The 57,671-nt window shown below is 67.3% G+C and carries 53 protein-coding genes and 1 tRNA gene (1 of these 54 running past the window's edge); 35 read left to right on the forward strand and 19 right to left on the reverse strand.

Features of this window, described 5'->3' with window-relative positions; genetic code table 11:
- From RIE08_03345 to RIE08_03380, 8 genes are all read left to right on the forward strand, one after another.
- The coding region (locus RIE08_03345) for a substrate-binding domain-containing protein (GenBank protein ID MEQ8716621.1) at positions 1-888 on the forward strand (888 nt) is incomplete at its 5' end.
- Positions 889-1,042: 154 nt separating this feature from the next.
- Positions 1,043-1,993 (forward strand): phosphate ABC transporter permease subunit PstC, encoded by a 951-nt coding sequence (gene pstC, locus RIE08_03350; protein ID MEQ8716622.1) that lies wholly within the window; start codon positions 1,043-1,045, stop codon positions 1,991-1,993.
- An 11-nt stretch (positions 1,994-2,004) separates the two neighbouring features.
- On the forward strand, positions 2,005-2,964 hold the full coding sequence (pstA, locus tag RIE08_03355) for a phosphate ABC transporter permease PstA (protein ID MEQ8716623.1): 960 nt from the start codon (positions 2,005-2,007) through the stop codon (positions 2,962-2,964).
- 4 nt (positions 2,965-2,968) lie between these two features.
- Complete coding sequence (pstB, locus tag RIE08_03360; GenBank protein ID MEQ8716624.1) at positions 2,969-3,856, forward strand: phosphate ABC transporter ATP-binding protein PstB; 888 nt, start codon at positions 2,969-2,971, stop codon at positions 3,854-3,856.
- Positions 3,857-3,918: 62 nt separating this feature from the next.
- Complete coding sequence (gene phoU, locus RIE08_03365; protein ID MEQ8716625.1) at positions 3,919-4,698, forward strand: phosphate signaling complex protein PhoU; 780 nt, start codon at positions 3,919-3,921, stop codon at positions 4,696-4,698.
- A gap of 33 nt (positions 4,699-4,731) precedes the next feature.
- Positions 4,732-5,973 (forward strand): ATP-binding protein, encoded by a 1,242-nt coding sequence (locus RIE08_03370; GenBank protein MEQ8716626.1) that lies wholly within the window; start codon positions 4,732-4,734, stop codon positions 5,971-5,973.
- Entirely contained in the window at positions 5,970-6,677 is a 708-nt protein-coding gene (locus tag RIE08_03375) for a response regulator transcription factor (GenBank protein ID MEQ8716627.1), read from the forward strand. The genes RIE08_03370 and RIE08_03375 overlap by 4 nt, the downstream gene beginning before the upstream one ends.
- A 51-nt stretch (positions 6,678-6,728) precedes the next feature.
- On the forward strand, positions 6,729-8,435 hold the full coding sequence (locus RIE08_03380; GenBank protein MEQ8716628.1) for an MFS transporter: 1,707 nt from the start codon (positions 6,729-6,731) through the stop codon (positions 8,433-8,435).
- 28 nt (positions 8,436-8,463) lie between these two features.
- Here RIE08_03380 and RIE08_03385 read toward each other — a convergent pair whose 3' ends face one another.
- Positions 8,464-9,627 carry a zinc-dependent metalloprotease gene (locus RIE08_03385; protein MEQ8716629.1) on the reverse strand — a complete coding sequence of 388 codons (1,164 nt, stop codon included), beginning with the start codon at positions 9,625-9,627 and terminating at the stop codon, positions 8,464-8,466.
- A 77-nt stretch (positions 9,628-9,704) separates the two neighbouring features.
- Between RIE08_03385 and RIE08_03390 the strand changes: the two genes are divergently transcribed.
- Positions 9,705-10,745, forward strand: a complete 1,041-nt coding sequence (locus RIE08_03390; protein ID MEQ8716630.1) for an NAD-dependent epimerase/dehydratase family protein — start codon at positions 9,705-9,707, stop codon at positions 10,743-10,745.
- A 17-nt stretch (positions 10,746-10,762) separates the two neighbouring features.
- On the opposite strand, the gene RIE08_03395 is transcribed toward RIE08_03390, so the two are convergent.
- Entirely contained in the window at positions 10,763-11,959 is a 1,197-nt protein-coding gene (locus RIE08_03395) for a S1C family serine protease (protein ID MEQ8716631.1), read from the reverse strand.
- A 76-nt stretch (positions 11,960-12,035) separates the two neighbouring features.
- Here RIE08_03395 and RIE08_03400 point away from each other — a divergent pair, with 76 nt between their 5' ends.
- The 3 genes from RIE08_03400 (at position 12,036) to RIE08_03410 (ending at position 13,853) form a co-directional block, all read left to right on the forward strand.
- Positions 12,036-12,569: a molybdenum cofactor biosynthesis protein MoaE gene (locus RIE08_03400; GenBank protein ID MEQ8716632.1), complete on the forward strand. Its 534-nt coding sequence runs from the start codon at positions 12,036-12,038 to the stop codon at positions 12,567-12,569.
- An 82-nt stretch (positions 12,570-12,651) separates the two neighbouring features.
- A complete protein-coding gene (locus tag RIE08_03405) occupies positions 12,652-12,849 on the forward strand; it encodes a hypothetical protein (protein ID MEQ8716633.1) in 198 nt (65 codons plus the stop codon).
- Positions 12,850-12,851: 2 nt separating this feature from the next.
- The gene (locus RIE08_03410) at positions 12,852-13,853 is read left to right on the forward strand and encodes a rod shape-determining protein (protein ID MEQ8716634.1); all 1,002 of its coding nucleotides are present in this window, start codon (positions 12,852-12,854) and stop codon (positions 13,851-13,853) included.
- 33 nt (positions 13,854-13,886) lie between these two features.
- On the opposite strand, the gene RIE08_03415 is transcribed toward RIE08_03410, so the two are convergent.
- Complete coding sequence (locus RIE08_03415; protein MEQ8716635.1) at positions 13,887-14,414, reverse strand: HEAT repeat domain-containing protein; 528 nt, start codon at positions 14,412-14,414, stop codon at positions 13,887-13,889.
- Between the two features lie 59 nt (positions 14,415-14,473).
- Entirely contained in the window at positions 14,474-14,755 is a 282-nt protein-coding gene (locus RIE08_03420; protein MEQ8716636.1) for a hypothetical protein, read from the reverse strand.
- 46 nt (positions 14,756-14,801) lie between these two features.
- Here RIE08_03420 and RIE08_03425 point away from each other — a divergent pair, with 46 nt between their 5' ends.
- The 4 genes from RIE08_03425 to RIE08_03440 all read left to right on the forward strand — a co-directional run bounded on the left by RIE08_03425 (position 14,802) and on the right by RIE08_03440 (position 21,755).
- Positions 14,802-16,070, forward strand: coding sequence for a S16 family serine protease (locus tag RIE08_03425; protein ID MEQ8716637.1), 1,269 nt, complete (start codon positions 14,802-14,804; stop codon positions 16,068-16,070).
- A gap of 63 nt (positions 16,071-16,133) precedes the next feature.
- Complete coding sequence (locus RIE08_03430) at positions 16,134-18,245, forward strand: DivIVA domain-containing protein (protein ID MEQ8716638.1); 2,112 nt, start codon at positions 16,134-16,136, stop codon at positions 18,243-18,245.
- Between the two features lie 64 nt (positions 18,246-18,309).
- Positions 18,310-21,363, forward strand: a complete 3,054-nt coding sequence (locus RIE08_03435; protein MEQ8716639.1) for a UPF0182 family protein — start codon at positions 18,310-18,312, stop codon at positions 21,361-21,363.
- Positions 21,364-21,497: 134 nt separating this feature from the next.
- Positions 21,498-21,755, forward strand: coding sequence for a hypothetical protein (locus RIE08_03440; GenBank protein MEQ8716640.1), 258 nt, complete (start codon positions 21,498-21,500; stop codon positions 21,753-21,755).
- A 211-nt stretch (positions 21,756-21,966) separates the two neighbouring features.
- On the opposite strand, the gene RIE08_03445 is transcribed toward RIE08_03440, so the two are convergent.
- A complete protein-coding gene (locus tag RIE08_03445; GenBank protein MEQ8716641.1) occupies positions 21,967-22,179 on the reverse strand; it encodes a hypothetical protein in 213 nt (70 codons plus the stop codon).
- A 207-nt stretch (positions 22,180-22,386) separates the two neighbouring features.
- Between RIE08_03445 and RIE08_03450 the strand changes: the two genes are divergently transcribed.
- The 3 genes from RIE08_03450 to RIE08_03460 all read left to right on the forward strand — a co-directional run bounded on the left by RIE08_03450 (position 22,387) and on the right by RIE08_03460 (position 23,838).
- Complete coding sequence (locus RIE08_03450) at positions 22,387-22,908, forward strand: hypothetical protein (protein ID MEQ8716642.1); 522 nt, start codon at positions 22,387-22,389, stop codon at positions 22,906-22,908.
- A 48-nt stretch (positions 22,909-22,956) separates the two neighbouring features.
- Positions 22,957-23,469 (forward strand): DUF2587 domain-containing protein, encoded by a 513-nt coding sequence (locus RIE08_03455; GenBank protein MEQ8716643.1) that lies wholly within the window; start codon positions 22,957-22,959, stop codon positions 23,467-23,469.
- Positions 23,470-23,658: 189 nt separating this feature from the next.
- Positions 23,659-23,838 carry a hypothetical protein gene (locus RIE08_03460; GenBank protein ID MEQ8716644.1) on the forward strand — a complete coding sequence of 60 codons (180 nt, stop codon included), beginning with the start codon at positions 23,659-23,661 and terminating at the stop codon, positions 23,836-23,838.
- Between the two features lie 41 nt (positions 23,839-23,879).
- On the opposite strand, the gene RIE08_03465 is transcribed toward RIE08_03460, so the two are convergent.
- The 4 genes from RIE08_03465 to RIE08_03480 all read right to left on the reverse strand — a co-directional run bounded on the left by RIE08_03465 (position 23,880) and on the right by RIE08_03480 (position 28,342).
- On the reverse strand, positions 23,880-25,136 hold the full coding sequence (locus tag RIE08_03465) for a hemolysin family protein (GenBank protein MEQ8716645.1): 1,257 nt from the start codon (positions 25,134-25,136) through the stop codon (positions 23,880-23,882).
- A 60-nt stretch (positions 25,137-25,196) separates the two neighbouring features.
- Positions 25,197-26,540 (reverse strand): nicotinate phosphoribosyltransferase, encoded by a 1,344-nt coding sequence (locus tag RIE08_03470; protein MEQ8716646.1) that lies wholly within the window; start codon positions 26,538-26,540, stop codon positions 25,197-25,199.
- A gap of 47 nt (positions 26,541-26,587) precedes the next feature.
- Positions 26,588-28,063, reverse strand: a complete 1,476-nt coding sequence (locus RIE08_03475; GenBank protein ID MEQ8716647.1) for an HAD-IG family 5'-nucleotidase — start codon at positions 28,061-28,063, stop codon at positions 26,588-26,590.
- 66 nt (positions 28,064-28,129) lie between these two features.
- The gene (locus RIE08_03480; GenBank protein MEQ8716648.1) at positions 28,130-28,342 is read right to left on the reverse strand and encodes a hypothetical protein; all 213 of its coding nucleotides are present in this window, start codon (positions 28,340-28,342) and stop codon (positions 28,130-28,132) included.
- A gap of 87 nt (positions 28,343-28,429) precedes the next feature.
- On the opposite strand from RIE08_03480, the gene RIE08_03485 reads away from it, so the two are divergent.
- Positions 28,430-29,746 (forward strand): amidohydrolase family protein, encoded by a 1,317-nt coding sequence (locus tag RIE08_03485; protein MEQ8716649.1) that lies wholly within the window; start codon positions 28,430-28,432, stop codon positions 29,744-29,746.
- On the opposite strand, the gene RIE08_03490 is transcribed toward RIE08_03485, so the two are convergent.
- From RIE08_03490 to add (RIE08_03520), 7 genes are all read right to left on the reverse strand, one after another.
- Complete coding sequence (locus RIE08_03490) at positions 29,694-30,719, reverse strand: aromatic ring-hydroxylating dioxygenase subunit alpha (GenBank protein ID MEQ8716650.1); 1,026 nt, start codon at positions 30,717-30,719, stop codon at positions 29,694-29,696. The genes RIE08_03485 and RIE08_03490 overlap by 53 nt on opposite strands.
- A 14-nt stretch (positions 30,720-30,733) precedes the next feature.
- Positions 30,734-31,768 (reverse strand): adenosine deaminase, encoded by a 1,035-nt coding sequence (gene add / locus RIE08_03495; GenBank protein MEQ8716651.1) that lies wholly within the window; start codon positions 31,766-31,768, stop codon positions 30,734-30,736.
- A gap of 46 nt (positions 31,769-31,814) precedes the next feature.
- Positions 31,815-32,801, reverse strand: coding sequence for an ABC transporter permease (locus RIE08_03500; protein ID MEQ8716652.1), 987 nt, complete (start codon positions 32,799-32,801; stop codon positions 31,815-31,817).
- On the reverse strand, positions 32,798-33,880 hold the full coding sequence (locus RIE08_03505; protein MEQ8716653.1) for an ABC transporter permease: 1,083 nt from the start codon (positions 33,878-33,880) through the stop codon (positions 32,798-32,800). Before RIE08_03505 ends, RIE08_03500 begins: the two co-directional genes overlap by 4 nt.
- Complete coding sequence (locus tag RIE08_03510; GenBank protein MEQ8716654.1) at positions 33,877-35,409, reverse strand: ABC transporter ATP-binding protein; 1,533 nt, start codon at positions 35,407-35,409, stop codon at positions 33,877-33,879. The genes RIE08_03505 and RIE08_03510 overlap by 4 nt, the downstream gene beginning before the upstream one ends.
- 7 nt (positions 35,410-35,416) lie before the next feature.
- Positions 35,417-36,622: a BMP family ABC transporter substrate-binding protein gene (locus RIE08_03515; GenBank protein ID MEQ8716655.1), complete on the reverse strand. Its 1,206-nt coding sequence runs from the start codon at positions 36,620-36,622 to the stop codon at positions 35,417-35,419.
- Positions 36,623-36,714: 92 nt separating this feature from the next.
- Positions 36,715-37,737 carry an adenosine deaminase gene (gene add, locus RIE08_03520; GenBank protein MEQ8716656.1) on the reverse strand — a complete coding sequence of 341 codons (1,023 nt, stop codon included), beginning with the start codon at positions 37,735-37,737 and terminating at the stop codon, positions 36,715-36,717.
- A 136-nt stretch (positions 37,738-37,873) separates the two neighbouring features.
- Here add (RIE08_03520) and RIE08_03525 point away from each other — a divergent pair, with 136 nt between their 5' ends.
- The 8 genes from RIE08_03525 (at position 37,874) to RIE08_03560 (ending at position 44,439) form a co-directional block, all read left to right on the forward strand.
- A complete protein-coding gene (locus RIE08_03525; protein ID MEQ8716657.1) occupies positions 37,874-39,247 on the forward strand; it encodes an 8-oxoguanine deaminase in 1,374 nt (457 codons plus the stop codon).
- A complete protein-coding gene (locus RIE08_03530; GenBank protein MEQ8716658.1) occupies positions 39,223-40,113 on the forward strand; it encodes an aromatic ring-hydroxylating dioxygenase subunit alpha in 891 nt (296 codons plus the stop codon). Before RIE08_03525 ends, RIE08_03530 begins: the two co-directional genes overlap by 25 nt.
- A complete protein-coding gene (locus RIE08_03535) occupies positions 40,110-41,879 on the forward strand; it encodes a 2Fe-2S iron-sulfur cluster-binding protein (GenBank protein MEQ8716659.1) in 1,770 nt (589 codons plus the stop codon). The genes RIE08_03530 and RIE08_03535 overlap by 4 nt, the downstream gene beginning before the upstream one ends.
- Positions 41,880-41,903: 24 nt before the next feature.
- Positions 41,904-42,572: a glutathione S-transferase family protein gene (locus RIE08_03540; GenBank protein ID MEQ8716660.1), complete on the forward strand. Its 669-nt coding sequence runs from the start codon at positions 41,904-41,906 to the stop codon at positions 42,570-42,572.
- A gap of 21 nt (positions 42,573-42,593) precedes the next feature.
- Entirely contained in the window at positions 42,594-42,926 is a 333-nt protein-coding gene (locus RIE08_03545) for a helix-turn-helix transcriptional regulator (GenBank protein MEQ8716661.1), read from the forward strand.
- On the forward strand, positions 42,926-43,444 hold the full coding sequence (locus tag RIE08_03550; protein MEQ8716662.1) for a hypothetical protein: 519 nt from the start codon (positions 42,926-42,928) through the stop codon (positions 43,442-43,444). Before RIE08_03545 ends, RIE08_03550 begins: the two co-directional genes overlap by 1 nt.
- The gene (locus RIE08_03555; GenBank protein ID MEQ8716663.1) at positions 43,437-44,309 is read left to right on the forward strand and encodes a transglutaminase family protein; all 873 of its coding nucleotides are present in this window, start codon (positions 43,437-43,439) and stop codon (positions 44,307-44,309) included. Before RIE08_03550 ends, RIE08_03555 begins: the two co-directional genes overlap by 8 nt.
- Before the next feature lie 53 nt (positions 44,310-44,362).
- A tRNA-Met gene (locus RIE08_03560) sits at positions 44,363-44,439 on the forward strand.
- A 94-nt stretch (positions 44,440-44,533) separates the two neighbouring features.
- Here RIE08_03560 and RIE08_03565 read toward each other — a convergent pair.
- The 3 genes from RIE08_03565 to RIE08_03575 are packed head-to-tail and all read right to left on the reverse strand — an operon-like array spanning position 44,534 to position 47,395.
- The gene (locus tag RIE08_03565; GenBank protein MEQ8716664.1) at positions 44,534-45,943 is read right to left on the reverse strand and encodes a hypothetical protein; all 1,410 of its coding nucleotides are present in this window, start codon (positions 45,941-45,943) and stop codon (positions 44,534-44,536) included.
- Positions 45,944-45,985: 42 nt separating this feature from the next.
- Positions 45,986-47,161 (reverse strand): site-specific integrase, encoded by a 1,176-nt coding sequence (locus tag RIE08_03570; protein ID MEQ8716665.1) that lies wholly within the window; start codon positions 47,159-47,161, stop codon positions 45,986-45,988.
- 12 nt (positions 47,162-47,173) lie between these two features.
- A complete protein-coding gene (locus RIE08_03575; GenBank protein MEQ8716666.1) occupies positions 47,174-47,395 on the reverse strand; it encodes a helix-turn-helix domain-containing protein in 222 nt (73 codons plus the stop codon).
- A gap of 381 nt (positions 47,396-47,776) precedes the next feature.
- Here RIE08_03575 and RIE08_03580 point away from each other — a divergent pair, with 381 nt between their 5' ends.
- The 7 genes from RIE08_03580 to RIE08_03610 form a co-directional block, all read left to right on the forward strand.
- The gene (locus RIE08_03580) at positions 47,777-48,268 is read left to right on the forward strand and encodes a hypothetical protein (protein ID MEQ8716667.1); all 492 of its coding nucleotides are present in this window, start codon (positions 47,777-47,779) and stop codon (positions 48,266-48,268) included.
- Positions 48,268-50,427 (forward strand): N-6 DNA methylase, encoded by a 2,160-nt coding sequence (locus RIE08_03585; protein ID MEQ8716668.1) that lies wholly within the window; start codon positions 48,268-48,270, stop codon positions 50,425-50,427. Before RIE08_03580 ends, RIE08_03585 begins: the two co-directional genes overlap by 1 nt.
- A complete protein-coding gene (locus RIE08_03590) occupies positions 50,424-51,932 on the forward strand; it encodes a class I SAM-dependent DNA methyltransferase (protein MEQ8716669.1) in 1,509 nt (502 codons plus the stop codon). Before RIE08_03585 ends, RIE08_03590 begins: the two co-directional genes overlap by 4 nt.
- Before the next feature lie 8 nt (positions 51,933-51,940).
- Positions 51,941-53,431, forward strand: a complete 1,491-nt coding sequence (locus tag RIE08_03595; protein MEQ8716670.1) for a class I SAM-dependent DNA methyltransferase — start codon at positions 51,941-51,943, stop codon at positions 53,429-53,431.
- A gap of 299 nt (positions 53,432-53,730) precedes the next feature.
- Positions 53,731-54,606, forward strand: coding sequence for a hypothetical protein (locus tag RIE08_03600; GenBank protein MEQ8716671.1), 876 nt, complete (start codon positions 53,731-53,733; stop codon positions 54,604-54,606).
- Positions 54,603-57,569 (forward strand): HsdR family type I site-specific deoxyribonuclease, encoded by a 2,967-nt coding sequence (locus tag RIE08_03605; protein ID MEQ8716672.1) that lies wholly within the window; start codon positions 54,603-54,605, stop codon positions 57,567-57,569. The genes RIE08_03600 and RIE08_03605 overlap by 4 nt, the downstream gene beginning before the upstream one ends.
- An 8-nt stretch (positions 57,570-57,577) precedes the next feature.
- Positions 57,578-57,671: the start of a hypothetical protein gene (locus tag RIE08_03610; protein MEQ8716673.1), read on the forward strand. 1,658 nt of this gene lie beyond the right edge of the window; the window shows 94 of its 1,752 coding nt (coding positions 1-94); it begins with the start codon at positions 57,578-57,580; its stop codon lies off the right edge, out of view.

Below are 57,671 nucleotides of genomic sequence, written 5' to 3' on the forward strand. Positions count from 1 at the left end.
GGCGAGGTGAACATTTCGGGTTCGTCGACTGTGGAGCCGATCTCGGTTCGTGTTGCTGAGCTGTTGGAGGATGTGGCGCCGGGTATTTCGGTGACCGTGGACGGTCCGGGTACCGGTGACGGTTTCGCTCTGTTCTGTGACGGTGAGACCGACATCTCCGATGCGTCTCGTGCGATCAAGGACGAAGAGGCCGCGACGTGTGCGGACAACGGCATCGAGTTCATCGAGTTGCAGGTCGGTATCGACGGCATCGCGGTGATGACCGGTCCGGGCAACGATGCTGTGGAGTGTGTGAGCTTCGAGCAGATCTACGGCATCGTCGGTCCGGAGTCGACCGGGTTCGGCAGTTGGGCCGATGCGAACGATCTGATTTCGGAGATCGGCGGCGAGGGCAATCTGCCTGATGCGTCGCTGGACATCTTCGGTCCCGGTGAGGAGTCGGGCACGTTCGACTCGTTCATCGAGTTGGTGCTCGAGGACATCGCCGATGAGCGTGGTGAGGAAGCGACGACGCGTCCTGATTACAACCCGTCGGCCGACGACAACATCATCATCCAGGGCATCGAGTCCGGTGACACGACGTTCGGTTGGGTCGGTTTCGCCTTCGCCGAGGCCGAGGGTGACCGGATCAAGACGCTCGAGGTCGACGGCGGCGATGGCTGTGTGCCGGCGACCGCGGAGACGATCGCGGACAACTCGTACCCGATCAGCCGGCCGCTGTTCATCTACGTGAACGCTGCCAAGGCCGCGGAGAACCCTGCTGTGGAGGCCTACGTGGACTTCTACATGAGCGACGCCGGTCTGAGCACCGCGGTCGCAGAGGTCGGCTACGTGCCTCTCGCTCCCGACGCGGCCGCGGTCACCCGCGCCGCCTGGGACGGACGCTGATCCCCTCCACCTGCGCCCCGGCGTAGGAAACGAACGGGTGGGGGCCGATCGCGATGTCGATCGGCCCCCACCCGATTCCGCGGTCGGTGCCGTGGACCGCTTCCGACGGACTACAGGGAACTCGACGAAATCGTGAAGGCTAGGGTGACATCCGATGAGTGATACCGGGGGCCCCCGGGGCGGGGCATCCACACTGACGATCGCCGATCTGAGTGGTGACGTGCGCCGTCACCGAAAAGAAGCGGTGATCAAGACGTCGATGTTCGGCACCGCGTTGGTGTCTGTTCTCATCTCGGCGCTCATCATCTTTGCGCTCTTCGACGAAGCGTTCGTCTTCGTCCGAGAAGTCGACTGGGGCAACACGTGGGGTCAGATCGGCTGGTTCCCCCGCCGCGGCATCTACGACATCCCGACGATCCTCGTCGCTACGTTGATCGTGACCGGGATCGCCATGATCATCGCTGCGCCCCTCGGTCTCGGCGCGGCGATCTATCTGGCCGAGTACGCCAACCCGAGGGTCCGGTCGATCCTCAAGCCGATCCTCGAGGTTCTCGCCGGAATCCCGTCGGTCGTCCTCGGCTTCTTCGCCCTCCAGTTCATCGCTCCGACGATCATCGACAACATCGGCGGCAGTGACTCGGGCTCGATGGCCGCCGCCGGCCTCGGCGTCGGTATTCTCACCATCCCCCTCGTCGCCTCGGTCTCCGAGGACGCCATGAAGGCGGTACCGCTTTCGCTGCGTGAAGCCTCGGCCGGACTCGGTGCCCGCAGGATGACCACCACGGTGCGGATCGTCCTGCCCGCCGCGGCGTCGGGTCTCGTCGCGGCGTTCATCGTCGCCGTGTCCCGGGCCATCGGCGAGACGATGGTGGTCTTCCTGGCCGGCGGGCGCTCAGATGCCTCGGTGTACGCAGACGGGCCGTTCGAGCCCGGACTCACGATGACCGCCGCCATGGCCTCCCTCGCCACCGGCACCGACAGCGTCGTGGGTGAAGGCCTCACCGTGCAGTCGCTCTACTTCGTCGGCGCCCTGCTGTTCATAATGACGCTGACGCTGAACGTCGTCGCCGACCGGTTCGTCGCCCGTGTGCGCGAGCAGTACTAGGAGACCCGGAAATGGCACTGTCACGACCCACCGACCAGCCGACCGCAGAGCGCGTGAGGGCCCAGATCCAGCGGAAGAGAAGCGACACCACTGGAACGGTCTTCAAGTGGACGCTGCTCCTCGCGCTCCTGCTCTCTCTCACGATTCTCGCAGTTCTCATCGTCGACGTGACGACCGATGGCTGGAGCTTCCTGTCCGGCGACATCGGGGCGTTCCTCCAGGGCACGTTGCGCTCCAGACCCGACGACCCCGTCCTGGGCGTCCACCAGGGCCTCGTCGGCTCGTTCTGGATCGCTGTGATGGTTGCCGCGCTGTCGTTCCCGATCGGCATCGGTTCGGCCATATACCTCGAGGAGTACGCCACGCGGAACCGTTTCACGCGTTTCATCGAGGTGAACATCCGCAACCTGGCGGGCGTTCCGTCGGTGGTCTACGGCCTTCTCGGTCTCTACATTTTCGTGGAGAACGTCGGCTTCATGTCGGCGTTCACCGGAGGGCGCCAGACCGCGCTGTCAGGCGGCCTGACCATCGCCATTCTGGTCCTCCCCATCGTGATCATCACGGCCCAGGAGGCCGTGAGGGCCGTGCCCCAGGCGCTCAAGGAGGGCGCCTACGGTGTCGGGGCCACTCGGTGGGAGGTCACCAGGACGCAGATCCTCCCCTACGCCGCCCCGGGAATCCTCACGGGGACGCTCTTGTCGATGTCGCGGGCCATCGGTGAGGCCGCCCCGCTGATCGTCATCGGGGCCGTCAGCGGCCGCCTCGGCAACGACCCGGGCTTCTTTGCCTTCGACCAACTCGACGACGCCTTCACGGCGATGCCGATCGTCATCACGACCTGGACGCGACAGCCCGAGGACGAGTTCCGGCAGGCGGCCGCCGCAGCGATCGTCGTACTGTTGGTGTTCGTACTCGTTCTCAACGCAACTGCGATCTTTCTGAGGAACTACTTCGAGAAGAAGCGAGGCTGAGTTCATGACATCGACTGAGACCGGAACCGACACCGTGCCGTTGTCGAGGCGCCCCGTGGCCCCCGAGGCGACGCCGGGTGGGTCGCCGGATCCCGCCGAGCAGGCGAAGGTCGTTTTCCGCTGCGAGGAGATGTCAGTGTTCTACGGGGCTTTCCGCGCCGTACGTGATGTCAACCTTCAGATCCACGAGCACGAGATCACGGCGTTCATCGGGCCATCGGGCTGTGGCAAGACGACCGTCCTGCGCTGCTTCAACCGGATGAACGACCTCATCGACGGTGCGCGCGTCGAGGGGCTTCTGGAGTTCCACGGCCTCGACCTGTACGACTCGCAGGTGGACGCCGTCGAGGTGCGTCGACGGATCGGCATGGTCTTCCAGAAGCCGAACCCGTTCCCCAAGTCCATCTACGACAACATCGCCTACGGCCCCCGGATCACGGGGATGGCGAAGAAGAAGAGCGACCTCGACGACATCGTGGAGAACTCGCTCAAGCGGTCAGCCCTGTGGGACGAGGTCAAGGATCGCCTGGCGGACTCGGCTTTCGGCCTGTCGGGCGGGCAGCAGCAGCGGCTGTGCATCGCCCGGGCCATCGCCGTGGATCCTGACGTCCTGCTGATGGACGAACCCTGCTCGGCGCTCGATCCGATCGCAACGCCGCGCATCGAGGACCTGATGCAGGAGATCAAGGGGGACTTCACGATCGTGATCGTCACCCACAACATGCAACAGGCCGCACGGGTCTCGGACCGGACCGCCTTCTTCACCGCTCAGATCGACTCCGACACCGATCAGCGCACCGGTCTGCTGGTCGAGTACGCCGCGACCGACAAGATCTTCTCGAACCCCGACGACGAGCGCACCGAGGCGTACGTCACCGGTCGCTTCGGCTGACCACCCGCCGCGCGTCGATCGACACGCGGCCCCATCGACAACCACGACAGGAGCAGCGCCCGATGGAAGATCTTCGGAAGGTGTTCCACAAGGAACTCGACGAGATCCGCGACGACATCGTGCGGATGGCGGCGCTCGTCACCGAGTGCATCCCCCGTGGGACCGAGGCGTTCCTCGACATGGATCTCGTGGCGGCCCAGCGCCTCATCGACGACGATGACATCCTCGACGAGCTCTCCGTGGACTTCGAGGAGCGCTGCTACCAGCTCGTGGCGCGGCAGGCGCCGATGGCCAGCGACCTGCGGGCGATCATGGCGGCGCTCACGATGAACTCGGAGATCGAGCGATCCGGCGACCTCGTGGTGAACATCGCCAAGGCCACCCGCCGGGTCTACGGCTCCACGTTCGACCCCCGCCTGCGCGGGATGCTCCAGGAGATGAGCGGCGAGGCTCAGCGGCTCTTCCGCTTCGCCATCGACGCCTACGTCGAGGGCGACGTCGGGCTGGCCGCCGCGCTCGACGACATCGACGACCGTCTCGACGAACTCAACCACGAGGTGGTCGGTCTCATCTTCGCCGCCCACACGGCCGGCGACATCGACCTGCAGGCCGCGGTCCAGTTGGCCCTCATCGCCCGCTACTACGAGCGGATCGGCGATCACGCCGTCAACATCGGTGAGCGCGTGCGCTACATGGTGACGGGTTGGTTGAAGGAGAATACCGGCGCGTCGCGCGCCAAGGTGGCCCGTACCCACTCGCCGCTCGGAGCAGCCGTAGCCGATGGGCCCTTCGCCGACGACAGCCCGCTCGACGCTGCGGGCGGAGGCGACGAGAGCCCGTGACGTCCTGCGGCGGCGGCTGATGGGAAGCCGGTCATGACCGCCGTCGTCGCGCTCCTCGCCGGCCTCGTGGGCCTGCTGCTCGCGTCGTCGGTCGCTCTCGTGTGGCAGCGGGCCCAGGTCAAGCGGGTGCTTCGCCGCACAGTGGCCGACCACGGCGGCGTCCCGCTTCCGGTTGCGGCACCGACTCTGGACCACATCGACCGCCTCGACCGGGTGATCACCCGGCTCGAGGAAGGCGATGCCGTCGCGATGGCCGACCTGCGCCGCCTCGAGGCGGCGGCGTCGTCGATGACCCAGGGGGCCGTCGTCTGCGCCACGGACGGCGAGGTGGTGTTCCGCAACGCCTTCGCCGACACGTTCATCCAGGCTCGCCACGGCGACGCCCTCGTCGCCGCGGCAGTGACCGAGCTACTCGACGCCGCTCGTCACGGCGCGGCTGCCGAAAAGGAGATCGAGCTGTTCGGGCCGCCACGCCGGACACTGCTGGTGAGCGCCCTGCCCATCGCTGACGGCGCGATCGCGCTGATCGACGAGATCACCGAGCACGTGCGCCTCGATGCGATGCGCCGTGACTTCATCGCCAACATCAGTCACGAGCTGCGGACTCCTGTCGGGGCTCTCAGCCTTCTCGCGGAGACACTCGCGGACGAGCAGGATCCGGGGCTGCGCAATCAACTCACGCACAGGCTGACGGTCGAGTCCGCTCGCATCGCCCGCACGATCGACGAGTTGATCGAACTCAGCCGCATCGAGCACAACGAGGACGGTCAGGCGAACCCCGTCGTGATGCAGGCGGTGGTCGGTGAAGCCGTCGACCGCGTGCACCCGGCGTCGGACCAGAAGAGTCTCGACCTCGGCGTAGTGGTTCCCGACGCCCCCATCACGGTCATCGGCGATCGTCGCCAGCTGACCTCGGCGTTGTTCAATCTCCTCGACAACGCCGTCAAGTACACCGACCCGGGTGGATCGATCGGCGTGCGACTCCGTGTCGGTGCCGAAACGGTCGAGCTCGCGGTGCGCGATACCGGCATCGGGATCCCCGCCAAGGATCTCGACCGCATCTTCGAGCGCTTCTACCGGGTCGACCGGGCCCGCGCGGGCGGCACGGGCGGCGTGGGCCTCGGACTCGCGATCGTGCGCCACGTCGTCACGAACCATCTCGGACAACTCCACGTCGAGTCACGGGAGGGCGAGGGGACGACGTTCACCATCTCGCTCCCGCTCGGTCCGGTGGAGTCGTCCGTCGAGACCCCCGACCACAGCGAGGTCACGTGAGCCCAGCCAACCCCACCAAGGTTCTCGTCGTCGAGGACGAGGAGTCCTTCGTCGACGCGCTGAAGATCGGCCTCGCCCGTGAGGGCTTCATCGTCGATATCGCCCGCGACGGGCGTGAGGCACTGGACCGTTTCGCGGCCGACGAACCCGATCTCATCCTGCTCGACGTGATGTTGCCGCGGATCTCCGGCGTAGACGTCTGTCGCGAGATCCGGAGCCGCTCACAGGTCCCGATCATCATGATCACCGCCAAGGGCGAGGAGATCGACACGGTCGTCGGTCTCGAGGTCGGTGCCGACGACTACGTGACGAAGCCGTATCGCTTCCGCGAGCTGATGGCCCGCATCAGAGCCGTGCTGCGACGCACGGCGGCGTTGCCCGCGATGCCGACGTCGATCGCCGACGTCGTCGAAGTCGGTGATGTCAAGGTCGACGCCGAGCGTCACGAGGTCACCATCCGCGGTGACGCCGTCAGCCTCCCGCTCAAGGAGTTCGACCTGCTGACCCTCCTGATGGAGAACGCGGGCCGGGTACTGACGCGCGAGACGTTGATCGACAGGGTGTGGGGATCGGACTACGTCGGTGACACGAAGACGCTCGACGTGCACGTCAAGCGTCTCCGGTCGAAGGTGGAGACGGACCCGTCGAACCCGTCGCGCATCGTGACGATCCGTGGGCTCGGCTACAAGTACGTAGGCGACTGACCCCCCGGGGGGCGTCCCGGCGCCGTCGACCGGTGACCGTAGTATGACTTCGTGACCGACGGACCCGGCGACTGGAGAGAGCTCCGGGCGCCTCGTCGTCCCCGGTCCGGGGACGACGAGGCCCGCAAGACACCGGCCACGTTGAGTCCCTTCGTCCGACTGGCCCGGGTGCACGCGTTGTCGGCTGCGGGGGACGGCATGATCGCCGTGGCTCTCGCCGGTTCCCTCTTCTTCTCCATCGACCCGAGTGCCGCCCGCTCGAAGGTCCTTCTGTACCTGTTGTTGACGATGGCACCTTTCGCCCTCGTCGGACCGCTCATCGGACCGGCTCTGGACCGAGCGCGCGGCGGTCGACGGATGATGGTGGTGCTGTTGAACCTCGGCCGGGTGCTGGTCGCGTTCTTCATGATCGGCAACATCGACAACCTCCTGTTGTTCCCTCTCGCATTCGCGACCCTCGTGTTCGGAAAGGGGTACGCGGTCGCGAAAGCGGCGATCGTCCCGTCGACGGTCCGCTCCCACAGCGAACTCGTCGAGAGGAACTCGCGACTGGCTGTCCTGTCGGGAATCTCCGGGTTCGCCGGCGCGGTCCCCGCGGGCCTGCTGCAGATCATCGGCGGTCCCGAGTGGGCGGTGGGCCTGGCCATGGTCACCTTCGCCGTCGCAGTCTTCTTCTCGTTCCAGCTGCCGCGCACAGCTGTGACCGACGACACGGCCGACGAGGTCGAGGAGAGCGAACTCCGCAGTGCGGGAATCCGTCTGGCGGTCTCCGCGACGGCGGTTCTGCGCGGGACCGTCGGATTCACCCTCTTCCTCATCGCGTTCGGTTTCCGCGGGGGCGCGGACGACGTGGACCTGACCGGCATCGGAACCGCTGTCGGTGCCGGCGTGCGCAACGCCATGGGCTTCGCGGTCGACAGCGATGCCGATCTGCCGGCGTGGAAGTTGGGCATCGTCGTCATCTTCAGCGTCGGCGGCGCCCTGGCGGGTTCGTTCCTCGCGCCGAGGATCAGGCGGACCACCCCTGAGGAGAACATGCTTCTCGGGGCGCTGGTGATCACCGTCGCGTCGGGGATACTCGCCGCGTGGATGGGCGGCCTGCGCGGCGCGATCGTGATGGTCTTCGGCGTCGGCGTGACGGCCTCCGCCGGAAAGGTCGCCTTCGACTCGATCGTCCAGCGGGACGCCCCCGATGCCAGCCACGGTGCGTCGTTCGGTCGTTTCGAGACGCGCTTTCAGATCGCGTGGGTGATCGGCGGTGTCATCCCGGTCCTGATCAGGATCCCGGTGTCGGCCGGCTTCGCTCTGATCTCGCTGGCGGCGTTCGCCGCCGCGCTGTCGTACTTCGCGGGGTCCCGCGGTGCCAAGGCCGGACGCACGACGCCGCGCCGCCGACCGCGCACCCCCAGACAGGCACTTGCGACCCTGAGGGAGACCGCGAACGACCTCGGTCGTGAGGCGCGCGCTGTCGCGGAGTCCCGACGCGAGGACCCTGTTCCGCCCGAGTGGGCGCTCGGAGCCGTGATGGCCGACCCCGAACCCTTCGACGACGAGGGTGGTGAGCCGACGGCGGCGTTGCCGTTCGACTCCGAACTCACGAGGGAACTGCCACGCGACGACGACGGAGACGACGACGAGGCGCCCCCGCCACCGCCGCCTCTCGACGATGCGACGTTACCCCTGCCGTTCGACGACGACGGCTCAGCGGACTCCGGTGACGAGGATGGCCGCCCGGCCGGTTGGCACGACCACATCTGACCAGTGCGGTGCGGTGCAACGGCGCGGGTCAGTCCGTCGGCAACTCGATCCGGGCCAGCCACAGGCCGGGCGCATCGACCTCGTTGGGCGTGGGGAGGAAGCGCTCCTCGGACCACAGCGACCCGAGCGCGTCGGCTCCGGCACGCTCGACGACGCCGTCGATGAACGCCCGTCCCCGGTCGTAGACGTCCTGGGTCAGATCCAGCCCCAGCAGCCGCTCGACGAAGCGGTCCGCCGACGATGCCTCGACCCGCCGTCGCCGCAGCGCCTCCGCGATTCGGACGGGGTCCGTCAGCATCCGTGCGCCGACCTCGTCGGTGATGTGGTCCGTATAGCCGACGACCGTGGTGACCAGCGCCGTCAGTGGGACCAGCAGTTCCCGTTGGCGGTCCGAGATGATCGCCCCGAAGAGGACATCGGGGTCGCCGAAGCGTTCCTGCAGGTTCGCGAGCGCCGTCGGGTCCGTCGGGTCGAGACCACCGAGTTGTTCTTCGAGACGTCCAGCGTCGGGTTCGAAGGCGGCGGCGTAATCGTGGAGGAGCTTGTTGAAGCGCTCGTGGACGTGGGGCACCGACAACACGACGTGTGACGCGAACTCGTTGACGCAGACCCACATGCGCAGGTCGTCAGCGGCCAGCGACCAGTCGGCGACGACCTCGTCGATGTTGGCCGGCACGAGGAGCAGGTCACGGCTCGCCCGCGGCAGCGGGAGGTCGTACTGACCCAGGCTGTGGCGGGCGAGATGACCCACCATCGAGCCGGCCGCGAGGCCGAGCATCATCGGCCCCATCGCCGAGAACAGGCTCCCCATCATGGCCATGGCGGGGTCGCCGGTGTCGTCGACGGGAGGGGAGAAGGCCCCGCGCATGTGCTCGAGGACCGGTCGGTAGGCATCGACCGAACGCGAGGCCCACATCGACCGGGTCACCGCAACGACGTCGATTCCGCCCGTCGACAACCCCGTCGCCTCTGCGACGCGTAGCTCGGCTGCGCGGGCGATCTGTTCGAGCGCGATCCGGGCGCCGGGATCGACGTTCGGCTCGCTGCGCCCATCGGTGGCGACCGTCACAGCCAGTTGCCGTGCAGCGTCCCAGGTCCCGCCGCTCTGGTTGGAGAGCATGCGGGCCAGATCTCCGAGGAAGCCGAGGTCCCCGAAGGGATCGTCGCTGCCGGTTGGATCCTGACCGCTCACGACGGCATCGTAGAGGTTGAGGCCCGCATCGCCCACGCGCCCGTGGCGGACGCGGCGCCACGACCCAGGAGAAACGAATGGCCCTGTCCGTCCTCGTCACCGGTATCGGTGGTGTCGTCGGCTCGCGGGTAGCGAGCCGACTTGTGGACGATCCCGCGGTCAGTGTCCTCGCCGGGGTCGATCGTCACCAGCGTGTTCTCGATCGTGTGACGGTGCACCGCGCCGATCTCCTCGCCGACGATCTCGAACCGGTCTTCGCCGGAATGGACGTCGTGGTCCATCTGGCCACCACCTTCTCGCCGTCGTCGGCGGGCGAGGAAGTGGCCCGCGCCGACGTCGCACTGCTGCGGCGGGTACTCGACGCGTCGTCCGCCGCAGGCGTCACCCGCCTCGTGCTCGTCTCGACGGCGATGGTCTACGGCGCATGGGCCAACAATCCGACACCGCTGACCGAAGCGGCGCCTCTGCGACCGAACCCGGACTTCGCGTACGCCGTGTCGCGGGCCGAGATGGAGAGGGCGGCGCAGGCCTGGGCCGAGGAGGTCGGAGCGACGCTCGTCGTGTTGCGGCCGACGACGACGGTCGCCGGCGACGCGTCGAGCTGGGTGGCCGATTCGCTGCGTGAGGTCGGTCGCCTGGCCGTCGGCGACGAAGATCCCGCGGTCCAGTACCTCCATCTCGATGACCTCGTCGAGGCGGTCGTCCTCGCAACGACGACGATCGCCGCCGGCGTCTACAACGTGGCGCCTGACGAGTCCGCCCCGAGGTCGCAGATCCGACGGCTCAGCGGCGCCGTGCCGCGTGCCCGACTCACCGAGGATGCTGCTCGCCGGGTCGTCTCGTTCCGTCGACGCGCAGGGCTGGCACGCACGTCTCCGGGGATCCTGCCCTACACCGTTCACCGGTGGGTGGTGGCCAACGATCGTCTGCGCGGCTCGGGCTGGGAGCCGTCGTACTCGAACGCCGAGGCCTACGTGGAGGCTCATTCGGCCCGCCCGTGGGCGATGCTCAACTCGAAGCGGCGCCAGCAGATCGCGCTTGGCGGTCTCGGAGCGGCCGCCGTCACCGGGGCCGCGGCGGGTGCGTGGGTCTGGCGCTCGATGCGCCGCCGTCGCTGACGGGGAGGATCCCGCTCTCAGTCGGCGGCGACGGGGGACTCGGAGCGGTGGCCGAGGGTGACCTCGGTGGTGCGCTCGATCCCGTTGCGCAGGTACCTCACCACGACCGGTGCGTCGGGACCGGTGTAGCGAATGGTCATGACGAGGTCCGACATGGTGCGTACCGGGGTGTTCGCCACCTCGGTGACGATGTCACCGGGAAGCAGACCGGCCCGGGCTGCCGGGCCGTCGGTGAAGGCGTGCAGGACGACGACGCCGCCGTCCACCGGCAGGCCGTCGAGGCGATCCTGGTCCGCGTCGGCCCCCTGGATGCCGAGCCAGGGGTGGTCCGGCGTTCCGTAGTCGACGAGTGATGTTCCCACCCGCACCGCCGATTCGATGGGAACGGCGAGTCCGAGGGCGTCATCCCCGGTGGTGGCCGCGACGGTCACACCGATGACCCTGCCCTCGGCGTCGAACACCGCGGCACCGGGGATCGGCGCACCCTCGGGGCTCGAATACGCCAGGAGGCCGTGGAGTCGTGTGTCGGCGAAGTCGACCGACCGTGCCAGCGACAGCACGCGGCCGTCGACCCGCAGCGTTTCGGCGGCGACGTCGTGCACGATCGCGTACTGGCCGAGTCGCACGTTGTCGCCCAGTCCGAGGTCGGCGACCTCGTAGACGTCGTCCACTGCGAGCACGGCGAGATCGTTCAGCGGGTCCGTGCCGATCAGCAGCCCGGTGCGGGTGAAACGTCCCGCGGTCACCTCGACCGTTCCGCTCTGGACGAGGGAGAGACTTGTCAGGATGTGGCCGTGGCTGAAGACGAGGCCGGCTCCGACGGTCGTGCCGTCGGGACCCGTCACGGTGACGATCGGCGTCGAGGCGTCGACCGCGGCCTGCAGTTCGTCGGTCCAGCTGGTGTCGGGGACCGAGAAGGACCGGCTGACAGGAAGCAGGTCGCCCTCGCCGGTGATGGTCTGTTCGCCGCCGCCACTGACGGATCCGAGGGTCAGGGCGAGGCCTGCGAGCAGCAGCCCTCCGCCGAGGACGCCGAGCGCGGTGGCGCCGACCCCGGTGAGTCGCCGACGCCCGGCGGTGGGCGCGCGCTGTGCATCCGCCGCGGCGCGACGTTCAGCCGCCATCTCCGAGGGGTGTCGCCAGACCCGGTCCTCGGGAGGCAACAGAGGGGCGACGTGGTCGTCGTCGCCCGGGTCGAAGTCCTCCGGATACATCGGCACGAGAGTACCGAGTGGCCGCCCCCGTGTATCCGCGCCCACGGTCGCGCCCCGTCGCTTCTACCATGGCGGCGTGCAACCTCGCGGAGACGACGACACCTGGGTCGGCATCAGCGGGGACCGGTTGCCGACCGCCGAAGCTCTCTCGTGGGCGGGTACCCCGGACTGCGGAGCGGTGGTGCTCTTCAGCGGGAATGCCCGCGATCACTCCGATGGTCGTCCCGAGGTCTCGGACCTCGAGTACGAGGCCTACGAGTCCCAGGTCGAACCACGACTGCGGTCGCTCGCAGATGAGGCTCGTGCCCGCTGGAGTTCGGTGCGACGGATCGTCATGATCCACCGGGTGGGTCGTGTCGAGATCGGCGAGGCAGCCGTCATCGTCGTGGCCGCGGCGCCCCATCGCGACGACGCGTTCTCGGCGGGTCGATTCTGTATCGACGCGCTGAAGGCAACTGTGCCGATCTGGAAGCGCGAGCGTTGGCGCGACGGAGAGAGCTGGGGTCTCGAGGCCCAACACCTGGTGGAGATCGACCAGTTCGGCAGCGGCCCCGACGGTGACGGACCTCGAGATGACGCAGACCCGAAGGCATCCGGGTCCGGCCGGTGACCATCCGATGGGCCGGTGCGAGCGGTACCCTTCCACAGGCTTCATCTCGCCCACTTCGGGATCCGGAGGGACACCCACCCACATGGCAAGCCTGATATTCCTCGCCGTCGCGGCCATCATCATCGCGATCGGCGTCACCGTCATCTGGATGCGGGACCGCATCGGATCACGTTTCGACTCGAGCATCGACCGATTCGAGGCGGAGATGGGTGCGCTGGCACCCGTGCGGGTGCGGCCGGCGCGTCGCAGCTCAGGCCGCGGCGGTAGCGGTAGGAGCTGACCCTGGCGCGGGACCTGGCCATCGACCTGGGGACGGCCAACACCCTGGTCTACGCCAAGGGGCGCGGCATCGTGTTGAACGAGCCGTCGGTCATCGCGCTCAACTCCAAGTCCGGCGACGTTCTCGCCATGGGACACGAAGCGTGGCAGATGATCGGCCGGACGCCGAGTTACGTCGTGGCGGTCCGCCCGCTGCGCAAAGGGGCCATCACCGACTTCGACGTGACCCAGCGGATGATCCGCCTCCTTCTGCAGAGAGTCGGTGTCAGTCGCTTCAACCGGCCCCGCGTGGTCATCTGCGTCCCGTCAGCCATCACCGCCGTAGAACGGCGGGCCGTGACCGAAGCCGCCCGCCGTGCGGGGGCCGCCGATGCGCAGTTGATCGAGCAACCCCTCGCGGCCGCCATCGGGGCGGGTCTGCCGATCAACGAACCGATCGGAAACATGGTCATCGACGTGGGCGGCGGGACGACCGAGACGGCACTCATCTCGATGGGCGGCGTCGTCGCTCTCGAGGCCGTCCGGATCGGTTCGTTCGACATCGACGCGGCGATCCAGACCTACATCCGGCGCGCATACGGCATCGCCATCGGTGAGCGCACGTCGGAGGAGATCAAGATCGTCATCGGTTCCGCCGCGTACACCCCCGGCGAGGTTCAGGCCGAGGTGCGGGGCCGGCAGCTGATGACCGGCCTGCCGGAGACGGTGTTGCTCGACCCGGCTGAGATACGAACCGCGATCGAGGAGCCGGTCTCCGCGATCGTGGACTCGGTGCTCGCGTGCCTGGCCCAGGCCCCGCCCGAGTTGGCTCAGGACCTCATCACGAGCGGGGTGAACCTCGTCGGCGGGGGTGGGCTGCTGCGGGGGCTCGACCGACGACTCGAACGGGAGTCGTCGGTTCCGGTGCATCTCGTGGACGCTCCTCTGGAGGCCGTGGTCCTGGGCGCCGGCCGCTGTATCGAGTCCTTCGATGCGGTCCGGGCGATGTTCATGGACGCGCGCTGAGCCACCCTGCCGGAGCTGAACGCCGCTGACGGGTCAGTAACCCTCGGCGACCAGGGCCTGGGCCGCGTCACGGACCTGTCGGTCCCGGTCTCCCGTCGCCTCCCGCAGCGCCTGCTCCACCTCGGGACCTTCGAATGGCGCGAGGGCGATCACCGCCCGTCGCCGGATCGCCGGACGGTCCCCGAGCGCGGCGATGATCGCCGGAATGGCGCGCTCGTCGCCGAGTGCGCCGAGAGCGGCGACGGCGCTTTCGCGGCAGGCCGGGTCGCTGTGGTCGGCGGCGACGGCGGTGAGGGCCCCGAGGACCCGGTCGCCGCAGCGGCCCCTCTCCCCGAGCGCCCATGCTGTCACCTCGACGACGCGGTCGTCGTCGTCACCCAGCAGCGGCGACGGATCCGGTGTCGACGGGTCGGCGCAGAGTTGGGCTGCGGCATGACGAACCACCGGCGACGGGTCCCGGTGGGCCGCTTCGAGTTCCGCACCGAGAAGGCCCAGGCGCCCGAGCGCGCGCAGCGCGCTCGCCCGCACCACGGGGTCGTCGTCGGCGAGTCCGGTCCTCACGGCGGCCTCGTCGCCCGCGTGGCCGGCAACGACGACAGAGCGTCGCCGTTGTGACGTCGTCACCCGACGGCGGCTTCGAGACTGATCAACAGGACGAAGACGATCGCGGCGACGCCCACGGCCAGGGCGAAGCCCAGCACGGCGACGATGATCCCGAGCGCGATCGCGGCCCGGGCCCGTTCCCACCACTGGATGTGGGCATCGCGGCCGGTGATCACGCGCTGACGTTTGTAGGGGTCGTAGTCCCGGAAGGCCTGCAGCGGTGAGCGGGGGAGTCGGAACCACTGGCGCCTGCCGTCGGCGGGGTCCACCGCCGCGCTGAGGTGGGGCATCAGTCGCACAGAAGAATCCCGGGTCGACACCGACAGCTGACGGCGAGCGCCTAGCGTGACGAGCCGCGGAGGCTGCGTCCACATCCGGTTCGCCGCCAGCGCGAGAAACACCGACAGGACCAAGACGCTGAGCACCCACGACGGGGATGACCCCGGATCCGACCACGGGCTTGACACGCCGCCCACGCTATCGCCGCCATCGGAGCCCGGCGGTGGTGGCCACGCGCGGCGTCGCTCGACGGTCAGGCTCGCTGTCGGTCTGGGCGTCGCCGCGTTCCTCGGGATCTGCGCCATCGCGATGGCCGTGATCGAGTTGCCGTACTGGTCCGTCGAACCGGGCTCGGTGCGAAGCACGGTGGCGGCCATCGACGTGGTGGACGGAGCACAGGAGTTCCCGCCGGAGTCCGAGATCGGCTTCGTCACCGTGCGGTTCCGGAACCGCCTGACGATCTGGGAGTGGGTCGCCGCAGAGTTGGACGACGAGAAGCGCGTCGTGCACGAAGACCAGGTGACCGGGGGGCGCACGGTCGAAGAGCGCCGTGAGCTCGAGCGGCTGAAGATGGAGCAGTCTCAGGACGTGTCGGTTCTCGTCGCGCTCGACTACCTGGGGTACGACCTCAACCCGGTGGGCTTCGGGGTCGGCGTCGCCGAGCTGACCCCGTGTCTGCCGGCGGAGGACGTGCTGCGTCTCGGCGACATCATCGTCGGCATCGACGGTGCCGAAGTCGAGTTCGCCGAGGACCTTCTGGCCGGGCTCGAGCCGCTGTCGCCGGGCGACACGATCGTGTTGAGCGTGGACCGCGAGGGCTCGGAGGAGTTCATCGACGTGCCACTGGTTCTCGGTTCGAGTGCCGACGAGTGTCTTCCCGACGACATGCGGTCGGCGCCGGAGGACGAGCGGGCGATGGTCGGCATCTCGATGAATCCGCTCGTGGACTACGAACCCGACGTCGACGTCGACATCGAGACCGGAAGGGTGGGCGGGCCCTCGGCGGGCCTGGCGTTCACCCTCACCGTCATCGACCTGTTGACCCCGGGTGATCTCACCGGCGGCCTCCAGGTGGCGACGACCGGGGAGATCGCGCCCGACGGGAGCATCGTGCCGATCGGCGAGGCCGCGTTGAAGGTGAAGGCGGTGGAACGGGCCGGATTCGACGTCTTCCTCGTCCCCGACCGCAACTACGACGAAGCGGCGGCCGCTGCGACGGACGTCCGTGTCGTCGCCGTCACCGATGTCGCCGACGCCGTCGCGGCTCTCACCGATCTCGGCGGAGACGCCGTGGTGTCGCCGGTGGGTGACGAACTCGCCGACGACGGCTCCTAGCACAACCGCGTGCGCGATGGGGGCTCCGCCCCTCGCGGGCACGCGCCGTTTACCATCGCGTCGATGGCACAGTCGTTCGCGTCACCCTCGGTGGAGCCACCTCACAAGCCCGAAGACGTCGCGCGGCGCGATTTCCCCGTCGTCCGGCGGGGCTACGACCAGATGCAGGTCCGCGCGTACCTCTCGGCGGTCGCGTCCGTTCTGAGGGTGGCCCACACCCGCGAGGCCGAGCTGCGGAGCCGTCTCGCGTCCGCGGTCAAGCGCGCCCACGAGGCCGAGAAGCTCGACGAGGCCACGCTGACACGGCGGCTCGGTGACGAGACGGTGCGGGTGCTCGATACCGCCCGGGAGGCCGCCGCCTCGATCGTGGCGAATGCCGAGGACCACGCCGCAACGCTCATGGCCGACGCGCAGGAACGTGCGGCCGGGGTGGAGGAGCGTGCCGCCGGCCTCCTCGCGGAGCGCACGGCCGAGGCCGAGCGTGCGGCCGAGGAGATCCGCCGTGAGGCCCACGAGGTCCTCGCGGAGGCGCAGGAACGCGCGGCCGAACTGGTCGAGGCCGGTCACCGCGACGGCGAGCGACTCGTGGCCGACGCGCGGGTGGCCCGTGAGCACATCCTCCGTGACATGGACAAGCGTCGCCGGGCGGCGCGAGCGCAGGTCGAGCGACTCAAGGCCGGTCGCGACAGACTCCTCGACTCGTTCGACGCGGTGCAGGGCACCCTCGACGAAGCCAAGTCCTCACTGCATGCGTCACTGCAGGAGGCCAAGGTCGCCGCCGATTCCGCCGCCGCGCGGGTCGAGATCAGCCGCGAGCCCGGAACCATCGAACTCGAGGCCGAGGTGCAGGCTGCGGTGTTGGCCGGTGTCATCCCCACCGCCGACGACGTTTCGCCCGGGGACGAGCCACTGCCGATCACGATCCCCGAGGACCTCGACGCGGTGGACGAGACCGCTGGGGCAGATGACACGGCTCCGGTCGATGGGCCGGCTTCGACAGCCGAGACCGCCGGGGTGGACGGGGCGGCTGCGGACGAGGTCGCCGAATCGGAGACCGGAGACCGTGCCGATGGTGACGAGTCGGTCGAGGCGGAGGCTGCAGCCGACGAAGAGCCGTCCGGCACGCCGGGCGACCCCGACGATGGCCCCGGGGGTTTCGAGCCTGGTCGCTACGAATCGAAGCCGGTCGCACTCGATCCCCATGAGCGTGGCGGTCGTCGTCTGCGCCGGGTGCCCGTGGCCGCCTCGGAGCTGAGCCCTGCGGATCTTCAGACGGTCGCTGTTGGTGACCCGGTCGAAGAGGTGAGCGTCGTCACGCCCACAGCTGTGTCCAGGGCAGGGCAGGCGGCGGGGCGCGTGGGGCCCGAGGCCGAGCCCGACCCTGAGCCCGAGGCTGAGTCCGATGTCGCGGAGGCTTCTGTCGCGCCCGACCCCGACCCCGAGCCTGATGTCGTGGAGGCTTCTGTCGAGCCCGAGCCCGAGCCCGAGCCCGAGCCCGAGCCCGAGGCTGAGCCCGAGCCCGAGCCCGAGGCTGAGCCCGAGCCCGAGCCCGAGCCCGAGGCTGACTTCGATGTCGTGGAGGCTTCTGTCGAGCCCGAGCCCGAGCCCGAGCCCGAGGCTGAGTCCGATGTCGTGGAGGATCTCTTCACGCGGATCCGCCGCGACCGTGAGGAGAGGGTCGCGTCGGCGCGCGAGAAGCTCGCCGACGACGGGCCCGACGAGTCCGCTGCGACGGCGGCTGCGGTGGCGGAGCGTTGTGAGACGGTTGCCCGTCGTCTCAAGCGGGTGATCGCTGAAGACCAGAACCGTGTCCTCGATGGACTCCGCCGCGCCGGATCCGCGCGGGGCAGGACCTCGATCGGTGTGGACGACGTGCTCCCCGCCCCCGGGGAGCAGTTGGCGGAGTATCTGGACGCGGTCCTCGCCTACGTGAGTCCCGAGGCGTTGCCACCCGCTGCGGAGGATCGCGTCGCCGCGATCCTGCGCCGAGACCTGGTCGATCCGCTCCGCGAGGTCGTCGAGTCGGCGCTCTCGGACGTCGTCGACGACGGAGACGGCGCGGCTGAGGAACTCCGGGGAAGGTTCCGCCTCGCCAAGAACGAGTGGATTCCCCCGCTGGCAGACCGCCTCGTCGCCCGGGCCGCAGAGCTGTCCGGGCTCGACGGCCCCCGCTGAAAGGCGAGACCCGATCCCGTTGCGCGGTCAGCGCAGCGGTCGGGCCTTGTAGGCTCCTCCCGGTATGCGAGCCGAAGGAGAGATGTCGCGTCCCGGTCGTTCGGGGCGACGTAGGTTCTCGCGCCGTTGGCGGGTCATCGCCATCGCGGTGGTGGCCGCACTCATCATTCTCATCATCTCGTTGCGCGGGATCGCGGGCTTCTATACGGACTACCTGTGGTTCGACTCGCTCGGCTACGAGGACGTCTGGCGCCGCGTCCTCGTCGCGAAGGTCGTGCTCGCGCTCATCTTCATCGGGCTGTTCTTCGGCGTCTTGTGGACCAACCTCTTCATCGCCGACCGCATCGCGCCGACCTTCCGGCCTCCGGGACCCGAAGAGGAGATCCTCTCGCGGTATCACATGTTCGTCGGGCGGCGGACCGGCCTCGTCCGGTTGGGGGTGGCGCTGTTCTTCGCGGTGATCTCGGGTGTGGGCGCATCAGGCCAGTGGCGCAACTGGATCCTGTTCACGAATCGTGTCGACTTCGGTCTCGAGGACCCCCAGTTCGACACGGACATCGGCTTCTACGTGTTCCAGTTGCCGTTCCTGGACTACGTCGTCGGATGGCTCTTCACGGCGCTCGTCATCATCTTCATCGTCACCGCGGTCGCGCACTACGTGAACGGGGGCATCAGGGTCCAGACACCGGGACAGCGCGTGACCCCCCAGGTGAAGGCCCACCTGTCCGTGCTGTTGGGGATACTGGCGCTCGTACGCGCCGGGGACTACTACCTGGACCGTTTCGGTCTGGTCACCTCCTCGAACGGCACTGTCGACGGTGCCACCTACACCGATGTCAACGCCCGGCTGCCGGTGCTGAACCTGCTCATCTTGATCTCGCTGTTCGCCTTCGTCCTGTTGTTGGTCAACATCCGTCTGCGGGGCTGGGTACTGCCGACACTGGCCGTCGGCCTGTGGCTCTTCGTGTCGGTCGTCATGGGTGGGATCTACCCGCTCGTCATCCAGCGTTTCCAGGTCGAGCCCGACGAGTCGACCAAGGAGGCCGAGTTCATCGACCTCAACATCGCCGCCACGCGGGCGGCGCTGGGTCTCGACGAGGTCGTGGAGCGGCGCTACGCGGGAAGTTCGGACCTGACCTACCAGGACATCCTCGACAACAGCGACATCTTTGATGCCGTGCCGCTGCTTGATCCGGCGGTTCTGCCCGAGACGTTCGAGAACCTCGAGGGCGAGCGACCCTTCTACCAGTTCCCGCCGCAACTCGACGTCGATCGCTACGAGATCGACGGTCAGACGACCCCGGTCGTCCTCGGCGCCCGCCAGCTCGATCCGGCGGGCATCCCCAACGCCTCGTGGGAGCGTGAACGCCTGACGTTCACGCACGGTTTCGGCCTGGCGATGGCCCCCGCCAACCGGACCGACGCCGGCGAGCCCGACTTCGTGGTCCAGGGGCTGCCGATCGTCAACGAGCTCGACGTGCCGATCGACCAGCCGCGGATCTACTTCGGCGAGGACCTCGGCGGATACTCGATCGTGAACACGGACCGCAACGAGGTCGACGGTGGCGACGAGCAGGCGACCTACACCTACGACGGTGAGGGTGGCGTCGAGATGGGCGGGTTCTTCCGCAAGGCCGCATTCGCGCTGCGCTTCGGCGACATCGATCCCCTGATCTCGAACTTCGTGCAGTCCGACAGCCGGATCATCTACAACCGCGACATCCGCGGGCGAATCAGCGAGATCGCACCGTTCCTGCACCTCGACTCCGACATCTACCCTGTCATCAGCGGCGGGGGCATCGTCTATGTGGCCGACGCGTTCACCACCACGAACCGCTATCCCTACGCCCAGCAGGCCGATACGGAGCAACTCCCCGACGAGAGCGGGTTGCGCCACGACTTCAACTACGTGCGCAACTCGGTGAAGGTCGTCGTGGACGCATTCGACGGCACGGTCACCTTCTACGTGTTCGACGAGACCGACCCGATCATCGAGGCGTGGCGTGACGCCTTCCCGGAGCTCTTCAGCGACCTGGCGGACATGCCGGCGGACATCTTGGACCATGTGCGCTACCCCGAGGACCTGTTCCGGGTGCAGACCAACGTCTACGCCCGCTACCAGCTCGATGACGCGCAGGACTTCTATGAACAGGCCGAGGCGTGGGCCGTCGCCCAGGACCCCGGAGGCGTCGATGCCGCCGGCACGACCGATGTCACAGCTCAGGACGGGACCGTCACCGCCCGTCGCGAGGAGCGCATCGAGCCGTACTACACCCTGTTGCGCCTCCCCGAGGAGCAGGAGGCGGACTTCGTCTCGTTGCGTTCGTTCGTGCCGATCGACAGCTCGGCCAATTCGCGCCGTGAGTTGACGGCGTTCATGGTCGCGAACAGCGACGCGGACGAGTACGGCCAACTGATCGTCTATGAGATCGACGACACGCGCGTGGACGGTCCCGCGCTCGTGAACTCGCGGATCCAGTCGGATCAGGGCGTTTCACGCGTGGTCACCCTCCTGGATCAGCAGGGGTCCGACGTCCGCTTCGGTGACCTCCTGTTGGTTCCGGTGGGCGAGTCGATCGTCTACGTCCGTGCCATGTACGTCATCGCCGAGGCGACCGAGGTGCCGGTCCTGCGCAACGTCGTGGCGGTCATCGGCAACGACGTCGTCATGTGCCGCACACTCGACGAGGCCCTCGAGGGCCTGTTCGGCCGGGTCGAGGTCTCCAGCGACGTCGAATCGGTCAGCAGCGGGTGTGTGGGCACGGTGGAGGGTCTGACCGACGGAGGTGGCGGAACCGACGGTGAGCCCGACCCGGTGCCCGACCCGACCCCTACACCCACGCCGACCACTGAACCGCCGACGACGTCCACGACGACACCGGGTTCCACGCCGACGCCGACGCCGACGCCGACGCCCACGCCGACCCCCACGCCGTCGGGAGATGCCACGGTCGAAGAGTTGCTGAGCGAGGCCGAGGATCTCTTCGACCGGGCTGACGCTGCGCTCGAGGCCGGCGATCTCGGTGGGTACCAGGACCTCGTCGACGAGGCGCGCCGGTTGGTCATGGCGGCGCGCACACTGACCGAGGGTGACGTGGGCGACAGCGAGCCCACGTGACGCGTGTGACGGTGCGTTTCGGCTCCCTTACCCCGACATGTCACCGCATCCCGGGAGTGTCGTCGCGACGTAGTAGGAATCAGATGGACAATCGCAGCGTTGATGATCATTCGTAGGCCCAAAGGGAGCGAGAGATGACTGACGTCCTGACACAGCACCTGATCGACCAGCTCCTCGACGAGATCGACGGCGAGCTCATCAGTCGGTCGCGCGTGACCGACGCTCTTCTCGATCTTCGTCTGAGCGCCGGTGAAGCCCCGGGTTTCGTCGATCTCGTCGACCGTTCACTCGGCGACGTTCCCGGACGTACGGTCGTGACCAACGACTGGTGGATGTCCACGCTCGAGGGCCTGCGTCTCCTCCTCGACGAGACGCCCGTCACCTCCAACTGACCGGCTCATTCCGCTGCCTCCGGGCGGCTCAACGAAACTCTCTCGACGGGCCCTGGCGGCCCGTCGAGACGGTTTTGGCCGGTACTCCGGACCCGACCGGCGCGTGGGACCGGGAGAGACGAAAAAGGAAAGAGGGCGCCCGCATGGCGGGCGCCCTCTGGTGCGTTCTCCCGGTGGGGGGGATCCGGGAGGGACGGTGCCGGACTCTGGGTCAGGCGACCGTCGCGGCGTCGGCGTCGGTGGTGGAGGGAGAGAGGAACGCCGGTTCGCCTCGCACGAAGGCCTCCAGCTCGAGCTCGCTCGCCCGGCGCCTGTAGGCGACGGCCAAAGGCTCGGGCAGCGACCGGGCCTGCTCTCGCAGGGAGTGAGCCCGGTTGCTGATGGTGCTGGAGGACAGATCTTCGTCGTGTGTGGGAGTTGTCATGTCGCTTCGTTTCGGGTTGGTTCGTCGGGTATGGGAACGCTTCGTGTCGATGATGCATTCCCGCATCTCCGGATCGGGGTTCAGGTCGACCGGATCTCAGCGAGTTCTTCGATTCGCTGTCCCTTTCGCACATCTTTCGTGGCCAGCCCGGACGATGGATGCATCTGAACGGAAAATTCGCGCGCAACCTGCCGAGAGGCGATGACGATGACCAATCGAGTCTGGTGGATCTCAGGGGCGGTGATCGTCGCCGGTGTCGTCTTCGGCCTGGGGGTGATCCTCGGTGTGATGATCGACGATGACGACGACGGCGGAGGCTCGCGCGGTGACGACGCCGCCGACGAGCGTGCCGGCGGCGATGGCCGAGATGACGACGACCGCGATGACGACATGCGCGATGACGGCGCCGAAGATGACGACGATCGCTTCGATGGGCGTGAACGGGGTCTGTTCGGCCCGCTGGTCGAGGAGTTCCTCGACGGCCTGGCGGAGCGTTTCGAAGGTCGATTCGACGAGGGCGAAGGGCCCGGCCGCGACCGAACGTTCCGCCTCCTTCCCGACGGCTTCGAGTTGCCGGAGGACTTCGAGCTTCCGGATCGCTTCGAGTTGCCCGGAGGGGCCAGGGGTCTCGGGGAGTGCCTCGTGGACGGACTGGGAGACCTCTTCGGCGAGGGCGACGGGCCCCTCGGCGACCGGGCCCGCAGCTTGTGGGAGAGCTGCACGGCCTGAGAGCGCGAGGCGGTAGCGTCGCTGGGAGAGCCAGAGGATGGAGGGTCCATGGCGGACGAGACCAAGGCGATCCCGACAGACGCGATGTCCCCCGACGCCGGGGGCACCGTATCCGACGGGCGCGGGTCCGACGGGCACGAGACGCACCACAGCGGAGTGACCAACCCGGCCAAGTTGATCCGGATGGGCACCATGATCAACCAGCTCCTGTCCGAGGTCCGTGCCGCTCCGCCCGACGTCGACGGCCTGCGGCGACTTGCGACGATCCACACGAGGACGCTCGCAGAGTTGTCCGACGTCCTGTCCGAAGAACTCTTCGACGAGCTGATGGAGTTCAACAGCTGCTGCGACCAGGCGGAGCCCCCTTCCGAGGGTGAGATCCGGGTTGCTCAGGCGCAGCTGGTCGGCTGGCTGCAGGGCCTGTTGCAGGGGATGCAGGCCAGCGCGGCGACCCAGGCACTCGTCGCCCAGCGCCAGCTCGCCGAGATGCGCCAGCCGGGCGGCCCGCCCGGCCCCGTGGGCGGTCCGCCGGGCGCAGGCGGTCCCGCCGGCTACCTCTGAGGTTCCATGCACCCGGGTGACTGCACACCGGTGCCTGTCTTCGGTCCACGGGGTCGACCGTGTGCGGCCGGGGTCTTTCCACACTCTGTGGGAAGGGTTGTGAGTTGTCAGCGTCTCGTCAGCTGCTGTTCACCACTCTGGCATCGTGCCGTGACCAAAGGGGGAAACTGATTCCCTATTGTTGTGCACATGCACAACACGGCGGTCCACGACATCCACGAACTGAGCGGCCTACTCGAGCGGGCTGCCTCGATCCACACCGGAGACGGTGTCCGGGATCATCGCAGCCTCATGGAGGACTTCGTAGGGCTCATCCGGGACTTCCATCCGGGTGCGGCCGTGCGCCGTACCCACCTCGCTGCGGCCTGAACGAACGCCCGGGGTTTCCCCTCAGCGTCGTCGGCCGTAGCTCAGGAACTCTCCTCGTCGGCTGCGGTCGGCGAGACCTCGAGGCGGTGGAGTCGCTGACGGCTCCGCGCGACGATCCGGAATCCGGTGCCGTCGACCTCGACCGTCTCCCCGATCTCGGGAAGTGTCCCGGCGGTGGCGATGACGAGACCCCCGATGGTCCGCCAGTCGCCTTCGGGTAGTTCGATACCCAGCGCACGCTCGACGTCGTCGACGTCGAGGTCCGCCTCGATGGTCCACCGGTCGGGTCCGGTCTGGCGGACCGCCGATCCGTACATCTCGAAGTCCTCGTCATCGCCGACGAGTTCGTCCACTACGTCGTCGAGGGTGACGATGCCCGCTGTCCCGCCATGTTCCTCGACGGCCACCGCCAGGCGACGACGCGTCGACTTCATCGCCCGGAGGAGATCCACGAGGCGCATCGACTCGGGCACGACGAGCACCGGCCTGGCCAGGTCGCCAGCGGTGACGTCGTCCTCATCGGCGATGGCCTTGGCGAGGTCCCTCAGGCGCACCATGCCGATGACGTCGTCGATCGTCGAGGCGTAGACGGGCAGGCGCCGGTGGTCCGTGCGGATGGCGAGGTCCAGGGCGTCGCGGGCGGTGGTCTCGGTATCCACGGCGACCACGCGGTTGCGCGGGACCAGGATGTCCTCCACGGTGGCGTCGCCGAACTCGAACGACCGCTCGAGCAGTTCCATGTCCGAAAGGTCGATCCGTCCCTCCGAAGCCGCGTCGGCGGCGAGGCGACGCAGTTCCTCCTCGGTCACGCCCGAACTGGTCTGGATCCCCTTGCCGGGCGCCTGCAGGTCGGCGAACCACACGAGGATGCCGACGAGGGGACGGAAGATCACAGTCACGGCGACGATGAGCCGGGTGAGGGCCCGGGCCACCGGATACGGGTGACGCACGGCGAGGGTCTTCGGGATGGCCTCCGAGTAGACGAAGAGCACGAAGCTCAACACCACCGAGGCGAGCGTGACACCGATGCCGCCGAACCATCTCTCGGCCAGCACCCCGGTCACGGTGGCGGCGCCGATCTGGGTGAGCAGCGCGACGAGCAGCACGGTGTTGAGGACCCGCGGAAGGTCCTCGGCTATGGCGAGTAGGCGCTGTGCGCGTCGATCGGTCTCGGCTTCGACCTGGATTCGAACGATCGGGACGCGCAGGATGGCGGTCTCCGCCGCGGCGATGACCTGCGCGAGGCCGAACAGCACGAAGAACAAGATGATGAGCGGTAGATCTTGTGCGAGGTCCATCTGGGCCTCCCATTCTGCCGTACGCGAAGGCTCAGTCGGTGTGGTTGGCCGAAACCAGCCTCAGTCGGCCAGTTCCGCGTCTATCCGCGCCGTGGATTCGAGCAGCGCTCCGGATGGTTCCACGGCTGTCGGCACCGGACTCCGGAGGTCCCTGGCGGTCTCGGGCAGCAGCGCCCAGTCGGTCATGAACCGCTCCCGCGCGTCGGCGAGATCCGCCCGGCCGGCATCCGTGCGGACCCCGCCGTCCATCACGACGTCCAGGAGGGGACTGTGGCCCGGCGGTGGTGTCTCGTGGGCGAGGGCGAGCACGTCGTGAAGGTGGTCGGCGCGCCGGAATACCTGCTTCGCTCCCGGCCAGGTGGCCTTGCCGGTGGACTTCTTGCGAACCGGTCGGCCGCCCACCTCGACGAGCTTGTAGACCGATTCGAGGGCCGGAGCGTCCCGCGCCACGCCGAGGCTGGTCCCGACGCCGAATCCGTCGATCGGTGCGCCCGAGCCGACGAGCTCGCTGAGGGAGAACTCGTCGAGGCCGCCGGAGACGAAGATCGCGACGTCATCGAACCCCGCGGCGTCCAGTTCTGACCGTGCCGCCGCGGACTGTGCCGCGAGATCGCCGGAGTCGAGTCGGATCCCGCGGATCTCGATTCCCTCGGCCCGCAGCGTGCGGGCCGCGTCGATTGCCCGGGCCACTCCCCGCGTGGTGTCGTACGTGTCGACCAGCAGGACGGTGCTGTCGGCGAACGTGCGACCGAAGCTGATGAAGGCCCCGAGCTCATCGGGGTGGGCCTGGATGAACGAGTGGGCCATCGTCCCCGAGGCGGCGATCCCGTACCGTTGCGCTCCCGCGACGTTGGACGTGGCGCTGAGGCCGACGATCGCCGCCACACGTGCGAGCTTCATGCCGGCATCGGTTCCCTGCGTGCGGCGCAGTGCGAAGTCGATCACCGCACGCCCGTCCGCCGCGTACAGGCAGCGGGCGGCCTTGGTCGCCAGGTTGGACTGGAGGGTGATCTGGTTCAACAGGAAGGTCTCGGCGAGCTGCGCTTCCGCCAGCGGCGCGTCGATCTCGAGGATCGGCTCCGACGCGCCGATGATCGTTCCCTCCGGGACGGCGCGCAACCGGCCCGTGAAGCGCAGCCCCCGCAACCAGTCGCAGAAGTCGGCGGACACCACGTCCAAGCTCGCCAGTCGGGCGATGGCCGCATCGTCGAAACAGAACTCCTCGAGCCACCGCAGGACGTCGTCGAGCCCCGCAGCGACGAGGTAGCCACGTCCGGGTGGGAGGTCGCGGACGAAGAGACTGAACGTCGACGGCGTGTCGGCCATGGACTCGTGGCGGAACGCGTCGACCATCGTCAGCTCGTAGAGATCCACGAAGAGGGGGTCGGTTGCGGGATCGGGCACGGGACCGATCGTAGGGGTCGTCACCGACACCGACCCTTCGATATCACTCAGTCGTCGTCGTGACCGGTCCGGTCATAGGTCACCGTGTCGTCGAGGGGGACCGACATCGACCGCACGATGGCGTCGTGGGGAAGGTTGGACCGCGGCGCCCGCAGATATCCGTAGGGCGTCACTGGTCCGAAGTTCGACACACGCGACGTGTACACGTCGGCGTGGCGCTCCACCTGGCGGGCGAAGAGACTCTTGTCGATGCCGGCCCGCAGCAGGGGTCCCCACGTCTCGTTCATCTGGGTGGATGCGGCATGGGCGAGGGGACCGATCTCCGTGTCGAGGTCGGCGAGCTCGCGGTTGAGCGTCTCGATGCGTCCACCCGTGTCGCCGTCGCTGCGGTCGTCCTGTTCCTGATGGGCGCGTTCGAGCCTCGTCCGGGCGAGTTCGGCTTCGAGTCCGGCCTTGCGGGTCATGAGCTCTTCGAGTCGTGCCTCGTCCTCACGGAACGCTGAAGCGGCGGCGATCTCGGCTTCGATCTCGCGCAGGATCAGCGCTGTACGCCACCGCAGCGTCGCCTTGGAGACGTGGACGTCGCCGAAGAGATGGTCGCCCACGTACAGCAGTTCGCCGCCGGCGACCCCCAGCGTGGACTCGACTGCCATCGCGTTTCCGCCGACATAGGCGCACCCCATCGTGAAGGGGCCGACGTGGGGCCGCAGGAGGTACTCGTCTTCGTCCTCGATGCAGTAGGCGGGGGAGGGGAGGCTGAAGAAGTGGGGCTTCGCCGCCGAGCAGATGACGACGTCGAAGAGGTCACGCCACGTCTGGCCGTCGGCCATGAGCGGATCGAACGCGTAGGACATGACGGCGCGGGTGTAGGGCCACTCGGAGTTCGTGATGAGCAGGAGCTTCTTCCCGGCGGCGCGCTGGTCGGCCAGGGCCGGTGGCAGGTCGGGGTCCCGTTCGATGAACCGGTCGGGGTCGGCGAGGATCCGGGCCTTCAGGTCGCCTTTCGTGTGGGACTCGTCGAGCGCCCACGTGACCAGCTCGAACACGGCCTGGTAGCCCATCGATGCGTGCAGCCGGCCCTCGTCGAGGAGGTCCACCAGTTGGGCGAACAGCGATTCCTGGGACAGCGAGAAGAGCGTGTTGGTGAACTCGAAGCGGTCCTCGGAGAGGTCCACGAACGTGCCCTGATAGGCGTCGCGGGTCTCGCCGAAGCCGAGCAGGCGGGTGCCGTGCTGGGCGCGCACGACGTAGCCGAACCGGGAGGCCTTGACGAGATTGCCCAGCTCGAGGTCGAAGGCGAGCCCCTGGATCGTGGCCCCGGGGTCGAAGCGCAGTTCCTCGGTGGGCACGCCGCGGTCCGCGAGATTGCGAGCGGCGTGTTCGAACGCCTCACGCTCCCACTCCTCGGTGCGGTAGTGGACCAGCGTGTAGTCCATGTCGTAGCCGATCGCCTGGATCGACCGGAGGTTCAGTGTGCGGTTGCAGAAGATGCCCCGCTCGGGCGGGACGGGGAGTGCTGACATGACACAAGCATGCCGCGCCCGGGTGGGTCCTGACGGCCGGTTCGGTCACCCGCCGGTGAGAGGCGGTCAGACGCGGGCAGCCGAGTAGGTGTCGCCGTGTGCCCGCAGCGCCGTGTCCGTCGCGGCGAAGGCCTCTCCGACGCTCACGCCGAGTTGGCGTACGAGAGCGTCGATGATCTCGTGGGGGCGCAGGCCCCGGTCGAGCAGGTAGCCCGCCGTGGCGTCGATGCGGGTGTCGGGGATCGTGGTGTGTCCATGGGGTCGGATCGTGGTTGCCATATCCTCGGTGTTCCCGTGGGGCGCTGGGACGAAACGCTGCCACGGCGGTGACGGACCGACCCGGCGGCCGCAGGACAGGACGTGGCGATGCGCGTTAGAGCGACGATTCTGCAGACACCGGCACCCGGGGATCTCGAGGTTCTCGAGGATCACGTGCTCACCGTCGTCGACGGGAGGATCGAGTCGGTCCTGCCCGCGGCGGAGGCCGGTGACGACCCGTGCGACGTGACGCTGGGCGGTGATTCGGTCCTGCTGCCGGGTTTGATCGACACCCACGTCCACGCGCCGCAGTGGCCCCAGCGGGCCACCGGCCTGGATCTCCCGCTCGAACGGTGGCTGTTCGAGTACACGTTCCCCCTCGAGGCCCGCTACGCCGATGAGCGGTTCGCCGCGGGTGTGTACGGCTCGCTCGTGCGGGGGCTGCTGTCACGGGGTACGACCACCGCGGTCTACTACAGCTCGATCCACGAGCCGGCCACGGTCGCGCTCGCGTCGGCCTGTGTCGAGCACGGGCAGCGTGCCTTCGTCGGCCGGGTGGCGATGGACCACCCGGAGGGGACGCCCGACTACTACCGCGACGACGGTGCCGCTCAGGGGGTGGCGGCGAGCCACCGTTCGATCGAGGCGATCAGGGCACTCGGTGCGGGCGCCCGCGTCCAGCCGATCGTCACCCCCAGGTTCATCCCAGCCTGCACCGACGCCCTGCTGGAGGGTCTGGGCGAGCTCGCCGCGGCGACCGGTGTGCGGATCCAGACCCACTGCTCGGAGGGCGACTGGGAGCACGCCTACGTGCTGGAACGCCACGGATGCACCGACGCGCAGTCGTTGGCGAACTTCGGGCTGATGGCGGACCACACGGTCCTGGGCCACGCGACGCATCTGACCGACCCCGACCGGGCGCTCATCGCCGGTGCCGGGGCGGGGCTCTCGCACTGCCCGTTGTCCAACTCGTACTTCGCCAACGGCGTCTTCCCCGCCCGGCGCAATCTCGACGCCGGGTTGCGGATCGGTCTCGGCTCCGACCTCGCGGGGGGAGCTGAGGCGTCGCTGTTGCGACAGTGCGCCCATGCCGTCACGGTCTCCCGTCTCCTCGAGTCCGGCGTGGACACCGAGATCGCGGCCGATCGCCGAGGCGTCGCCGGCGCCCGGATCGACATCACCACGGCCTTCTGGCTCGCCACGGCCGGCGGTGCCGATCTGGTGGGCGTCGACGCCGGTCTGCTGGCACCGGGCAGGGTGTTCGACGCGTTCGCGGTCGATGTCGGCGCGGGCAGCGCCATTGGCATCGTCGAGGAACTCGACGACTGGGACCGGATTTTCGAGAAGGTCGTCCGCGCGGGCGGGGGCGATGTCAGTCGGGTGTGGGTGGATGGTCGAGAGGTGGCGGGATCGTCCCGTAGGTGACGCCGCGGTCGCGGAGCCAACGGCGGTAGGCGAGGCTGCCGGCGTCGGCGGGTTGGTGGAGCTCCGCGCGAGAGTCGAGGGGGAGTCGACGGGGTCGTTGGCTCTCGACGACGGGAATGTCCTGGCTGAGGATCGTCTGGTTGAAGGCCTGTTGCCGGTCCCGGTCCACGTCGTCGGCGCGCATGACGACGACCCGGAAGACCCGACAGCTCGTCTCGGTGACCGGGCTCGCAACGAGCAGGATCGAGAACCCGTCGTCGCCTTCAGCGCCGCCGGGAACCTTCCGCAGCATCGCCGCGTACGGGTGTGACACGACGTAGTCGTAGCGGACCGGTGCGCCGGTCTCGGCCGTCGGCCAGGGCCGTGGTTGCCAGACGTCGCAGTCGCTGAGGCGCAGCTCCCCGTCGACTACGGCCACGTCGTAGCGGGTGATCTCGGTGTTGGGGACCTCCCCGAGGTAGCCGGCGTGGACGAACGGGAAGTGCGCCTGGTCCAGGAAGTTCTCGATGATGCGCGGTCCCGACGAGTCGACCCGGGCCGCTTCGATGACGATGGCCCGGTCGGCGTCGTGGTCGGCGAACGAGGGCAGATCCCGGGGGGTGGATCCCACACAGGCCCACCACAGTCCGTAACGCTCGGTGACCCGGGCGCTGCCGAGTCGGGTGGCAGCCGGTGGTGTCCGGTCGGGGTGGGCCGGTTGGTGGACGCACAGCCCGTCGGAGTCGAAGTTCCAGCCGTGGTAGGGGCACACGACCGTGCCGTTCTCGTAGCTCCCGAGGGACAGCTGGGCGCCGCGGTGAGGGCAGGTGTCGCTCACGACGGACACCGCGCCGTCGGGATCGCACAGCAGCAGCCAGCGGTCCTCGAGGAGCTCGAAGGGGGTGGCGGTACCGCGGGCCGTCGACGTGGTCGTCGCGACGGGGAACCACTCGTCGAGGGCCGATTCGCGTCGGGCGTGTGCGTCGTCGCTCATCGGCTGGCCTCGCTTCAGAGCAGTGCTGAACGCAGCTCGGCCATCTCCCGCAGGAACTCCTCGCGCATCTCGGCCTTCTCGTCGTCGGGTAGCCAGCTGGCGTCCACCCCGGTGAGTGCGATCTCCTCGGCCTGCTCGTTCGTGAGACCCATCTTCGGGCAGCCTTCGGCGTACTCCTTGCCGAGGTCGGTGTTCAACATCGTCGGGTCGTCGGTGTTGAACGTCATCCGGAGCCCCTCCGCGATCATCGTGCGGATCGGGTGCGCCGTGAAGTCGTCCCAGCCGTACAGCAGGGCGCTCGAATGCAGGCATCCCGTGAAGACCACTCCAGCGTCCCGGGCCCGCGCGACGACCGCCTCGTCGTCGAGGATGTGGTAGCCGTGGTCGACACGCAGACAGCCGAGGTCCAGCGCGGCGGCGACGTCGGCGGAGGTGGACGCGTCGATCTCACCTGCGTGCGCGGTGATGTTCAAACCGTTCCTCTTCGCGAGTTCGTAGGCCTCGGCGAACAGCTGCGGCGTCTCGAGGTTGTCCGGCGTGAGGTGGTCCTGACCGATCCCGATGATCTCGTCACGGGGAGAGGCGATCACCTGCTCCACGAGCGCCACGGCGTCCGCGGGCGGCTCGGACTTGTTGATGGCGACGATCAGGTTGCAGCGAACCCCGAGGTCGGTCTCGGCGGCGCGGATGCCGTCGATCACGCCGTCGACACAGGTGTCGTAGGAGACGCCGTCGGCGTAGTGGTTGGTCGGGTTGAAGAACATCTCGCGGTAGCGGAGGTTGCCGAGGCGGACCTGGTCCTCGAGGGACTCGTAGGTGACCCGGGCGAAGTCCTCCCGGTCGATGATCGAGCGGGAAACGGCGACGTAGGCGACGAGGAACTCGACGATGCCGTCGAAGTCGTACAGCTCGGACGGCTCGTAGGTCGGCAGCGTCACCGAGTGCCTGCGGGCGAGCTCGACCGCGGTCTCGGCGCGGACGCTGCCCTCGAGGTGGCAGTGCAGCTCCACCTTGGGGATGCGGCGGAGGTACTCGACGGGATCTGCCATGGCGACCTCCTACGGTCTGCGGGTCAACGGGACACGGGACGAGCCGTCACCGCTCCTCACGTGAATACGGGACTGCGAGCGCGGCGGGGGCTCTGTTCGATCTGACACGTCTACCTATCTTCGCCGCCCCGGCGGGGATGAGGATGGCCACCAGGGTGACCAGGTAGGGCAGCATCGACAAGAAGAAGCTGAGGTCACTCGAGCCGAGGAACGGCAGGTTCCAGCCGCGGGCCTGGGCGGTGGTGCCCAGTGAGATCATCGTCCCGTACAACAGGGCACCGGCCACGACGCGCCCCGGTTTCCACGAAGCGAAGATCACGACCGCCAGGGCGACCCAGCCACGGCCGCGGGCGATGTCGGGCGACCATGTCGGGGTGAACGACAGGACCATGTAGGCGCCACCGGCGCCCGAGATGGCGGCGCCGAGGATCGTGTAGCCGAGCCGCGACCACACGACGCTGACTCCCACGGCGTCGGCGGCTGCCGGGTTCTCGCCGACGGCACGCATGTTCATGCCGTGGCGGGTGCGGGTGAGGACGAACCACAGGACCGCCGGCAGGAAGAGGTAGGCGACGTAGACGACGGGGTCGTGGTGCAGGAACGCCTCGAGGATGCCTCCGTCGTCGAGCCCTCCGCCCGGGTTGACCTCCCTGAACAGGGTCGTGATCGGCGTGCCGTTGCGGTTCGTCCCGAGCTGGTTGGACAGACCGATACCGCCGAGAGCGAGCGCGAGTCCGACGAGGACCTGGTTGGCCCGGAAGAACACGACTGCGATGGCGAAGAGCGTCCCGGCCACCGCGGCGGCGACCATCCCGATGAGCAGTGCCACCCACGGGCTCGACACGCCCCAGGTCTGTACGGCGATGACCGCGTACACCGCGCCGATGCCGATGAGGCCTTCCTGGCCCAGGTTCAGCACGCCGACGCGTTCGCCGAGCATGGCGCCGGTGGCGGCGAGGACGACGACGGTGCTCGCAGGGATGGCTGTGCCGATGAGGCTGAGGAAGGCGTTGTCGATCAGCGCGAGGATCATGCCGGCACCGCCTCGCCAGCAACCGCCTCTTGGGTCCGTACCAGGCGGTAGCGGGCGGCGACCTCACCCAGCGCGATCCCGGTGAGGATGAGGCCGTAGATGCCGAAGATGATGTAGACCGACAGGCCCTTGGTCTGCAGGACGAGCCCCGCGTAGAACATCGACGCGATGAACAGACCGCCGCCGATGACGCCCATGAAGGCCGCTCCGGCGAGGGCTGCGACGATGAATCCCGAGAGCCCGAACTGTGCGGAGAACCCCGAGTTGAGCGTCTGGGCGCCGGGAGCGCTCAGCTGCAGCATCCCACCGAGACCGGCGATCCCGCCGGTGGCGAGCATCACCAGGAGGATCCTGCGTCGCACCCGGATGCCGGCGAAGGCGGCCGCACGGGGGTTGCCGCCGATGGTGTCGATCTCGTAGCCGATCGTCGTCGACCGGAAGATCCACCAGAGGATCCCGGCGAGGACGAAGGGGACGAGAAGTCCGATCGACAGCCGGTCCGTGCCCGGCAGGTCCGCCAGCGTGTAGGGAACGGCCTCGGTCGACTGGGTGACCGCCGCCTCGCTGTCGCGCCAGAACCCGAGCGACGCCCAGGCGACGAGTTGGACCGCCACGAAGTTCAACAACAGCGTCGTGATGATCTCGTTGACGTCCCAGTAGGCGCGCGCGAACGCTGGAACGAGGATCCACACGGCGCCGGCTGCGGTGGCGGCGAGGGCCATCACGATGAGCACGAGCCAGCCGGGCCCGCCCATGTGGATCCCCACGCCGACAGCCGCGAACGCGCCGAAGAGGAACTGGCCGTCCGAGCCGATGTTCCAGATGCGCATCCGCAGTGACAGTGCGACCGCGAGGGCCGTCATGAGGATCGGAATCGCACGCAGGGCGACACCTTCGATTCCCCGCTGGGACCCGAAGATGGCGTCGAGGGCCTCCCAGAAGATGGAGAACGCGTTGCGACCGGTCAACAACAACAGCAGTCCGGACAGGATCATCGCGGCCACGGCGCCGCCGATGCGTGTGAGCGCCGCCTGGCGTGCGTCTGCCTCGAGGCGGCGTTCCAGCCTGAAGGTGCTCACGTCGGGGTCTCGGCGTCGGCGTGGCCACCCATCAGCAGGCCGATGCGTTCGCGGTCCGCGTCGGCCCGGTCGAACACCCCCATGATCCGCCCCTCGTACATCACAGCGATGCGGTCGCTCATCAACAGGACCTCGTCGAGGTCGTCGGAGATGAACAGTACGGCACAGTCGGCGTCGCGTCGCTCGACGATCGCCTGCTGGACCTCGTGCGCCGCGTGGACGTCGAGGCCGCGCGTCGGGTGCACCGCGATGAGCAGCCTGTCGGCGACGAGGGCTTCACGTCTGGCCACGAGACGCTGCTGGTTGCCGCCTGACATCTGACCTGCCGTCGCGAACACCGAGCGTGTCTGGACGCGGCCGGCTTCCACGAGACGCTTGGCGAACTCGATGACGCCGTGACGGTTCAACGTGATGCCCCGGGACAGCTCGTCGCCCCAGTAGTTGCGGAGCACGGCGTTGTCCTTGACGGGGGCGGACGAGACCATGCCCACGCCGATGCGATCCTCGGGGATGTGCCCGATTCCGAGGTCCGTGACCCACCGCACCGACTTGTTCTGGACGGGCTTGCCGTCAACGGTGATCGTGCCGTCGTCCACGCGCCGCATCGCCGAGATCACCTCGGCGAGCACCGTCTGGCCGTTGCCGGACACGCCGGCGATGCCCATCACCTCGCCGCTGCGCACAGTGAGGTTCACTCCGTGCAGGGCGGGGATACCGCGGTCGTTGGAGGCGTAGACGTCTTCGAGGACGAGCACCGGGTCTCCGGTGACCGCACGGTGCTCGATCGTCAGCTCCCGCTCTTCGCCGGTCATGAGCCGGGCGAGTTCCTGAGGCGTGGCGCCCTCGGCGCTCCGGGTGATCTGGTGGATGCCGTTGCGGAGCACCGTCACGCGGTCCGAGACCTCGAGGACCTCCCGCAGCTTGTGGCTGATGAAGATGACGGTCCGCCCGCCGGCGACGAGGCGCCGCATGACGGCGAACAGTTCGCGGGCCTCGACGGAGGTCAGTACCGCGGTCGGCTCGTCGAGGATGAGCACGTGCGCCCCGCGTGCCAGGACCCGCAGGATCTCGACACGCTGTTGCTCGCCGACGGAGAGTTCCCAGATCTTGGCCGTCGGGTCGACGTGGAGCCCGACCTCGTCCATCAGTTCACGGGAACGTTGCACCAGGGCGCGCTGGTTGATCAGATGTGGTGTCTCGGGCCAGCCGAGGTGGATGTTCTCGGCCACCGTCATCGGTTCCACGAGCCGGAAGTGCTGGTGGACCATGCCGACGCCGGCGTCGATGGCCTGCGCCGGGTTCTTGAAATCGTGCCGTTCGCCGTCGACGAGAACCTCGCCGTCGTCGGACCTGTAGATCCCGGCGAAGATGTTGCACAGCGTCGTCTTGCCGGCGCCGTTCTCTCCGAGCAGGGCGTGGACCTCGCCCACGGTGGCTTCGAAGTCGACCGCGACCAGCGCGGGGGACCCTCCAAAGGACTTGGAGATCCCCCGCGCTTCGATCGCGACCGGGTTGGCGGTGTCGGTCACAGCCGACTCAGATGCCGGTCACACCCTCGACGGCGAAGTCGACGGCGTAGGCACCGAGCGAGTCGATGGTCTCGCCCTCGGCCAGAACCTCGTTGCCGGCGGCGTCGACGAGCGGGCCCTCGTAGACCGAGAGTTCGCCGCTGGCCAGCGACGCGGCCGATGCTGCGACGGTGTCCTGCACGTCCTGGGGAACCTCGGGGCCCCAGGCGCCCAGCGGCGTGTCCAACAGGACGACCTCGCTCGGCGCGGCCCAGGTGCCGTCGAGGACGGCCTGGCACTGCTCGGTGTAGAAGGGCCCGAACTCGGAGAGATCGAAGTTGCTCGTGTACTTCGTGGGGGCGGCCTCGCGGAAGTCGAGGTTCCAGTAGCCGGTCCAGACACCCGCCTCTTCGGCGAGCTGGAGGAACGTCGGCTCGTCCATGACGCCGAAGAGGAACTCTACGCCGTTGTCGAGGAGGGCGTTGGCGGCCTGAGCGGCGAGCTGGGGATCGAAGAAGGTGCTCACGAGCACGGTCTCGACCGTCGCTTCCGGGTTGACGCTGCGGGCGCCCAGGAGCAGGCCGTTGACGTCGTTGTAGGTGGTGGCCGTCGGGAACGCACCGATGTAGCCGATACGCCCGCTCGGGGCGAGCAGACCCGCCGCCACGCCCATCAGGTACGCGGTGGTCTCATGGGCCAGGTAGAACCCGAACAGGTTGTCCGTGAAGACGTGGCCGTTGCACTCGACGAAGCGGGTCTCGGGGTTCGCCGCGGCGACCTCGGAGAGCAGCGACGCGTACTCGGTGTTGGCGAAGACGATGTCGTTACCGTCGGCTGCGAGCTGCTCGAAGAGCTGGGTGGTACCCGCATCGAAGCCGATGTTGGGGGTGAAGGCGCTCTCGAGCTTGTCGCCGAGGGCTGCCTGTGCCTCCAGGCGGCCACGGTCGTGCTCCTGGGTCCAGCCGTTGTCGTCGGGGGGGCCGATGTAGACCCAGTGGGCCTTGATGGACTCGAGGCCGCCACCGCCATCGCCCGACGCGGTGCCGTCGTCACCTGAAGCGGTGCCGTCGCCGCCACCACCCGAGGACGTGTCGTCGTCATCGTCGCCACAGGCGGCCAGGAACGACCCACCCAGGGTCAGACCGCCGACGCCGATCGCGCCGAGTCGCAGGGCACGCCGACGCGAGATGTTCGCGTTCGGCAGATAGAGGCCCGTTTCCTCATCCTTGTTCATTTGCCATTTCCCCTCTCGCTGGTGTCGGACGACGCTCGCGCGTCGCCCGTCTTTCTCTCTCCGTGATCTGTGCCGGCCGGTGGCCGGGTGTTTCAGGCCAACGCGGCCGCGAGCTCGTCGAACTCGGTGGCCCACTCGCGGCGCATGGTCCGCTTGTCCGGCTCGTCGAGCCAGCTCCCGTCGATGCCGTTGAGCATGCACTGACGGAAGTCTTCGATCGTGAAACCCATGTGGTCGTGGGCGACGACGTAGTCGCGCGTCGGGTCGGACTTGAACATGGGCGGGTCGTCGCAGTCGAGGCTGATCTTGAGGCCGAACTCGCGCATGCGCCGCAGCGGGTGGTTGTCGAAGTCGTTGTCGAAGTAGACCCACGCGGTCGACACCGGTGTGCACGTGAACACGATGCCCTCGTCGCGGCAACGGGTCATGATCGCCTCGCTCTCCACGACGTGGTAGCCGTGGTCGACCCGCTCGCAGCCCAACAGGTCCAGACACGTCTCGATGTTGCGGGGCGGGGCGTCCTCGGACTGGTGGGCGGTGAGGCGCAGGCCGGCCCGGTCGGCCATGCGATAGGCCTTCCAGAACCGCTCCGGGGGGAACTCGGCCTCGGCGTAGTCCAGGCCGATCCCAATCACCTCGTCCCGGGGGTTCTCGATGAGCGTCTCGACCATCTCGACACCGAGCTCGGGGCTCTGCATGCGGTTGATGGCCGCGATCAGCCGGCACTCGATGCCGTGGTCACTGCGAGCGGCGTCGATCCCGGCGATCAGTCCGTCCACGCAGGTCTCGTAGCTGACCCCGGCGGCCATGTGTTGGGTCGGGTTGAAGAACATCTCCCGGTACCGGACGTTGTGCTCGGCGGCCTCGGTGAGCGTCTCGTAGCAGATCCGCTCGAAGTCCTCGGGGTCCTTCACGGCCAGCGCCGTGTTGTCGTACATGTGGAGGAACTTGTAGATGTCGGGGTAGTCGTAGAGGTCCTCGGGCTCGTCGAAGTCCGGCAGCGGGACACCGTGTTTGGTGCAGAGATCGACCGCTGTGGCGGCCTGCACGGACCCCATCAGGTGTACGTGCAGGCTGACCTTGGGTATCGCCTTCAGGAAGTCTTCGACGTCCACTGGCCCTCCTCGTTCTCGACGGCCGCTGGGCGACGTTAACAGCGGGTGAACGGCAGCGTGCTACGCGCTTGTTTCCGCTCTGTGAACGACCCGCCGCGTTCTGTCGGCGAAGCCCCTTCGGTGCCACACTCGGCTCATGGAGACGACATGTGATCTCGTGGTGTCCGGTGCCGACGTCGTCGTCACGATGGACGCGCAACGCCGGGAGATCCCGGGTGGATGGGTTGCCGTGACCGACGGGTTCGTGACGGCGGTGGGAGGTTCCGGGACCGAACCGGACGCAGCGACGGTCATCGACGCGTCGGGCCGGGTCGTGACGCCGGGTCTGGTCAACACCCACCACCACATCTACCAGAACCTCACGCGGTCGTTCGGCCCCGCTCTGGACGGAAACCTCTTCCACTGGTTGCGGACGCTGTACCCGGTGTGGAGCCGCCTCGACGAGGAGGCGGCCCACGTCTCCGCGTGGATCGGGCTGTGCGAACTGGCCCTCGGGGGCTGCACGACCACCACCGACCACCTCTACGTCCATCCCCGTGGCGGAGGCGACCTGATCTCCGCGGAGATCGCCGCGGCCCTCGAGGTGGGCCTGCGTTTCCACCCGACCCGGGGGTCGATGAGCCTCTCGGAGAAGGACGGCGGGCTGCCGCCGGACTCGGTGGTGCAGGACGACGACGAGATCCTCGCGGACTCCGAGCGTCTGGTCGCTTTGCACCACGACCCCTCACCGGGGGCGATGGTGCGCATCGCTCTCGCTCCGTGCTCCCCGTTCTCCGTCACGCCCGACCTGATGCGCCGCACCGCCGAGTTGGCCGAGCGACTCGACGTGCGTCTGCACACCCACATCGCCGAGGACGCCGACGAGGACACGTACTGTCTCGAGACGTTCGGTCGTCGACCAATCGAGCACTTCGAGGAGGTCGGCTGGGGCTCGGACCGTTCGTGGGTGGCCCACTGTGTCTTCCCGAACGAGGAGGAGATCGGTCGCCTCGCTGCCTGGGGGACCGGGGTGGCGCACTGCCCCTCGTCCAATCAGCTCATCGGTGCGGGTCTCGCGCCTGTGCGTGAGATGCGCGACGCGGGTGTGCCGGTCGGCATCGGTTGCGACGGCTCGGCGTCGACCGACTGCGCGTCCCTGTGGCTCGAGGCGCGCGGGGCGTTGCTGCTGGCCCGCCTCAGGGGCGGCCCGGAGGCGATGGGCGCCCGCGAGGTCCTCGAGATGGCGACCCTCGGCGGGGCCGCGTGCCTCGGTCGTGACGACATCGGTTCGCTCGCTCTGGGCAAGGTCGCCGACCTCGTCGTGTGGGACCGCGACCCGATCGCGTTCGCCGGGGCCCTGTCGGATCCCGTCGAGGCGCTGTTGCGCTGCGGTCCGGTGCGCGCGCAGGAGACGATCGTGCACGGCCGGCGGATCGTGGCCGAGGGCCGGCTGACCGTCGACGGGGTGGAGGAGATGTTGGGGACTCACCGGCGGATCGCAGGCGAGTGGCTGGAAGCCGCGACTCCGTGACCGCAGCGGCCAGCGACGTCTGCGCCGATCCGGCGATGGTGGACCAGTGGTACGCGATCGCCGCGCTCGAGGAGGTGCCGGCCGACACGCCGGCGGCGACGGTCCTCCTCGGTGTCGATGTCGGCTTCGGCGTCGACGGCAGCGGCGGGCCGGTCGCCTGGCGCGCGGCAGGTTCGAGGGGCGCCGAGCCGCTCCCTGTCCGTGAAGACTTCGGCTACCTGTGGACGAGCGTCGGTGATCCGCCAGAGCTGTTCGCGGTGCCGGAAGTCGACGAGGCCGACCGGCGGACGTTGAACGCGGCGACGATCGGCATCGCGACGTCGACGGGTCGGGCGATCGAGAACTTCCTCGACATGGCCCACTTCCCGTACGTCCACACCGGCGTGCTGGGCGCGGAACCGTACACGGAGGTCGCGGAGTACTCGATCGAGATGCGCGACGGCGAGATCTGGGCGACCGGTTGCCGCTTCTACCAGCCGCTCGCGGCGGCGGCCTCCACTGACGGCACGGTCGTCGACTACGTGTACCGGGTGCCGCACCCGGCGTGCGCCATGCTCTACAAGTCGGCGCCCACCGACGACGGCCGCATGGACGCGATCGGCATCTTCGTGCAACCCGTGGGTGAGGAGTTCGTGCGCGCACACCTGTTTCTGAGCCTCGTCGACGACGTCTCCGCCGACGCGGGGATCCGCCGGTTCCAGCAGACGATCTTCGGTCAGGACAAGCCGATCCTCGAGAACCAGTACCCGAAGCGGCTGCCACTGGACCCGAGGGCCGAGACGCCGATCCGGGCGGACCGTTCGGCGATCGCGTACCGCCGCTGGCTGTCGGACCTCGGCGTCACATACGGGGTGATTCCCGCGTGAGCGCCGTGCTCACCGAACTGCGGGCGGCGTGGCATCCGGTGGCGGCAGGCACGGACCTGCCACCGCGGCACGCCTTCCAGGGTGAGCTCCTCGGCCGAGAGCTCGTCGCGTGGCGTGCCGACGACGGCTTCGTCAACGTGTGGGAGAACCGCTGCCTGCACCGTGGCGTGCGCTTGTCCATCGGGACCAACGACGGCACCGAGCTGGTCTGTCGTTACCACGGGTGGCGCTACGCCAGTCGCAGCGCAGGGTGCACCTACATCCCGGCCCATCCTGCCGACGCGCCGGCGCGGACCATCTGCAACCGGACGTTCCCGGCCGTCGAGCGTTACGGGCTCGTGTGGACCGGTGAGGATCCGGTCGGCGAGGTACCCGATGTCGCGGTTCTGGAGGGCGGTCATACCGACCTGCGTCACCTGCCCTTCGACGCTCCCGCTGACCTGGTCATGGCTGAGCTCGGGTCGCTGCGTTTCGCTCCGGTCGGGTCTCCGTCAGGGGAGCCGGTGGGGGTCGACGTCGTGGAGATCGGCCCGCTGACCGTCGCGTTGACCGCGTCGGACGGGTCGGCCGAGTCCAGCGTCGTGGTCTTCGTGCAACCCGTGGACGCGGCGCACTGCGTGGTCAGGCCGGTGCTGGCCGGCGTGGTCGACGCCGCCGATCTGAGGGCCGTCCGGCGCCACCACGCCACAGCCCTGGAGACGCTGCGGACCAGCGTCGAGGAGATCGCCCGGACGCTGCCTGGCCCCGAGCCCTACGAGGTCCTGCTCGAACGGGCGCCGGTGCACGTGGCCGATCCGGCACCGCCGGTTGCGGGCCGCACCGCGCCGCTGCGGGTGCGGGTCGCGCGCAAGTGGCGGACTTCGGCCGAGGTGATGGCGTTCGACCTCGAGTCGATCGGCGATCCTCTGCCCACGCATCAGCCGGGGGCGCACATCGACGTCCACCTACCCAACGGCCTGGTGCGGCAGTACTCGCTCACCAACGGCCCGGGCGACACGGCGAGCTATGTGATCGGCGTGAAGCGCGAGCCTGAGTCCCGCGGTGGGTCTGTCGCGTTGCACGACACCGTGCGTGAGGGCGACGTCCTCGCCATCTCCGAACCGCGCAACAACTTCGTGTTGCGGCGAGACTCGCCGCGGACGGTGCTCATCGCCGGTGGGATCGGGCTGACGCCGCTGCTCGCGATGGCGCGGGCGCTGCATCGCATGGGGGCGGGTTTCGAACTCCACATTTTCGCTCGGAGCGACGAGCACCTCCCGTTCGCCGATGTGCTCGAAACGCTCGGGTCGTCGGTGCACACCCATCTCGGACTCGACCCGGCGGCGACGGGCGTGACCCTCGGTGAGTTGCTCGCGGAACCCGCGTCGACCGATCAGGTCTACGTGTGCGGCCCGGGGCCGATGCTCGACGCCGCCCGGTCACTCGCGGCCGCCGCCGGTTGGGCCGACGAGGCGGTTCACTTCGAGTACTTCGCCAACACGACCGAGATCGACGTCTCGTCCACCTTCGAGGTGAGCCTGGCGCGTTCGGCGCTCACGGTGACAGTGCCGGCGGGATCCACGATCCTGGAGGTCATGCGCGAGAACGGCGTGGCGGTGCCGTCGTCGTGCGAGCAGGGAGCGTGCGGGACGTGTTCGGTCGCTGTCATCGAGGGTCAGCCGGACCACCAGGACGTCTACCTGAGCGAGAGCGAGCGTGCCCGGGGCGACCGGATGATGGTCTGCGTGTCGCGGGCACGGGGCGACCGGCTGGTGCTCGATGTGTAGCGGCTCGATGAATAGGGGCGCGTCGTGATCCGCCTCTACGACTGGGAGCTCTCGGTCAACTGCTACAAGCAGCGGCTGATGATGGGCATCCTCGGTGTCGACTACGAATCGGTCCCCGTGGACTTCTATCCGGGGCGCGAGCACAAGTCCCCGGAGTTCGCTGAGATCAACCCGCTCGGTCACATCCCCGTCCTCGTGGACGGCGACTACAGCCTGCGCGACGCCCACGCCATCCTCGTGTACCTCGCGGCCAAGTACGACCCGTCACGTCGGTGGTACCCGGTGGACGAACCGGAACTGCTCGGGGAGACGGCGCAGTGGATGCTGTTCGCAGAGGCGACCACCAATACGGCCTCGGCGGCGCGTCTGCACGTGAACCTCGGCTACGACTTCGACATCGAGGAGTGTCGGGCGGGGGCGCACCGCCTGTTCCGGGTGCTCGATGAGCACCTGTGGTTCCGCGAGCGCGACGGCCTCGGCTGGGTGGCCGGGGCCGAGCATCCGACCATCGCGGACATCGCCATCTTCCCGGACGTGATGTTGTCCGAGGAGGGTGGCATCTCCCGGCTCGACTATCCCGCCCTGCGGCGTTGGACGGACCGGGTGCGGCGGATCCCCGGGTTCGTCGTGATGCCGGGCATCTTTCCCGTAGGCGACGGCCCCGAGAGAGCGGATCCGCTATCTATAGCATAGCGAAACCACTATAATCGGTGTATGGCGACAGTCATCCCTGTGAGGACAGCAGACCTCGGAGATCTCATCCGTCGGTCTCGGCGAGATGCCGGGCTGACTCAGAGCGAGCTCGCCTCACGGCTGGGGACGACCCAGTCAGCGGTGTCGAGGTGGGAGCGGGGGCTCGACGAGCCGCGGCTGTCGACTCTGGGACGGATCGTCGCGGCATGCGGGAGGCGCCTCGGCGTGGTGGTAGAGGCCGACGATGTCGACCGGGCCCAGATTCGCCAACAGCTCGCGATGACCCCTGAACAGCGACTCGCCTCGGTGGTCAACGTCAGTCGGACCGTGAGCGGGGCCCGCCGGGTCGCCTGATGCCTGCGCCACTCGACCCCGAGTGCCTCTTCGCCGTGCTTGCTGACCACAGCGTGGACTATGTCCTCATCGGCGGCCTCGCCGGGGTGCTGCACGGTTCGACCGTGATGACGAACGACGCCGATGTCGTCCCGTCCCGAGATCCCGAGAATCTTCGGCGTCTCAGCGCCGCCCTCGTCGACCTGGGTGCCTGCCTGCGTACGGATGACTCCCCGGACGGCTTCACCTTCGACCCGCACCCGGCCCTGCTCGCGTCGATGGCGATGCTGAACATGACCACTCGCTGCGGCGACCTGGACCTGACGTTCGAACCCGCCGGACTCGAGGGCTTCGCGAAGATCGACGCCGCGGCCGTGACGTTCGAGGTCTTCGGTCGCCGCATCCGGGTGGCATCCCTGGCCGACATCATCCGTTCCAAGGAGGCCGCTGACCGGCCGAGAGATCACGTGGCGCTTCCAGTCCTGCGAGCCCTGCAGGAGGAGATCCTGCGGAGCGGATCAGAGGCCGAGGATGGTTGATCGCAGAGGTCCCGCTGGCGTAGCGCCCATATTCAGCGGCTGGCAGGTGCGGTGCGATATCGGCTTCGCCGTCGCGGAGCCGGCCACATTCGTGCTCGCCATCGCCCCCGCTGCTGACGCGGGCGTCCGCCGTTTGGAGGAACTGAACGTCACGGTCGACGGGCGGCCCCTCGAGGTGGATCGGATCGAGGCGGATCACGGCACGCTGCTCGAGATCGTGAGGTCGCCGCCGGGTGCTCTCGAGGTTGCCTACCGCGCCGAGATCACGGTGGCGGCCGAGTCGACCCCGGCGCCCGCAGCTGATCTCGACAGGATCGTGTATGCCCGTCCGAGTCGGTACTGCGCGTCGGATCGCACCGATGGCTTCACGGTTTCCGACTTCGGGGCTCCGCCGCATTCCTGGCACACCGTCCGAGCGGTGCGGGACTGGGTGGCGCAGCGTCTCGACTATGAGATCGGGGCGGGTGGCCCGACGGAGACGGCGACGGACGCGCTGGAAGCCGGGGCGGGTGTGTGCCGCGACTTCGCCCATCTGATGATCACCGTTCTGCGGGCTCTGGACATCCCGGCCCGGCTCGTCGCCGTGTACGCCCCCGGCCTCGAGCCGATGGACTTCCACGCCGTGGTGGAGGCCCACATCGACGGCGACTGGGTCGTGGTGGACGCCACCGGGATGGCGCCCCGTCAGTCGCTGGTGCGGATAGCGACGGGCCGCGACGCCGCCGACACGGCTTTCGTCACGGCCATCGGTGGTGAGCCGCAGCTCGTGCGGTGCGAGGTGGGAGCGATCGTCGACGGCGAGCTGCCGCATGATCTGCACGACGGCCCGACCCGGTTGTTCTCGATGGGCGTTCATCGGAGCTGAACGCGGTTGTCGAAACTGCGGGATGGGCGTACGATCTGAGGTCCACCAATCGACGCGGGGTGGAGCAGTCTGGTAGCTCGTCGGGCTCATAACCCGAAGGTCGCAGGTTCGAATCCTGCCCCCGCCACCAACCGCGAGGCCCGGAAACCCTAAGGTTTCCGGGCCTTCGTCGTTCTTGCGATTGCTGCCGCCGGCGAGCCGTGTCAAACCGGTGTCAAACGCGGTCAGCGCAACCGCTCGGCCAACCGCCGCAAGTCGGAGTCCTTCGAGATCTTGTCTGGTCCAGCTGTGAAGCTCTGGACTCCGTCGACCAGGTCTCGAGCCGCCGGCGTGGTGATCTTGGGGTCGAGCAACGAGAGCAGCTCGAGGAACTTCGACTGGGCCGTCGACCACCGGAGCTTGCTCGCAATGGTCGGATCGAAGAGCTGAAGCAGTGCGATCTCCGCCTCTCGAGGTCCGAAGCGAGAGATGATGGCGGCGTAGTGGCTATCCGCAGCCCAGGCCACCCCGTTGCCGTTCGTGAGGAAGGACTCCACGACGGCTGCAACATACGGCTCGCGAACGGACTCGGGCACAGGTTCGGCGGTCAGACCGTCGAGCCGCCGGGCCGGTCCGGGCTCGGTGTGGAAGTTGTTGAAGCCGCGGTGAGCCGACAACAGATCGTCGATGGCGGATGCGATCTCTGCCGCCCTTACCTGATCCGTCAGGTAAGCAGCGCCTCCTACGACGTCAAGGACCTCTCGCGCTCGGCCGGCTCGCTCGGTGTCGCCATTCGCCACATGCTTTGCGTGCTTGATGCCGAACGCGTGTCGCTGGTTGTCAGAAACGTGTGGCCAGAGCCGCGGCATGAGGAGCCGCACGGCATCGCGGGCGTGTTCGTCTGCCCCAGGCTCGACGTAGATGCCGAAGAAGCCAGCAGCCAGATTGTCTGCGGGCTCCGCGGGGAGTTCCGAGAAGAATTCTGCAGTTGCTGCAGCATTGTCCGCGGTGATCGAGCCGTTGCGGACGTTGTGTAGAAGACGCTTCGTCTCGGCAACGAGATGTGATTCAGGAAGCGTGATGACTTCCTTGATGCACGTCTCGACCCAACCCAGCAGTTGGTAGGCGTTGATCTCGTTCTGGTTGGGGTGTGCTGCGCTCGCGTAGTTGCGCATGTAGCGGATCAGATCGAGCTGCTGATAGCCGATGTCCGAAATAAGGCCGATGTCGCGAGAAGCCTTGATGAGTTCCTGGTCTGAGACCTGGTCGAGGTCGGACTCGTCCTTCAAGCCCTTGCGGCGGTCGGGCGAGGAGACAGCGATGTCGAAGAAGTAGGCGATGTCGTAGAGGGCGATGCGGCGCCGGAGCTCGCTGATCGTCTCATCCCAGAGGTAATTCAAGGCGGCGTCGAACAAACCGGCACCGGTGGCCGCAAGCATCTTGGAGAGGTACATCGATTCTCCGAGCCGTGGACCGTCGAGAAGCGCAATTGCGTCTGGGAAGTTGCGAAACACCCGGTGGCGCTGCTCCATGTCGACCAACACGCCTTCGGTCGGCAGCCCGACCGAGCCAAGTGCTGTGAGAAGCGCACTCTCGAACTCCTCCAGCTTCTCCAGTTCGGTTGACGTCGTGGCCGCCGGTTCTAGCTCTGTCATTCCATGATCGTACGGCGGGTCCCCGTCCGAGACGCCATGTGGCTAGCCGGGTCCGACCAGCCTGGCCACGAGCTTCGCCGCCTCCGCCTGCATGCCGGGCATCACGTGTGCGTACTGCTTCATCGTGAAGGCCGGGTTCTCGTGGCCCAGGCGCTCGCTGATGACCTTCACCGGGACGCCGGCCCGCAGGGCGACCGTGGCGTGCGTGTGACGAAGGTCGTGGAGACGGATCCTCGGTAGGTCGGTCTTGTCGACGATCCGCTCGAAGGCCTGGCTGAACGTCTGCGGGTGCAGCGGCGTGCCGTTCTCCTTGCAGACGACGAGGTCCTGGTCTTCGTAGTCGGCCTCCCACTCGCTCCGCTCGGCGTCCTGGCGCTTGCGGTGGAGGCGGAGTTGCTCGACGGTTCCTGGGTCGAGGTCGATCACCCGGGCCCGATGGCTCTTCGGGCTCGACACGAGCACTTCGTAGGCCACCGAGACGAGCGCCTGGCGCACGTGGAGCCGAGATCGATCGAGGTCGAGGTCTCGCCAGCGCAGCCCGAGGACCTCGCCCCGGCGCATCCCGGTCATCGCAGCCAGATGCCACGCCCCCTCCAGCCGGTGCCCGGCAATCACCTCGAAGAACGCCCGGAGCTCGTCGGGCTGCCAGAACCGGATCTCGGTCGGGTTCGTCGCCCGGGGTCGAGGCGGTTTCGCCCGCTCTGCAACGTTCGTGGCAATGAGGCCGTCGTCCGCCGCGTCCGCAAGTGCCTTGTGCACGATCGTGTGGATGTACCGGACGGTCTTCGGGCTGAGCCCGCCGCCGTCGCCGTTGCGCCGGCCGCTCTCGAGGAGCTCGCCGTACAGCGAGTTGAGCTGGCTCGGCGTTACGTCCCGCAGACGTCGTGAGCCGAGGTGGGGGAGGACGTGGTGGTCCATGTTTCGCCGGTACGACTCGAAGGTGCTCGGCTTCACCTGGGTCTTCACCGTCGGCAGCCAGGTCGCCTTGACCCACTCGGCGAGCGTCAGGCGGCTCGGCTCGGTGTAGGTGCCGTCGTGGAGGTCAGCGACGATCTTCGCCCGGGCGACCTCAGCCTCCTTGCGGGTGCGGAAACCGCCGTGCCACTTCTGGCGACGCCGGTTGTTCTCATCGCGGCCGATGTCGACGACGACGTACCAGGTGACGCTCTGGCGGCCGTCCTTGGTGGTGTGCGTGCGCTTGCGGACGTGTCCCTGCATGGCAGCCGCCCCTCACGCGGCCGGCGCCGAGGCGCCGAGCCACTCGAGCAGTGCGGGCACGGGGACGAGGACCCGTCGACCCAGGCGGCGTGATGGGATCTCGCCCCGGCGGATCGCCTCGTAGGTCGCCGAGCGGCCGAGGCTCAGCAGCGAGGCGACCTCTTCGACGGTGAGAGTCAGGCGTGACTCGATGTCGCCCAAGGCGACGGCTTGAGAGCGCGTACGCTCGTCCATGTCGGAACCTCCAAGGGGTTCTGGCCGGGCCCCGGGGTGTTGGCGCACCGCCGGGGCCACTTCTCTGATATGTGCCTACAAGCGTAGGCTCACCCTGTGACAGTTGTCAACACATGTAGGCTCGTCACGATGGGACCGTACGTAGACGTTGATGACCTCATCGACGCGCAAGGAGTCGCGGATCTGCTTGGGCTCGCCCAGCGGAACACCGTGTCGCTGTACCAACGGCGGTATCCCAACATGCCTCGGCCCGTAGTCGACCTGGGCAAGGGGCGCTGCAAGATGTGGCTCCGCAGTCAAGTCTCCGCGTGGAATCAGGAGCGAAGGGTGTGAATTCAATACACAGTTGACGACTGAGACAATGTCAGTTACAGTGGACCCATGACCAGGAGCCCCTCCCGCAGCCGCACCATCCATCTCCTCGACGTCGAGAACCTGTGTGAGACCCCACTGCCCGCCGAGGCAGATGTTCGGTCAGTGCGCCGACGTTACGAGGCGACCGTTGATGTCGACCCGTCCGACCACGTCGTGTTGGCCAGCAGCCACCTCGCCGCCCCGCACGTGGGTTTCGGGTGGGACCGGCCCGGTGCTCGTCGCGTGTGGCGATCCGGGTGCGATGGGGCCGACATGGCTCTGATCGGGGTCATCTGGACGGAGCGGGTGGCTGAACGGTTCGACCACGTGGTGGTTGCGTCGGGAGACGGCATCTTCGCGGAACACGTCGGTTTGCTGATCGAGGCGGGAATCCAGGTCACTGTCGTCGCGGTTCGGGAGTCTCTGTCTCGTCGGCTCGGGTTCGCCTGTGGCGGGCAGGTCGAGTACCTGCGTAGTGATCCCGGCGACGAGCCTGCGATCTCGGCGGTTGCGGCCTGATGTCCCCCGAAGAGCCGGTACTCGTCGCCGCGTCGGACATCGCTGATCTCGCAGAGGTCGGACGATCGACCGTCTCGAACTGGGTACGTCGACATGATGATTTCCCGGAGCCGAGGCACGTCCGTGGTTCGACCTCGTTGTATGACTGGCACGAGGTCGAGGACTGGCTGTTGTCGAGCGGTCGAATCGAGCGCCCGGTTCCACGGGGTGGCCTGTTGTGGTACGTGGCGGACGCGGTGCGTGGATCCGCGCCGGCCGAGGATTTCGCCGATGTCGTCCGCTCCTGGCTCGTCTACTTGGAGCTCTGCGATGTCGGCGATGAGCCTGAGCCCACCGGGCCCGTCGACCTCCGCGACTTGGACGTGCCCGAGGAGGTCCGTTGGCCAGTGGTTCGAGGCGCTCCTGACGAAGAGCTGCCAATGCGGCTGCAGGAGGTAGCTGAGGAGATCGAAGCCAGGAATCCCTCATTGAGCGGGCTGTTGGATCGGCTCGCGCCGGACCCCTTCCCCGACCCGCTCGCGCTGAGATCTTGGGTAGCGGAGCTCCAAGCGGCTGCGTCCGAGGACACGCGCTACGGCCTGTGGCACGAAGCAACGACGCGGCTGCTTCGTCTCGACCGCCATGCGGCCGAGTACACGACTCCTGACAGCCTCGCCTACCTCATGGCACAACTGGCTGGTCCGACGGGCGGGACCGTCATCGACCCTGCGTGCGGAACGGGAAGCCTCCTCTTGCTTTGGGCGACCAGTGAGTCCGCGCCGAGCGAACCGACGACGATGGTCGGCGTGGACCGGAACCCGTCTGTCCTCCTGCAGGCACGAGCGCAGTTCCTCCTCAACCGCGTCAGAGCGGATCTCATCGATGGCGACGCGTTCAAGAGGGATCCCGGCGAATGGCCAGATGCCGATCTGGTACTCCTAGACCCGCCGCTCTCGATGAATAAGTGGGGCGATGCCGACGTGATGCGGCGTGATACGTGGCGCTGGGGCGTTCCCCCGCACAAGAGCGCCGACTACGCCTGGATCCAGCTGGTGTTGAGCATGTTGAAGTCCACAGGCCGCGCAGTCGTGGCCTTGACTCCGCGGTCGCTTCGTCCATCAGGAAGCGAGCTTGAGATCCGCCAGGCGCTCCTCTCGGAAGGGCTCGTCGAAGCAGTCATCGAGTTGCCAAACGGGCTCCGACCCCACGCCGCGGTTGGCACCGTCGTGTGGCTACTTCGCGGGCCGGGTGCAGAGCGGGAAGACACTGAGGTTCTCCTCATGGACGCAACCAGGCTTGGCGACAGGGATCGTCGGGGAACGAGCTTGGATCAGAGCGACGTCGACAGCATCGTGGCGACGGTTGAGCGGTGGCGGAAAGGTGAGCCGATCGATGACCCGCTTCTCGAGGCAGTAGCTGTACCGGTCGAGGAGATCCATCAGGCCGCACCGCTGTCGACTTCTCGGTACCTGCCCATGCCTGAAGCCCCAGGTCTCGCAGCGTTGGAAGCGCAGGTTCAGCAACTCGAGAAGTTGCAGCGAGAGGTTGGTGACGCGATCTCTGGCTTGAGTGACTCCGAGGCAGTCGGAGCGATTCCTCATGTCACCTCTGCGGAGCGTGTGCGGCTAGGTGATGTCGCATCGGTCAACCGCTTCGAGATCGACGAGGAGGAGCTTGCCGATTTGGATTCTGAAGGGATCGTCGTGGACTTCGGCCGACGACTCACTGTCGTTCGGGGAGCCGATGTCGATTCCCCGGTGCGTCGAGGGCTCCTCGTAACCCTGCGAGAGCCGGACGAGCAACTCGAGTGGTGGTTGTTCCTGTGGCTCCGCGGCCGCGAGTTCGCGACGCTTGCCGAGCGGTTCGCACATGGCGATGTCATGCCATCGCTCAAGCCCCAGGACGTCGAGGAGTTCTACGTTCCACTGCCGCCCTCCAGTGGGAGGAGAGCTGTTCTCGACGAGTTGCGTCGCGGCTTCGCTCAGCTCGAAGCGGCCGAACAGCTCGCACGATCTCTCAAGGAGTACTGTGACGTTGCAGCCGAGATCGTCGTTGGTGCCGCCGAGCGAGCTGCGGGGGTTGCCCCGGCGCCGTCTCTGAAACCCGACATGGCGATTCGCCCCGGGAGGTCCGCTGGCCCTCGACGGCCGAAGCTTCCGAAAGGGGGGTCTGGCCAATGAGTAGCTCGGCCGCCAGCGCCAGTGAGCTCCGGTCGAAGTTGTGGGACGCGGCCAACATCTTGCGAGGGAGCGCGGTCGACCGTACCGACTGGAAGGGCTACATCCTGCCGCTGCTCTTCTTCAAGCGGATCTCCGACGTCTGGGACGAGGAGACCGTTGAGGCTGCGGAGATGTACGGCGACGAAGATCCCGCACTGTTCCCGGAGGTGCACCGCTTCCAGGTCCCGGAGGGCTGCCACTGGCGTGACATTCGCGAGACACCCGCCAATGTCGGGAGCGCATTGCAGCATGCGATGCAGGAGATCGAGCGCGCGAACCCCGACACCCTGTACCGCGTCTTTGGCGCGGCGGACTGGGGAAACAAGGAGAAGTTCACCGACGAGCTCCTTAAGGACTTGATCGAAGGCTTCTCTTCGATCCAGCTCGGCAACCAAGCCGTGGACACCGATGTGCTCGGTGACGCTTACGAGTACCTTGTCGCGAAGTTCGCAGACGTGACCCGCCGGAACAAGGCCGGCGAGTTCTACACACCGCGCAGCGTGGTGCGGATGATGATCGAGATCCTCGACCCCAAGGAGGGCGAATCGATCTATGACCCGGCCTGCGGGACGGGTGGCATGCTCCTTGCCGCCATCGACCACGTGAAGCGCAACGGAGGAGACCCGCGAACGTTCTACGGAAAGGTGTATGGGCAAGAGAAGAACCTCACGACGTCCTCCGTGGCCCGCATGAATCTCGTCCTCCATGGCATCGAGGACTTCCAGATCGCCCGCGAGGACACTCTTCGCGAGCCGGCCTTCACCAATGGCGCCGGTGGTCTCGCGACCTTCGACTGCGTGATCGCCAATCCACCATTTTCCCTCAAGGAATGGGGTCGGGAGGTGTGGGGGAACGACCCGTGGGGCCGGAAGAGGTACGGACTCCCCCCGAAGGGGTACGGCGACTACGCCTTCGTCCAGCACATGATCGCGTCGATGGCCGAGACCGGTGACGGCCGAATGGCTGTCGTACTCCCGCAGGGCGCGCTGTTCAGGAAGAGCGCCGAAGGCAAGATCCGGACAGCACTGCTCAAGGCAGACCTGATCGAGGCCGTCATCGGTCTTGCGCCGAACCTCTTCTACGGCACCCAGCTCGCCGGCTCGATCATGGTGCTCCGGCACCACAAGCCCGAGGGGCGCAAGAACAAGGTCTTGGTCGTCGACGCGTCGAGCCTCTTCCGCAAGGGCCAAGCGCAGAACTTCCTCGACGAGGAGCACGCCGAACAGATCGTCAAGTGGTTCGAGGCCTTCGAGGACGTCGAGGACCGGGCGAAAGTTGTCACGCTCGCCGAGATCGAGGAAGAGGACTGGACCCTTAACATCTCGCACTACGTCCTGCCGCCGATCGGTGAAGACGTTCTGCCGCTACCCGAGGCGATCGACGCCTTTAAGTCAGCGCTCGCCGAGGCCCGCGCCGCCGAGGACCACCTACGAACCGTCCTCACCGAGGGAGGGTGGCTCGAATGAACAGCCCGATGACGCAGAAGGAGCTCGAGTCCTACCTATGGGGAGCGGCCACTCTGCTCCGAGGCCTCATCGACGCCAGCGACTACAAGCAGTACGTCTTCCCGCTGCTCTTCTTCAAGCGGCTCTCCGATGTCTGGGACGGGGACTACCGCGAGGCCTTCGGGGAGACGTCCGACGAGGGGTACGCAACTGCGACGGCGAACGATCGATTCGTCATCCCTGACGGAGCGCACTGGAAGGACGCCCGCAACGCGTCACGAGACGTGGGTCGGGCGCTGCTCAACGCGTTCCAGGCCATCGAGGCCGCCAATCCCGAGCGCCTCAAGGGCGTGTTCGGCAACGCCGCCTGGACGGACAAGGCGCAGATGCCGGATGAGACCCTCAAGAACCTGATCGAACACTTCTCGCAACACACGCTCAGCCTCGAGAACGTGCCGGAGGACGAACTCGGCAACGGCTACGAGTACCTGATCAAGCAGTTCGCCGACGACAGCGGGCACACGGCGCAGGAGTTCTACACCAACCGAACGCTCGTCCATCTCATGGCCCAGATGCTCGAGCCCCAGCCAGGCGAGACCATCTACGACCCGACCTGCGGCACCGGCGGCATGCTTATCTCCTGCCTGGCTGAGGTGAAGCGCAACGGTGGCGACACCCGCACGATGGGGCTCTACGGACAGGAGCTCATCAACATCTCAGCAGCTATCGCTCGCATGAACCTCGTGCTGCACGGCGTGTCGGACTTCGACATCCGCAGTGGCAATACGCTCCACGAGCCGGCCTTGCTCGAAGGGGATCGCCTGAGAACGTTCGATGTCGTGCTCGCCAACCCGCCGTACTCGATCAAGAAGTGGAATCGAGACGCTTGGCAGAGCGATCCCTGGGGCCGGAACTTCCTCGGAACGCCGCCGCAGGGTCGGGCTGACTACGCGTTCTTCCAGCACATCCTGAAGAGCATGGACCCGAGGACCGGGCGGTGCGCGATCCTGTTTCCGCACGGCGTGCTCTTCCGCAAGGACGAGGCGGAGCTGAGACGCAGGCTTGTCGAGACCGACATGGTCGAGTGTGTCCTAGGGCTCGGCGCCAACCTCTTCTACAACTCTCCGATGGAGGCCTGTGTCGTCATCTGTCGGGCCACTAAGCCATCGCGTACCAAAGAGCGGACGCTATTTATAGATGCGCCGCATGAGGTAATTAGAGAGGGGGGTCAGAGTTATCTTCTCCCGGACCATCGGGAGCGAATCCTTAAGGCCTATGAGGACTTCCAGACCGAACCTGGCTTCACGGCCGTCGCACGAACGGCAGACATTTTGGCCAACGGTGGCGACCTGAGTGTCCATCACTACGTTGAGCGCTCGGCGAAAAGGGGCTCCGCCGTCTCGGAACTTCCGGAGATGTGGGAGAGGTTCGAAGGCGACGGCCGAACGCTGTGGATGTCTTTGGATCACTTTGTCCAAGACTTCAGTCGCGATCGGGCCGATCTGAGGGCGCAGCGATGACGGCGGCGTCACAACAGGTCTGCCTCGGCGAGGTTGTGCGTCACGTAAAGGATCGCGTTGATCCAGACAAGGCAAACCTGCAGTGGTACGTGGCAGGCGCGCACATGAATAGCGGTGACCTCAGGCTCGGACGGCGGGGCCGAGTCGGAGACGGCTACCTAGGACCCGCATTCCACATGCGTTTTCGACCAGGGCAGGTCCTCTATGGGTCTCGTCGGACCTATCTGCGGAAGGTCGCGGTTGCTGACTTCGAAGGCGTAACCTCGAACACGACCTTCGTTCTTGAGACAGTTGACCCGATGGTCCTGCTGCCTGGGTACCTACCGTTGGTTCTGCAGAGTGAGCGGTTCACAGAGCACTCAGTCCGCGAGTCCAAGGGTTCCGTCAATCCCTACGTCAACTTCTCGGACTTGGCCTGGTTCGAGTTCCATCTACCGTCGGTCGATGAACAGCGCCGTGTCGTGACAGCTCTTGAGGCGGCGGACGGGTGTGTCGACCGCTTGACGACGCTGAAACGCCGGGGGCGGGGCCTGTGGCGCAGCCTCATCGAGCAGCACGCCGAGCGGTTCGGCTCGGCGCCAGTGCCACTTGGAGAGCTTCTCACGGGGATCACTGCCGGTAAGAGTCTCGTCGGCATTGACGAAGCATGGGCGGGCGGTCAACCCGCAGTGTTGAAGGTGAGCGCGATAGACCCAGATGGCTTTAGGTCTGAAGAAGCCAAGGTCCTCTCTGAGCCAGATCGATTTGACGACTCGGTAGCACTCACTGCCGGCGATCTCCTCATGTCGCGAGCCAATACGTCCGAGCTTGTCGGTGAGTCCTGCTTGGTTGATCGTGACTATCAGAACCTGATGCTCAGTGACAAGACGCTGCGGCTCGTGCCGCGTCCCGACGTGGATTCGCGATTGCTCTGGCACGTACTGCAATCCACCGATGTGCGTCACCAGATTGTGTCGCGCGCTACGGGGACGGGGAGCGCTATGAAGAACATCTCGCAGAAGAAGATTCTTGCGTTGATGATTCCGTATCCAGGTGACCGATCGACGGCGACCGAGGTCGTTGATGCCTTCGATCGGGCTCACGAGACCTCCACTTCTCTGCAGGCCCGGGTTCACCAAGCGCGTTCCGTCCGAACGGCTCTCCTCACCAAGGCACTCGAAGGCGAGGAACAATGACTTTCAACGAGGCCAACACCGTCGAAGCCTTCGTCCGAGACCAACTCTGCGGCGGCGTCACTCACTACACCGCAGCCGGGCCTGGGTTCGCGCGGCGGAACGGCCAGGTCTCCGGCCTCGGTTGGCACTTCCTCTCGCCACAGAACCTGCACCGGCAGACCCACGAGGTGCTCGCCGAGGACCAGGTCCGCGACGCACTGATCCGACTCAATCCGTCGATTTCGGCCGATCCCGATCGGGCAGACGAGATCATCTACGAGCTGCGGGCGATCACCATGGGCGTTCGGGACGACGGCCTGGTGCAGGCGAACGAGGAGTTTGCCTCGTGGCTCCTGGGGGAGAAGTCGCGGCCTTTCGGAAGCAACGGCGAGCACGTCACGATCAAGCTGATCGACTTCGAGGATCTCGAGCAGAACCAGTACGTGGTCACGCAGCAGTACACGTTCCGCGCCGGCAAGGCCGAGAAGCGGGCCGACCTCGTGCTTCTGACAAACGGGATCCCACTGGTCGTCATCGAAGCCAAGACGCCCGTGCGTGCGAGTCAGAGCTGGCTCGACGGGGCGTTGCAGGTCCACGACGACTACGAGCGCAACGTTCCCGAGCTATTCGTGCCAAACCTCTGCTCGATCGCCACCGAGGGCAAAGAGCTCCGCTACGGCGCCGTTCGGATGCCGGTGGAGTTCTGGGGACCGTGGCGGCTCGAGGAGGACGATTCACTTCCTGCGCTGGTTGAGATCGAGACGGCTGTCAACTCGATGCTGCGACCGAAGGTGTTGCTCGATCTCCTCGCCAACTTCACGTCGTTCGCAACTCACAAGGGCACGCAGCGGATCAAGATCATCGCCCGCTACCAGCAGTACGAAGGGGCCAACAAGCTCGTTCAGCGGGTCGTAGATGGTGCCCCGAAGAAGGGTTTGATCTGGCACTTCCAGGGCTCTGGCAAGTCGCTCCTCATGCTGTTCGCAGCACGGAAGCTCCGGCTCCATCCCGCACTCCGCAATCCAACAGTCATGATCGTCGTCGACAGGATCGACCTCGACAGCCAGATCAGCAGCACCTTCTACGCCAACGACGCCCAGAACCTGGTCAAGGCCGAGAACCGAAAGGACCTCGAAGGCCTACTCGATCGTGACGTTCGCAAGATCATCATCACGACGATTCACAAGTTCGGCGAGGCCGAAGGCGTTCTGAACGGCCGCGACAACATCATCGTCCTCGTCGACGAGGCCCACCGGACACAGGAGGGCGACCTCGGCCGCAAGATGCGCGATGCGCTCCCGAACGCGTTCCTGTTCGGGCTGACCGGCACGCCGATCAACCGTGCCGATCGAAACACCTTCTACGCCTTCGGCGCTGAAGAGGATCTCAACGGCTACATGAGCCGCTACGGCTTCGAGGACTCGATCCGGGACGGTGCCACCAAGGAACTCCACTTCGAACCGCGCCTGCTCGACCTCCACATCGACCACGATGCCGTCGAAGAGGAGTGGGGGAAGCTCACCGTCGACCTCACCGACGAGGAGCGGGACCAGCTCGGCAAACAGGCCGCGAAGATGGCCGTCCTCGTCAAGGCTCCCGAACGGATTCGTGCGGTCTGTGCCGACATCGCCCAGCACTTCCAGGAGAAGGTCGCGCCAAACGGTTTCGGCGCTCAGGTGGTCACCTTCGACCGAGAGAGCTGCGTGCTCTACAAGGAGGCACTCGATCAGTACCTGCCGACTGAGGTGTCCGACATCGTGATGTCGGTGAACAGCGGAGAAGACGAGTACGCGCCCTACCGGCGCGATCGGGACGCCGAAGAGAAGCTGCTCGATCGCTTCCGTGATCCGGGTGACCCGCTGAAGATCCTGATCGTCACTTCCAAGCTTCTCACCGGGTTCGACGCACCAATACTGCAGACGATGTACCTCGACCGGCCGCTGCGCGACCACAACCTGCTCCAGGCCATCTGTCGTACCAATCGGCCGTACGGCCAGGAGAAGAGCCACGGCCTTATCGTCGACTACCTCGGCATCTTCGATGATGTGGCGCAAGCGCTCGAGTTCGATGAGGAAGGCATAACCCGGGTTATCACCAACATCGCCGAACTGAAAGCGAAGCTGCCGCCCGCGGTCGATGCCTGTCTCGCCTACTTCCCTGGCGTCGACCGAACCGTGGGTGGCTACGAGGGGTTGATGGCAGCGCAAGAGCATCTGCCCGACAACGAGACCCGGGACGCCTACGCGGCCGACGTCAGCTACTTGATGAGGCTCTGGGAGGCAATCTCTCCTGACGCGATCCTGTCGGGTTACGAGGACGACTACCGCTGGATCGTCCAGGTCTACGAGTCCGTGAAGCCGGTTTCGGTGACTGGGCAGCTGCTCTGGCATCGCCTCGGCGCCAAGACCACGGAACTGATCCACGAGAACGTTCACGTCGATGCCGTTCGAGACGACTTGGAGACGCTCGTCGTCGATGCCGACCTGCTCGAGGCGATCCTCGGGACACCGGATCCGAACAAGAAGGCGAAGGAGGTCGAGATCAAGGTCGCCAAGCGACTGCGAAATCATCTCCACGACCCGCGGTTCAAGGCCTTCGCCGAACGACTTGAGGACTTGCGAGCCCGTCACGAGCAGGGGCTCCTCGTGAGCGTCGAGTTCCTCAAGGCGTTGCTCGACCTTGCCCGAGATGTCGTCGAGACCGAGCGGTCGGTGCCGCCGATCGAGGAGGAGGAGCGCGGCAAGCAGGCGCTCACCGAACTGTTCAAGGAGGCCCGGACCGAGGACACGCACATCATTGTCGAGCGGGTCGTGAACGACATCGATGAGATCGTCAAGGTCGTCCGATTCGACGGTTGGCAGGCAACTCACGCCGGCGAACGCGAAGTCAAGAAGGCGCTCCGCAAGACCCTGTTCAAGTACAAGCTCCACCAGGACACCGACCTCTTCGAGAGGGCCTACGGCTACATCTGCGAGTACTACTGAGGACGCTTGTGTCGACACCTGAACTGCTCGTCGACGGCGTCCCGTACTGGACGGAAAAGATGTACAAGCCCGGCGGCGGCCAGGATCACCTCGGGCTCGGCT

The sequence above is a fragment of the Acidimicrobiales bacterium genome, assembly GCA_040219085.1.
In the GTDB taxonomy this organism is placed as follows: domain Bacteria; phylum Actinomycetota; class Acidimicrobiia; order Acidimicrobiales; family JAVJTC01; genus JAVJTC01.

Bases quoted from the DNA above. Each gene is read 5' to 3' on its own strand.
- RIE08_03585 (MEQ8716668.1), top strand. From the start codon at position 48,268: ATGTCCCCCGAAGAGCCGGTACTCGTCGCCGCGTCGGACATCGCTGAT.
- RIE08_03500 (MEQ8716652.1), bottom strand. From the start codon at position 32,801: ATGATCCTCGCGCTGATCGACAACGCCTTCCTCAGCCTCATCGGCACA.
- RIE08_03475 (MEQ8716647.1), bottom strand. From the start codon at position 28,063: ATGTCAGCACTCCCCGTCCCGCCCGAGCGGGGCATCTTCTGCAACCGC.
- RIE08_03595 (MEQ8716670.1), top strand. From the start codon at position 51,941: ATGACGCAGAAGGAGCTCGAGTCCTACCTATGGGGAGCGGCCACTCTG.
- RIE08_03460 (MEQ8716644.1), top strand. From the start codon at position 23,659: ATGCACAACACGGCGGTCCACGACATCCACGAACTGAGCGGCCTACTC.
- RIE08_03395 (MEQ8716631.1), bottom strand. From the start codon at position 11,959: ATGTATCCGGAGGACTTCGACCCGGGCGACGACGACCACGTCGCCCCT.
- pstC (MEQ8716622.1), top strand. From the start codon at position 1,043: ATGAGTGATACCGGGGGCCCCCGGGGCGGGGCATCCACACTGACGATC.
- pstA (MEQ8716623.1), top strand. From the start codon at position 2,005: ATGGCACTGTCACGACCCACCGACCAGCCGACCGCAGAGCGCGTGAGG.
- RIE08_03580 (MEQ8716667.1), top strand. From the start codon at position 47,777: ATGACCAGGAGCCCCTCCCGCAGCCGCACCATCCATCTCCTCGACGTC.
- RIE08_03605 (MEQ8716672.1), top strand. From the start codon at position 54,603: ATGACTTTCAACGAGGCCAACACCGTCGAAGCCTTCGTCCGAGACCAA.
- phoU (MEQ8716625.1), top strand. From the start codon at position 3,919: ATGGAAGATCTTCGGAAGGTGTTCCACAAGGAACTCGACGAGATCCGC.
- RIE08_03545 (MEQ8716661.1), top strand. From the start codon at position 42,594: ATGGCGACAGTCATCCCTGTGAGGACAGCAGACCTCGGAGATCTCATC.
- RIE08_03565 (MEQ8716664.1), bottom strand. From the start codon at position 45,943: ATGACAGAGCTAGAACCGGCGGCCACGACGTCAACCGAACTGGAGAAG.
- add (MEQ8716651.1), bottom strand. From the start codon at position 31,768: ATGGCAGATCCCGTCGAGTACCTCCGCCGCATCCCCAAGGTGGAGCTG.
- RIE08_03485 (MEQ8716649.1), top strand. From the start codon at position 28,430: ATGCGCGTTAGAGCGACGATTCTGCAGACACCGGCACCCGGGGATCTC.
- RIE08_03430 (MEQ8716638.1), top strand. From the start codon at position 16,134: ATGGCACAGTCGTTCGCGTCACCCTCGGTGGAGCCACCTCACAAGCCC.
- RIE08_03480 (MEQ8716648.1), bottom strand. From the start codon at position 28,342: ATGGCAACCACGATCCGACCCCATGGACACACCACGATCCCCGACACC.
- RIE08_03525 (MEQ8716657.1), top strand. From the start codon at position 37,874: ATGGAGACGACATGTGATCTCGTGGTGTCCGGTGCCGACGTCGTCGTC.
- RIE08_03370 (MEQ8716626.1), top strand. From the start codon at position 4,732: ATGACCGCCGTCGTCGCGCTCCTCGCCGGCCTCGTGGGCCTGCTGCTC.
- RIE08_03515 (MEQ8716655.1), bottom strand. From the start codon at position 36,622: ATGAACAAGGATGAGGAAACGGGCCTCTATCTGCCGAACGCGAACATC.
- pstB (MEQ8716624.1), top strand. From the start codon at position 2,969: ATGACATCGACTGAGACCGGAACCGACACCGTGCCGTTGTCGAGGCGC.
- RIE08_03435 (MEQ8716639.1), top strand. From the start codon at position 18,310: ATGCGAGCCGAAGGAGAGATGTCGCGTCCCGGTCGTTCGGGGCGACGT.
- RIE08_03390 (MEQ8716630.1), top strand. From the start codon at position 9,705: ATGGCCCTGTCCGTCCTCGTCACCGGTATCGGTGGTGTCGTCGGCTCG.
- RIE08_03465 (MEQ8716645.1), bottom strand. From the start codon at position 25,136: ATGGACCTCGCACAAGATCTACCGCTCATCATCTTGTTCTTCGTGCTG.
- RIE08_03445 (MEQ8716641.1), bottom strand. From the start codon at position 22,179: ATGACAACTCCCACACACGACGAAGATCTGTCCTCCAGCACCATCAGC.
- RIE08_03440 (MEQ8716640.1), top strand. From the start codon at position 21,498: ATGACTGACGTCCTGACACAGCACCTGATCGACCAGCTCCTCGACGAG.
- RIE08_03600 (MEQ8716671.1), top strand. From the start codon at position 53,731: ATGGTCCTGCTGCCTGGGTACCTACCGTTGGTTCTGCAGAGTGAGCGG.
- RIE08_03570 (MEQ8716665.1), bottom strand. From the start codon at position 47,161: ATGCAGGGACACGTCCGCAAGCGCACGCACACCACCAAGGACGGCCGC.
- RIE08_03555 (MEQ8716663.1), top strand. From the start codon at position 43,437: ATGGTTGATCGCAGAGGTCCCGCTGGCGTAGCGCCCATATTCAGCGGC.
- RIE08_03450 (MEQ8716642.1), top strand. From the start codon at position 22,387: ATGACCAATCGAGTCTGGTGGATCTCAGGGGCGGTGATCGTCGCCGGT.
- RIE08_03550 (MEQ8716662.1), top strand. From the start codon at position 42,926: ATGCCTGCGCCACTCGACCCCGAGTGCCTCTTCGCCGTGCTTGCTGAC.
- RIE08_03575 (MEQ8716666.1), bottom strand. From the start codon at position 47,395: ATGGACGAGCGTACGCGCTCTCAAGCCGTCGCCTTGGGCGACATCGAG.
- RIE08_03590 (MEQ8716669.1), top strand. From the start codon at position 50,424: ATGAGTAGCTCGGCCGCCAGCGCCAGTGAGCTCCGGTCGAAGTTGTGG.
- RIE08_03405 (MEQ8716633.1), top strand. From the start codon at position 12,652: ATGGCAAGCCTGATATTCCTCGCCGTCGCGGCCATCATCATCGCGATC.
- RIE08_03490 (MEQ8716650.1), bottom strand. From the start codon at position 30,719: ATGAGCGACGACGCACACGCCCGACGCGAATCGGCCCTCGACGAGTGG.
- RIE08_03455 (MEQ8716643.1), top strand. From the start codon at position 22,957: ATGGCGGACGAGACCAAGGCGATCCCGACAGACGCGATGTCCCCCGAC.